Here is a 57,671-nt window from a genome sequence, read left to right on the forward strand (position 1 = left end):
CGAGGCCGTGCTCTCGGCCGCCCGCGGTGAGTCGGTGCTCCAGCCCTCGGTCGCGGCCAAGGTCGTGGCCCGCTTCGCCCAGCTCGACCGCGCCGGACACGACCGCGCCCCGCGCGAGCGCCCCCAGCCGCTGGTCGTGCCGCTGTCCGACCGCGAGCTCGACGTCCTCCGGCTGCTCGCCGACGGGCGCAGCAACCGCGAGATCGCGACGGCGCTGTTCCTCGCCGAGGGCACGGTGAAGAACCACGTGACCAACGTGCTGGGGAAACTCGGCGCCCGGGACCGCACGCAGGCGGCGCTGCGCGCCCGCGCGCTCGACCTGGTCTGACCGGGGGTCACGCCCGGTCGTGACCGGGGAGCATGACCTCCGGCACCTGGCAGCGACGCCGCGGGGCCCGACGCTCCCCGGCATGACGACGCAGACCCCCGCCCCGCAGACCGACAGCCGCGGCCGGCGCACCCGGCACCTGGTCCGCCACTACCTCGAGATGGTGGTCGCGATGCTCGCCGGGATGATGCTGCTGGGCCCGGTGCACGAGTACCTCTGGCCCGGGCTCGACGACCGGGCCGACGTCGCCGCGCTGGTCATGGCGACCGACATGGCGATCGGGATGGCTGCCTGGATGCGGTTCCGCGGCCACTCGTGGCCGGCGATCACGCAGATGTCGGCGGCGATGTACGTGCCGTTCGCCGTCCTGCTGGTGCCGTTCTGGCTGGGCGCGGTGTCCGGCGGCCTGCTCATGACCGCCGGCCACGTGCTGATGCTCCCGGCCATGGCGCTGGCCGTGTGGTGGCGCCTCGACGAGTACTCCCACCACTGACACCGTCGGCCTCCCGGCCGACACCGCAGCCAGGAGCCGTCCCCGACCTGCGCCGAGCCGCTGCCCGTGTCCCGGCCGGGACCCTCCGGGCCCCGCGACCGGTCCACCCGTCGGCGGAGCCGACGGTGTCATCTCACCGGTGGCGGACGGCGTAGGTCAGGGCGTCGACCAGCGCGTGCCAGGAGGCCTCGACGATGTTGTCGTGGACGCCGACGGTGGTCCACTCCCCCACGCCGTCGGTGGTGTCGATGAGCACCCGCGTCGTGGCGCTGGTGCCGCCCTTCCAGCCGAGGATGCGGACCTTGTAGTCGGCCAGCGAGACGTCGGCGAGCTCCGGGTGGCGGCTGACCAGCGCCTGGCGCAGCGCGTTGTCCAGGGCGTTGACCGGGCCGTTGCCCTCGCCGGTGCTGATGACCCGCTCGACCGTCCCGTCGTCGTCGTGCAGGTGGATCTTCACGGTCGCCTCGCTGACGACGACGCCGTTGCCCCAGTGCTCCACCGTCGTCCGGTAGCTCTCCAGCTCGAACAGCGGGGCGGGCGCACCGGGCAGCTGGGAGCGCAGCAGCAGCTCGAAGGAGGCGTCGGCGGCCTCGAAGGACCAGCCGTCGGCCTCGAGCACCTTGACCCGGTCGACGACCGTGCCGACGACGTCGGCGTGCCCGTCGAGGTCGACGCCGAGCTCGCGGCCCTTGAGCTCGACGGAGGCGCGGCCGGCCATCTCGGTGACCAGGATGCGCATGTCGTTGCCGACGACGGCCGGGTCGAGGTGGTTGTAGAGCTCCGGGCTGACCTTGATCGCGCTGGCGTGCAGGCCGGCCTTGTGGGCGAACGCCGACGTCCCGACGTAGGGCTGGTGGTCGTCGGGGGCGATGTTGGCCAGCTCGGCGATCGCGTGGCTGACCCGCTGCAGCTCGGCCAGGCACCCGGCGGGCACGACCGGCAGGCCCATCTTGGTGACCAGGTTGGCCACCAGCGCGAAGGTGTCGGCGTTGCCGGCCCGCTCGCCGTAGCCGTTGGCGGTGCCCTGCACGTGGGTGACGCCCGCCTCGACGGCGGCCAGCGAGTTGGCGACGGCGCACCCGGTGTCGTCCTGGCAGTGGATGCCCAGCCGGCCCTCCACCCGCGAGCGGACGTCGGCCACCACGCGGGCCACGCCCATCGGCAGCATGCCGCCGTTGGTGTCGCACAGGACGCCGACCTCGGCGCCGGCCCCGAACGCCGCGCGCAGCACCTGCACGCCGTAGTCGGGGTCGGCGGCGTACCCGTCGAAGAAGTGCTCGCAGTCGACGAACACCCGACGGCCGTGGGCCACGAGGAAGGCGACGGTGTCGGCGACCATCGCGAGGTTCTCCTCGAGCGTGGTGCGCAGCGCGTCCCGCACGTGGCGGACGTCGGACTTCGCGACCAGGCAGACCACCGGCGTCTCGGCGTCGAGCAGCGCGCGCACCTGCGGGTCGTCCTCGACGCGGACGCCGGCCTTGCGGGTGGCGCCGAAGGCGACGAGCACCGCGTGCCGCAGCTTGAGCTCGGTGCGCGCGCGGGCGAAGAACTCGGTGTCCTTGGGCAGCGCCCCGGGCCAGCCGCCCTCGATGTAGCCGACGCCGATCTCGTCGAGGAGCCTCGCCGTGGCCAGCTTGTCGGCGACGGAGAAGCTGATCCCCTCGCGCTGGGCGCCGTCGCGCAGCGTGGTGTCGAAGACGTGGAAGTCGGCGCTGACGGACGGCGTCGGGCTGTCGGTGGCCACGGGTGCTCCCGGGTGTTCGACGGCGATCAGGCCCCTGACACGAAGAAGACCCCCCGGGAACGGGAGGTCTGCGCGCGGTCGGGGGTGCTGACCGCGCGCTAGGCGATGATGAGGGTGGTGCCGAACAGGTGCATCACGGGCGAGTGTAGCGCCGGGCCCGCGCCGCTCCGACCTCGCGCCGCGGTGCCCGGCCTCACCGCGCAGCGCGAGGCCGGGCACCGCGCGGTGAGGCCGGTGGGTGCGGCCGGCCGCCGCCGCGGAGGGTGGTCGGCCGGTTCAGCCGCCGGCGAGGGCGGCCAGGCGGTCGCCGACCTCGGCGGTGCGGACCTGCGCCTGCGGGTCGCGGGTCGACAGGTCGAAGGCGACGGCGGCGTTGACCTTGCGCGCGAGGTCGGCGGAGCCCAGGTGCTCGAGCAGCAGGCCCACCGAGAGCACCGTCGCCGTCGGGTCGGCGATGCCCTTGCCGGCGATGTCGGGCGCCGAGCCGTGCACGGGCTCGAACATGCTCGGGTTGGTGCCCGAGACGTCGAGGTTGCCGCTGGCGGCCAGGCCGATGCCGCCGGTCACCGCGGCGGCGACGTCGGTGACGATGTCGCCGAAGAGGTTGTCGGTGACGATGACGTCGTAGCGGCCCGGGTCGGTGATGAAGAACATCGAGGCCGCGTCCACGTGCTGGTAGGCCACGGTGACCTCGGGGAACTCCGCGGCCACCTCCTCGACCGTCCGCGACCACAGCGACCCGGCGTGGGTGAGCACGTTGGTCTTGTGGATCAGCGTCAGGTGCCGGCGCGGCCGCGCCTGCGCCCGCTCGAGGGCGTACCGGACGACCCGCTCCACGCCGAAGGCGGTGTTGAGGCTGACCTCGGTGGCGATCTCGTGCGGGGTGTCGCGGCGCAGCACGCCGCCGTTGCCCACGTAGGGCCCCTCGGTGCCCTCGCGGACGCACAGCATGTCGATGCCGCCCGGGTCGGCCAGCGGGCTGCGGACACCGTCGTAGAGCTTGGCCGGGCGCAGGTTCACGTGGTGGTCGAGCTCGAAGCGCAGCCGGAGAAGCAGCCCGCGCTCGAGGATCCCCGGCGGCACGCCCGGGTCGCCGATCGCGCCGAGCAGGATCGCGTCGTGCCCGCGCAGCTCGTCGAGCACGGAGTCGGGCAGCAGCTCACCGGTCCGCTGCCACCGGGTGGCGCCCAGGTCGTAGTCCGTCGTCTCCAGGTCGGGGGCGACGGACCGGAGGACCTTGAGGCCCTCGGCGACCACCTCGGGGCCGATGCCGTCTCCCGCGATCACAGCCAGGCGCATGGCGAGGACCCTAGGTCAGCGCGGGTCGAGGTCGGCCGAGCGGGCCTCGCGCGCGCCGATCCGGCCGGCGATGTCGGCGAGCAGGTCGGTACCGACCGGGCTGTCGACGGTCACCGCCATGAGCGCCTCGCCGCCGCGGGTGGTGCGGCTGACCTGCGCCCCGGCGATGTTCACGCCAGCCTCCCCCAGCCTCGCGCCGACCGTGCCGACGACGCCGGGGCGATCGGTGTAGACGAAGAACAGCAGGTGGCCCGACAGGTCGAGGTCCATGTCGAAGCCGTCGACCTCGACGAGCTTGGGCACCTGGTTCTTCCCGAAGAGCGTCCCGGAGACGGCGACCTCGCGGCCGTCGGCCATGACGCCGTGCACCCGGACCAGGTTGCGGTAGTCGGGGCTCTCGACGTCGCTGGTGAGCGTCACCTCGAGCCCGCGCTGCTGGGCCAGCAGCGGCGCGTTGACGTAGGTGACCTGCTCTTCGACGACGTCGGAGAAGACGCCCTTGAGCACCGCCAGCTGCAGGACCGACACGTCGAACTCGGCGAGCTTGCCGCGGACGTCGACGGTGACCGACTGGGCCAGGCCCCCGGCGACGGCGGTGAACACCGTGCCCAGCTTCTCGGCCAGCGGCAGCCCGGGCCGCACGTCCTCGGCGACGATGCCGGCGGCCTGGACGTTGACCGCGTCGGGCACGAACTCGCCCTGCAGCGCGAGGCGGACCGAGTGGGCGACGGCGGTGCCGGCCTTGTCCTGCGCCTCCGTCGTCGAGGCGCCCAGGTGCGGGGTGACGACGGTGTTGGGCAGCCCGAACAGCGGGCTGTCTGTGGTCGGCTCCGTGGCGAACACGTCGATCCCGGCGGCGCCGACCTGCCCCGACCGCAGTGCGTCGGCCAGCGCGGCCTCGTCGACCAGCCCGCCACGGGCGGCGTTGACGATGATCACGCCGCGCTTGGTGGTGGCCAGCTCGCCGGCGCCGATCAGCCCGAGCGTCTCCGGCGTCCTGGGCAGGTGGATCGTGATGAAGTCCGCCTCCCGCAGCAGCTCCTCCAGCGACACCATCCGCACCCCGAGCTGCGCGGCCCGGCCGGGCTGGATGTAGGGGTCGTAGGCGATCAGCGTGGTGCCGAAGGCGGCCAGGCGCTGGGCGACCAGCTGGCCGATGCGGCCGAGGCCGACGACGCCGACCACCTTGTCGGTGACCTCGACACCCATGAACTGCGACCGCTTCCAGGAGCCCTCGCGCAGCGACGCGTCGGCGGCGGGGATCTGGCGGGCGGCGGCCAGGAGCAGGGCGACGGCGTGCTCGGCGGCGCTGACGATGTTCGACGTCGGGGCGTTGACCACCATGACGCCGCGCTCGGTGGCGGCGGCGACGTCGACGTTGTCCAGGCCGATGCCGGCGCGGGCGACCACCTTGAGGTTGGGCGCCGCGGCGAGGGCCTCGGCGTCGATCCGGGTGGCGCTGCGGATCATGACCGCGGCGGCGTCGGCCAGGGCGGGCAGCAGCGCGGACCGGTCGGCGCCGTCGACGGAGCGGATCTCGACGTCGGTGCCCAGGACCTCCAGGACGCTCGGGGCGAGTTCCTCGGCGATCAGGACGACGGGCGCGGTCTCGGTCACGGGGTCCACAGCGTAGGGACGTGGCGGGCTGTTCCCGCTCCCGCCCTGCTCGGGGCCCGGTCACGGCGTGGGAACGGCACGCCTCAGAGGTCACAGTCCCGCCCCGGTGGGGGTGGGCTGCTTGCCCGTGCCGGACCGCGCCCGCATCCTGGCGCGCGACGCGCCGCACCAGGGGGCGCCCGCGGGAGGGAACCATGACGGACTTCGGCAAGGACCAGGGCGGGGCCTCGGCCTCCGGCCAGGGTCAGCCCTCGGACCAGCAGTACGGCCAGCAGGGCCACGAGCAGCAGGGCCACGAGCAGGAGGGGTACGGGCAGCCGGGCCAGAGCCAGCCGGGAGGCCAGCCGTACGGCCAGGCCCAGCCCTACGGCCAGCAGGGCTACGAGCAGCAGGGCTACGGGCAGCAGGGCTACGGCCAGACGCAGCCCTACGGTCAGCAGCCGTACGGCCAGCAGGGTTACGGGCAGCAGGGCTACGAGCAGCAGGGCTACGGCCAGCAGGGCTACGGCCAGGCCCAGCAGTACGGGCAGCAGTACGGCCAGTACGGACAGGGCGGTGTCCCGGCCAAGCCCGGCGGCGTCGTGACGGCCGCGGTGCTGGGTTTCGTCTTCGGCGCGCTCGGGGTGCTGGTCAGCCTGCTGGCGATCTTCGCCGGCGCGGTGGCCAGCGGTGCCGGCGACGAACTGGACCAGGAGATCCCCGGCCTGGGGGTCGCTGCCGGTGCCGTCGGCGGCCTGATCCTGGTGTTCGGCCTGCTCGCGCTGGCCTGGACCGTCGTCATGATCTGGGGCTCGGTGTGGGCACTGACCGGGCGCAGCCGGGTGATGCTGCTGGTCGGCGGCTCCATCGCCCTGGCCTTCCTGCTGTTCGGCCTGATCGGCAACATCGCCGACGCCGGCAACGTCGGGGCGGGCAACATCATCACCAGCCTGCTGTTCTTCCTGGCCGCGCTGGCGATCGTCGTCCTGCTGTCGCTGAAGCCGGCCGCCGCGTTCTTCGCGGCGCACCGCGCCCGCCGCGGCCGCTGATCGCGTTCACCCGTGGGGGTCCGCCGACGACGGCGGGCCCCCACGGTCGTCCCCGTGCCGCTATGGTCCGCCGCCGGTCGCCGACCGGGCGCCCGCCACTCCAGGAGGAAAGCAGAGCATGACCAGCCCCAGCTTCGACAAGAACACCCCGCAGGGCGGTCAGCCCTACGGCGCGCCCGGCCAGCAGCCCTACGGCCAGCAGCCCTACGGCCAGCAGGGCTACGGCCCGGCGCCGTACGGCGGCGGCTTCGGCGGCCCGTCGCCGTTCGGCGGCGCCCCGGGCGGCCAGCGGCCCACCCCGGTGACCGTCGCGGCGATCCTCGGCATCGTCATCGGTGGCCTCGGCACCCTCGGCGGCCTGATCTCGCTCACCGGTCTGGGTCTGGTCTTCGCGTTCGACGCGATCCTCGGGCTGCTCCTCCTGCTGTCCGTGGCCACCGCGATCGTGGTGCTCGTCGGCGGCATCCAGACGCTCATGGGGAAGTCGCCCAAGCTGCTGGTCTACGGCAGCTACGCCTCCATCGGCGTGCAGCTGCTCTACCTGCTCTGGTCGGCGATCAGTGGCTGGGGCTTCGCCTTCACCGGCCTGCTCGGGTTCATCATCCCGATCGCGATCGTCGTGCTCCTGCGGCAGCCGCCGGCCAGGCAGTACTACGCCTCGCGCGGCATGGCCTACTGACCTCCTGCACGGACGAGAACGGCCCCCGCTGCCTGCTGGCAGCGGGGGCCGTCTCCGTGTGCACGGCCCCCTCGCAGGGGCCCGCCGCGAGCGTGCGAGCGGTGGGGGCGAGGGGGTCCTCGTTCAGTTGCGGGCGGCGGTGCCGGTGTAGTCGTCGGAGGCCGACACCCAGCTCATCAGGCCGCGCAGCCGGCGGCCGGTCTCCTCGATCGGGTGCGCCTCGGCCTCGGCGCGGCGGCGCTTGAAGTCGGGGGCGCCGGCGTCCTGGTCGGCGATGAAGGCCGCGGCCCACGAGCCGTCCTTGATCGCGGCGAGGACCTCCTGCATCGACTGCTTCACGCGGGCGTCGATGACCTTCGGACCGGAGGTGTAGTCGCCGTACTCGGCGGTGTCGGACACCGACCAGCGCTGCTTGGCGATGCCGCCCTCGTACATCAGGTCGACGATCAGCTTGAGCTCGTGCAGGCACTCGAAGTAGGCGACCTCGGGCTGGTAGCCGGCCTCGGTCAGCGTCTCGAACCCGGCGGTGATCAGCGCGCTGGCGCCACCGCAGAGGACGGCCTGCTCGCCGAACAGGTCGGTCTCGGTCTCCTCGGCGAACGTCGTCTTGATGACGCCGGCGCGCGAGCCGCCGATGGCCTTGGCGTAGGACAGCGCCAGCTGGAGCGCGGACCCGCTGGCGTCCTGCTCGACGGCGACCAGGCAGGGCACGCCCTTGCCGTTCTCGAACTCGCGGCGCACGAGGTGGCCGGGGCCCTTCGGGGCGACCATCGCGACGTCGACGCCGGCCGGGGGCTTGATGTAGCCGAACCGGATGTTGAAGCCGTGACCGAAGAACAGCGCGTCGCCGTCCTGCAGGTTCGGCTCGATCGACTCGGTGTAGAGCGTCCGCTGCACGTGGTCGGGCGCCAGGACCATGATCAGGTCGGCCTCGGCGGCGGCCTCGGACGGCGTGACCACCCGCAGGCCCTCGGCCTCGGCCTTCGCCCGGCTCTTGCTGCCCTCGGGCAGGCCGACGCGGACGTCGACCCCCGAGTCGCGCAGCGACAGGGCGTGCGCGTGCCCCTGGCTGCCGTAGCCGATGACGGCGACGGTGCGCCCCTGGATGATCGACAGGTCGGCGTCGTCGTCGTAGAAGATCTCGGCGGCCATGCGGTGGTGCTCCTTCGGTGGGTTCTCGTAGGGGTGGGGTGGTCAGGCGCTGCGGTCGACCGGGCGCAAGGTACCGGCGCCGCTCATCGATCGCGGCCCCCGGCCGAGGGCGACGGTGCCCGACTGCGCCATCTCCTTGATCCCCAGCGGGGCGAGGACGGCGAGGAGGGCCTGGAGCTTGTCCGGGGTGCCGGTGGCCTCGAGGGTCACGGTGTCGGTGTTGACGTCGACGACGCGGGCGCGGAACAGCTCGGCGGTCTGCAGCACGGTGGTGCGCTCGGCCATCGCCGCGCGCACCTTGACCAGCAGCAGCTCGCGCTGGACCGCGGCGCCGCCGTCCAGTTCGACGATCTTGATGACCTCGACCAGCTTGTTCAGCTGCTTGGTCACCTGCTCCAGCGGTGCGGACTCCGCGTCGACGACGATCGTCATGCGCGAGAGGTCGGGGTTCTCGGTCGGCCCGACGGCCAGCGACTCGATGTTGAACGCGCGCCGGCTGAACAGCGCCGAGACGCGGGCCAGGACACCCGACTTGTTCTCGACCAGGACGGACAGGGTGTGGCGGGTCATGTCGTCCCCTCAGACCTGGTTGTCGCCGAAGACCGGGCGCAGGTCGCGCGCGGCCAGGATGTCGTCGTTGCTCGAGCCCGCGGCGACCATGGGCCACACCTGGGCGTCGGCGCCGACGACGAAGTCGATGACCACCGGGGCGTCGGTGATCGCCATGGCCTTCTCGATGACGGCGTCGACGTCGTCCTTGGCCTCGCAGCGCAGGCCGACGCAGCCGAGGGCCTCGGCCAGGGCGACGAAGTCGGGGATGCGCACCGGCTTCGGCGTCCCGTCGGGTTGCTGAGCGTGCAGGCGGGTGTTGGAGTACCGGCCCTCGTAGAAGAGGGTCTGCCACTGCCGGACCATGCCGAGGTTGCCGTTGTTGATGACGGCGACCTTGATCGGGATGCCCTCGATGGCGCAGGTGGCCAGCTCCTGGTTGGTCATCTGGAAGCAGCCGTCGCCGTCGATGGCCCACACCGTGGTGTCCGGGCAGCCGTACTTGGCCCCCATGGCCGCGGGGACGGCGTAGCCCATCGTCCCGGCGCCGCCGCTGTTGAGCCAGGTGCCCGGCTTCTCGTACCGGATGAACTGCGCGGCCCACATCTGGTGCTGGCCGACGCCGGAGGTGTAGATCGCGTCCGGGCCGGCGATCGTGCCGATCCGCTCGATGACGTACTGCGGCGACAGCGCGCCGTCCTCCGGCTCGTCGTAGCCCAGCGGGTAGCGCGTGCGCCAGTCGTCGAGCTGCTCCCACCAGGCGGCGAGGTCCGGCGTGCGGCCGGCGGCGTGCTCGGCCCGCAGCGCGGTCACCAGCTCGGCGATCGTCTCCTTGGCGTCACCGACGATCGGCACGTCGGCCTTGCGGTTCTTGCCGATCTCGGCGGGGTCGATGTCGGCGTGCACCACCTGCGCGCCGGGCGCGAAGGTCGACAGCTCGCCGGTGACCCGGTCGTCGAAGCGGGCGCCGAGCGCGACGAGGACGTCGGACTTCTGCAGCGCGGTGACCGCGGCGACGGTGCCGTGCATGCCGGGCATCCCCAGGTGCTGCGGCGAGCTGTCGGGGAACGCGCCGCGGGCCATGAGGGTGGTGACGACGGGCGCGCCGGTGAGCGCGGCCAGCTCGGCGAGCTCCTCGGTGGCGCCGGCCTTGAGCACGCCGCCGCCCACGTAGAGGACCGGGCGGCGCGCGCCGGCGATCATCGCCGCGGCCTCGCGCACCTGCTTGCCGTGCGGGCGGGTGGTCGGCTTGTAGCCGGGCAGGTCCATCCGCGGCGGCCAGGAGAAGTCGGTGGTGGCCTGCAGGACGTCCTTGGGGATGTCGACCAGGACCGGGCCGGGACGGCCGGTGGCGGCCAGGTGGAAGGCCTCGGCGATCCGCTGCGGGATCTCCGCGGCGTCGGTGACCAGGAAGTTGTGCTTGGTGATCGGCATCGTGATGCCGCGGATGTCGGCCTCCTGGAAGGCGTCGGTGCCGATCGCCGCGCTGGGGACCTGGCCGGTGATGGCCACGATCGGGACCGAGTCCATGTAGGCGTCGGCCAGCGGGGTCACCAGGTTGGTCGCGCCCGGGCCGGAGGTGGCCATGCAGACGCCGACCCGGCCGGTGGCCTGGGCGTACCCGGTGGCCGCGTGCCCCGCGCCCTGCTCGTGCCGGACGAGGACGTGCCGCACGCGTGAGTCGAACAGCGGGTCGTAGGCCGGGAGGATCGCCCCGCCCGGGATGCCGAAGACCACCTCGACGCCCACTGCCTCGAGCGAGCGGACCAGGCTCTGCGCGCCGGTGATCCCGGTCGCGGGCTCGGCGGCGGACTCGGCGATGGAGCGGGCCGTCGTCTCGACGCCGGTGAGGGCGGCTGCGGCCTCTCGGGTGGCGGACTCGCTCGGGGTGGTGGTCATGCTGGGCGTCTCCTGGGCCGGACGAGCGGGCGGACGTGCGGTTCGGGTGTCTGCTCGGGGCGCGGGGGTGTCCCGGCGGTCCGCCGGGCCGGCCCCGCCCCGGGCCTCGTGCCAACAAAAAACCCCTCGTGCCGAGGGCACAGAGGGGCGTAGCGCGTCGGTCGGGCGACCGGCGCGCTAGGGGACTACGAGGAGCAGGCAGGCGGAGGGCACGGGCACACTGTGCGCCTCACCCGACCGGACGTCAACCACGGCGTCCCATCTTGTGGGACCGTGTCGACCGGTTCATGGGACGGCGACCGGCACCGGCCCCTCGAGCGACGCGGGGTCGAAGCCGTCGACGACCGCGGCGAGCCCGTCGGCGGGCACCGGGCGGCCGATGAGCCAGCCCTGGAGGAACGAACAGCCCAGCGCAGTGAGGACGGCCATCTGCTCCGGCGTCTCCACGCCCTCGGCGACGACGTCCATGCCGAGCGTGCGGCCCAGGTCGATGACGCTGCCGACCAGCGCCGCATCCCTGGCGTCGGTGTCGATGCCGGAGACGAAGCCGCGGTCCAGCTTCAGCACCTGCACGGGCAGCCGGGCGAGGTAGGCCAGCGACGAGTAGCCCTTGCCGAAGTCGTCGAGGGAGACGATGCAGCCCAGGGCGGAGAGCTCGGCCAGCTCGGCCAGCAGCCGCTCGTCGTCGTCCATGAGGACGCTCTCGGTCACCTCGATCATGAGCAGCCGGGGCGGCAGGCCGGAGCGCTCGAGCGCGCGGGTGACGTCCTCGACCAGGCAGCGGGCCTGCAGGTGGCGCACCGAGATGTTGACGCCGAGCTTGAGGTCCCGGCCGCCGGCCACGAGCCGGGCGTGCTCGGCGGTCGCCGTCTCGAGCACCCACCGCTGCAGCGGCACGATCAGCCCGTCGTCCTCGGCGAGACCGATGAACTCCTCCGGCGACACCGGCCCGTGGACCGGGTGGTCCCAGCGCACGAGGGCCTCGACGCCGAGGATGCGGCGCTCGGCCGTGCCGGCCACCGGCTGGTGCACCAGCCGCAGCTGGCCGCGGGCGATGGCACCGGGCAGGTCGCGGGCCAGCCGGCTGCGCCGGGCGGACTCCTCGACGAGGGCCTCCCCCGACGCCCGCACGCCGTTCTTGCCCTGGGCCTTGACCGTGCGCAGCGCCAGGTCGGCCTCGCGGACGGTGGCCGACGCGTCGGCCCCGGCCACCACCTCGGCGACGCCGACGCTGGCCGACGTGCGCAGGACGGGACCGGCGCCCTCGGGGTCGCCGGGGGCGGCGTACCGGTGCGTGCGGTCCAGCCGCGCGACCAGCCGCTCGGCCAGCGCCAGCGCCTCGTCGGGCCCGGCGTCCACGACGAGGGCGAACTCGTCCCCGCCGAGGCGGGCGACCAGGTCGCCGGAGCGGGCCTTGGCGCGCAGCGAGTCGGCCACCTCGCACAGCAGCCGGTCCCCCGCGTCGTGGCCGGCGACGTCGTTGACCGCCTTGAAGCCGTCGAGGTCGACGAGCAGCACGCAGGATCGGCGGCCCCGGGCGGCCCCGGCCAGGGCGTCGTCGAGCGCGGTCATGAAGCGCGCGCGGTTGGGCAGGCCGGTGAGCGAGTCGGTGTAGGCCAGCCGCTCGAGCTCGCGGTGGCCGGCCCGGCGCTCGGTGACGTCGCGCAGGTGCAGCACCAGCCCGTCACCCGCGCGGCGGCCGGCGGCCGGAGCGGCACCGGAGACCTCGACGTCGCGCCACGTGCCGTCGGTGGTGCCCAGCCGGCCGGTGGCGGGCAGGCCGTCGGGCGTGCCGTCCCGGAGGGCGGCGGAGACGCGGTCGAGCAGATCGCGGTCCTCGGGGTGCAGCAGGTCGACCAGGACGCAGCCGAGCAGCTCCTCCTGCGCGCGGCCCAGCCGGTCGGCCACGGGACCGGACGCGGAGGTGACCCGGCCGGCGGCGTCAAGGACCAGCGTGACCGCGTCCCCGCTGTGCACCAGCGCCCGGAACCAGCCCTCGGTCCGCTCCAGGCGGCGGGTGAGCGCGGCCGCGTCCACGGCCCAGTACAACGTCCGCGCCGAGGTGAGCACGACCAGGACGGCGGCCGCGACGGCCTCGCCCGCGGACAGCGGCCGGCCTGTGACCGCCCCGCCGGTGACCGCCAGCAGGGCCACGGTGGCCGCGCCGTGGGCGAGGACGCCGCCGCGCAGGGGCAGGGCGCGGCGGTCCGGCTCCTCGTGGGCGCCGACGTCGGCCAGGGCGCCGCGCAGGCCGGCGCCGAGCATGGCCAGCCACGCGAGCACGGTGACCACGCCCCAGACCGGGGACGCCGCACCGGAGGGCGCGGTGCCGGAGGACGCACGACCGAGCGCACCGGCGAGGGCGACGAGCGCCATCGCGACGAAGCACGCGAGCACCCAGCCCGCGGCGCGGCGCCGGCCCTCGGGGACGGCGGTCAGGGTGACCAGGCCGATGCCGCAGAGCACCGCGCCGACCAGCGGGTAGCCGGCCGAGATGAGGCCCTGCTGCGGGCCGGGCGTCCGGGCGACGAGGTCGCCGATCGAGACGCAGAGGAACAGGGTGACGGCGACGGTGACCACCACGCCGTCGAGCAGCACCCGGGTGCCGACCCGCCGGGAGGTCCGCGGCGGGAGGAGCAGCACCGCCGCGGAGACGGCCACGGGGACCGCGAGCAGCACGGGGAGGTCCTCGACGCCCCCGGAGGACAGGTCGCGGCCGGGCCGGGTGAGGGCCAGTGCCTGGCCGAGGGCCAGCAGCGCGCCGGCGCCGGCCAGCGCCCGCCACGGGCGGCCGGCGCGCGCGGGCAGCCGGGCGGCGCAGCGGGCGAGCGCCGCGGCGGCGGCCGCGGAGCCGAGGCCGAGGGCGGCGGGCACGAGCCAGGCCGACGCCGGCGCCGCGGTCAGCTGCACGACGGTGGTGAGGACGGCGAGGACGGCGAGCAGCACCTGCGCTCCCGGAGCGCGCAGCGTGCGGCGCTCAGCCACGGCGGCCGGCCCGGACGGCGGGGAGGTCGGCAGCAGCGGGCACGGGGTCGGCCGAGGAGCCGACCAGGCCGGGCCACAACTGCCCGGCGCCGTCGTGCAGCAGGCGCACGAGGTCGGCCAGCGGCAGGGGGCGGGAGAGCAGGAAGCCCTGCGCGTGGTCGAGGCCCAGGCCGCGCAGCACCCCGAGCTGGGCCGGCGTCTCGACGCCCTCGGCGACGACCTGCAGCCCCAGCGAGCGCCCGACGGTGAGGACCGCCTCGCACAGCGCGCGGCTCTGCCGGTCGCGGTCGACGCGGGAGACGAAGGACCGGTCGAGCTTGAGCACGTCGACCGGCAGCCGGGTGAGGTGGGTCAGCGAGGAGGAGCCGGTGCCGAAGTCGTCGAGGGCGACGTGCACGCCCATGAGCCGCAGCGCCTCGATGTCGACGGCGACGGAGTCGCCCTCGGCCAGCACCGTCGCCTCGGTGATCTCCAGGACCAGCCGCTCCGGGGCCAGGCCCGAGGTGCGCAGCGCGGTGGCGACGTCCTCGACGAGGGTCCGGTCGGCCACGTGCGCGGCCGAGACGTTCATGCCCAGGCGCACCGGCGCGTCGCCGGTCTCGGGCAGGGCGAGGACGGCCGCGGTGGCCTCGCGCAGGGCCCAGCGCTGCAGCGCGCCGATGACCCCGGCGCGCTCGGCGATCGGGACGAACTCGCGCGGCGGGACCTCCCCGAGCTCCGGGTGGCGCCAGCGCAGCAGCGCCTCCACACCGGCGACCCGCTTGTCGGTCATCCGCACGATCGGCTGGAAGGCCAGCCACAGCTCACCGCGCCCGGCCGCGCCGGGCAGGTCGTCGCGCAGCCGGGCCCGGCGGGCCGCGGCGGCGCCGAGCGCCGGCGTCCAGCAGGTGGCCCGGGCCGAACCGGACCTGCGGGCGGCCGCGACCGCCAGCTCGGCGCGGGCGCCGACCTCGGCGACGTCGGTCCCCGGCTCCACGACGACGACGCCGATGGCCGCGCTGAGGTCGAACACGCCGGCGGCCGTGGTCACCGGCTGCTCGAGCACCGCCAGACAGCGGTCCCCGAGCAGGGCGGCGGTGTCGGCGTCACCCTCGGCGAGGACGGCGAACGTGCCGCCGACCAGCCGGGCGACCACCTCGTCGGCGCGCACGGCGGAGCGCAGCCGCCGGCCCAGCTCGACCAGGACGGTGGCGACGACGTCGCGGCCGGCGTGCTCGCGGACCTCGTCGAGCCCGGAGACCTCGACCAGGAGGACGGAGGACCCGGCCCGGCCGGTCGCCGGCGCCAGGGCGGCGTCCCAGCCGGCTCGGTTGGGCAGGCCGGTGAGCGCGTCGGTGAACGCGACCTCCTCGAGGGCCCGCTCGCGGGCCACGCGCTCGGTCACGTCGCGGCAGTGCAGCACCACCGAGCCGACGGCGGGGTCGGAGCGCAGGTCGGAGACGCTGACCTCGAGGCAGCGGCGGCTGCCGCCGGCGTCGCGGGCGTGCAGGGTCACGAGGCCGCCGGTGCCGGAGTCGAGGACGCGGCGCAGCTCGGCGGCGTCCCCGGGGTCGAGGGTTCCCGGGCGGCCGGCGGCGCCGGACAGGACGTCCCGGCCGGTCAGCTCGGCCGGGGTCGTGCCCAGCAGCGCGGCCATCGCGGGCGAGGCGAAGCCCACCCGCAGGCGCGCGTCCAGGACGAGGACGGCGTCGCGGCCGGCGTGCAGCAGGTTGCGGAAGTACGCCTCGTCGCGGCGCAGCCGGGCCCCGCGCAGGTGCTCCTCGCGGGTGGTGACCCAGCGGTGCGCCGCGGACAGCGCCACGCAGCCGAGGGCACCGGCGAGGGTCACCCGGGTCGGCGTGGTGCCCAGGACCAGCGGCACGACCACCAGCGCGACGACGACCACGAGCGCCAGGTGGGGCAGCACCGAGCGCAGCTGGTCCGCGCGGCCGCCGTTGGCGCAGCGGCGGACGTCGGGGGCGGTGCCCGGGTCGAGAAGGCGCGCCAGCAGCAGCAGCGCGAGACCGAGGACGACCGCCACCCGGGTGAGGGGGACGGCGTCGGCGGCGCCGAGCAGTGCGGCGGAGGTGCCGGTCCCGCGGGCGACGCAGAGCACGACGAGCGCGCCGAGCAGGACCGTGGCCATGCGCTGGCGGTGCGCCTCGACCGACCCGAGGACGGTCAGGCCGGCGGCCATGGTGGCGGAGGTGGCCACCACCGCGGCGCCGAGCACGAGCTGCGCGCCCAGGGACAGCGCAGTCCAGCTGTTGCCCGGGCCGACCAGCAGCAACTGCATGACGACCAGGGCGGCGGCGCCGAAGAGGGCGAGCTCGAGCAGCGTCCGCCGGCAGGTGCGCCGCAGGGTGGAGCGCTCGACCATCCCCAGGAGGGCCACCACCACGAGGACGTAGCCGGGCACGGTGGGCAGCCAGCGCAGCACCACGGCGGACAGGACCGAGTCCGGCCGGGCCGCGGAGCTGAGCAGCAGGCCGAGGACGGGGAACAGCGCAGCGGCGGCCATCAGCCGCCAGGGCGGGGCGGAGGGGTCGCCGGGACGGCTCAGCGCGAGCAGCGCGAGGGAGGTGAGCAGCGCGGCCAGGCCCGTGACCGCGTCGCCCAGGGGGTCCAGCGTCGGCTCGAGCGCCGCCACGGCGCACGCCGCCGCGGCCGGCACGGCGCACGCCAGCAGCCACCCGATCCGCCTGTCCACACCCGTGGTGTCGGCAGCGGCGCTCCCCGGGGACAGTCCCCGGGGAGCGCGTTCACCCCTTGGGGGTGGGCCGGGTCAGCCGCAGATCGCGCCCCGGGCCGCGGAGCCGACCAGCTTCGCGTACTTGCCCAGGACGCCGGTGGTGTAGCGCGGGGGCAGCGGCGCCCAGTCCTGGCGGCGCCGGGCGAGCTCGTCGTCGTCGACCAGGAGGTCCAGCGTGCGGGCGGCGAGGTCGAGCCGGATGCGGTCGCCGTCCTGCACCAGCGCGATCGGGCCGCCGTCGGTGGCCTCGGGCGCGACGTGGCCGACGCACAGCCCCGTCGTCCCGCCGGAGAACCGGCCGTCGGTGAGCAGCAGGACGTCCTTGCCCAGGCCCGCGCCCTTGATCGCGCCGGTGACGGCGAGCATCTCTCGCATGCCCGGGCCGCCCCGCGGGCCCTCGTAGCGGATGACGACGACGTCACCGGCCTGCAGGGTGCCCTCGGTGACGGCGTCCATGGCGCCCTGCTCGCCGTCGAAGACGCGCGCGGTGCCCTCGAAGACGTCGGCGTCGAAACCGGCCGACTTCACGACCGCCCCCTCCGGGGACAGCGAGCCGCGCAGGATCGTCAGGCCGCCGGTCCGGTGGATCGGGTCGTTCATCGCGTGCACGATCGTGCCGTCGAGGTCCGGCGGGGCGATCTCGGCCAGGTTCTCGGCCATCGTCCTGCCGGTCACGGTGAGCGTGTCGCCGTGCAGCAGGCCGGCGTCCAGCAGCGCCCGCAGCACGACCGGGACGCCGCCGACGCGGTCGATGTCGGTCATCACGAACCGGCCGAAGGGCTTGACGTCGGCCAGGTGCGGCGTGCGGTCGCCGATGCGGTTGAAGTCGTCGAGCGTGAGGTCGACCTGCGCCTCGTGCGCGATCGCCAGCAGGTGCAGGACGGCGTTGGTCGAGCCGCCGAGCGCCATGACCACGGTGATGGCGTTCTCGAACGCCTGCTTGGTCATGATCTGGCGGGCGGTGATGCCCTGGCGCAGCAGGTTGACCACGGCCTCGCCCGAGGCGACGGCGAACGCGTCGCGGCGGCTGTCGGGGGCCGGCGGGGCGGCGCTGCCGGGCAGGGCCATGCCGAGCGCCTCGGCGACGCTGGCCATGGTGTTGGCGGTGTACATGCCGCCGCAGGAGCCCATGCCCGGGCAGGCGGCCCGCTCGACGGCGGACAGCTCGTCCTCGGTGATCAGCCCGCGGGCGCAGGCGCCGACGGCCTCGAAGACGTCGATGATCGTGAGGTCGTCGCGGTCGCCGAGCTTCCCCGGCAGCGTGGAGCCGGAGTAGAGGAAGACGCTGGCGAGGTCGAGCCGCGCGGCGGCCATGAGCATGCCGGGCAGCGACTTGTCGCAGCCGGCCAGCAGGACCGAGCCGTCGAGCCGCTCGGCGAACATGACCGTCTCCACCGAGTCGGCGATGACCTCGCGGCTGACCAGCGAGGCGCGCATGCCCTCGTGGCCCATGGAGATGCCGTCGGAGACGGAGATGGTGCCGAACTCCAGCGGGAAGCCGCCGGCGGCGTGCACGCCCTCCTTGGCCCGCTTGGCCAGCCGGTCCAGGGAGAGGTTGCAGGGGGTGATCTCGTTCCAGGACGAGGCCACGCCGATCTGCGGCTTGTCCCAGTCGTCGTCGCCCATGCCGACGGCGCGCAGCATCGCCCGGGCCGGGGCCTTGGTGATGCCGTCGGTCACCTCACGGCTGCGGGGCTTGACGTCGGCGGTGGTGCGGGGGTCGTCCACGGTCGTCACGAGCGCCGAGGGTAGGCGCGGTCCGGGCGCCGCCCCAGGGGCGGTTCATACTGGTACCGACACCACCACCCGGGAGCCGCCGTGTCCGCCACCGCCCGGCGCGAGCTCGCCGAGTTCCTGCGCTCCCGCCGCGACCAGGTCGACCCGCGCGACTCCGGCCTCCCGCCGGGCGGACCGCGGCGGACGCCGGGGTTGCGCCGCGAGGAGGTCGCGCTGCTCTCCGGGGTGAGCTCGACCTGGTACACGTGGCTGGAGCAGGGCCGCGACATCCACCCCTCGCGCCAGGTGGTCGACGCGCTGGCCCGCACGCTGCGGATGTCGCCCGCCGAGCACGGCTACGTGCTGCGCCTGACGGGGCACGGCGGCCCCGCCCCGGCCGACCCGGGCCAGGAGGTGCCGGGGCACGTGCAGCGCCTGCTGGACGCGCTGGGCCCCTCCCCCGCCTACGCCATCACCGCGGACTGGTCGATCGCCGGCTGGAACCGCGCCTACGAGCTCTTCTACCCCGGCGTGGCCGCCGTCCCCGCGGCGGAGCGCAACCTGCTCTGGCTGGTGTTCACCGACCCCGCCGTCCGGGCGCTGCTCGCCGACTGGCCCGGGGACAGCCGGCGCTTCCTCACCCAGTTCCGCGCCGAGGTCGGCCCGCGGCTGGCCGACCCGGTCGTCGTCGACCTGGTCGCCCGGCTGGAGGCGGCCAGCCCGCACTTCCGCGCCGGCTGGGCCAGCCACGACGTCGACCGGTTCAGCTCCGCCGAGCGCCGCTTCGAGCACCCCGAGGTGGGCAGCCTGCTGCTCGAGCACCACCAGCTCACGCCCGCCGACGCCCCCGGGCTGCAGCTCGTCGTCTACACGGCGGCCGCCGGCAGCGAGAGCGCGGAGCGGCTGCTCGGGCTGGCCGGCCCCGCCGTCTGAGGTCAGTGCCCGGGCGGCGCCGGGACGTCGATCCGGCCGCCGGACCACCCGGCCAGCCGCGGCAGGTCGCGGGCGCGCAGCACCGGCAGGGGCACCTCCCGCCCGCCGGAGGTGACCAGGCGCAGCCGGGCGTTGCGGACGACCCGGATGCCGGCCAGGTCGTCCCAGGCCACCCGGCGCTGCCCGACCAGCCCGCGGGAGGTGATGGCGTCGTCGTCGACGTCCACCCCCACGCGGAGCACCCAGACCGCCGCCAGCACCGGGAGCAGCAGGACCGGGGCAGCCCACGGGGAGGCCGCGGCGAACGGCAGGACGCAGACGGCGAGGAAGACGACGGGGACCAGCGTGACCCGGCTCAGGCGCAGGCGGGCGAGGGATGCCACGTCCCCATGATCCCCGCTCAGTAGTCGCCGACGACGTCGGCCAGCGGCTCGCCCGCCAGCACCCGCCGCAGCTGGGCGAGGACGGTGGCCTGCGCGCGGGCGCCGGTCTCGGGCACCGTGCCGGCGACGTGCGGGGTGAGCAGCAGCCCGGGCGCCGACCACAGCGGGTGCCCCTCCGGCAGGGGCTCGGGGTCGGTCACGTCGAGCGCGGCGCGCAGCCGGCCGGCGGTGAGCTCGGCGAGCAGCGCGCCGGTGTCGACGACGACCCCGCGGGCGGCGTTCACGAGCAGCGCGCCGTCGGGCATCGCGGCGAGGAAGGCGGTGTCGACCAGGCCGGTGGTCTCGTCGGTGACCGGCACGATCAGGACCACGACGTCGGCGTGCGGCAGCAGTGCCGGCAGCTCGTCGGTGCCGTGCACGCCGTCGCGGGCGGTCCGCCCCACGAAGGTGAGCTCGACGTCGAAGCCCGAGAGCATCGCGCCGATCCGGCGGCCGATGTCGCCGGCGCCGACCACCAGCACCCGCGCCCCGATCAGCGAGCGGTGGGTGCGCGTCGTCCAGCGGCCGGCGTCCTGCTCGCGCACGAAGTCCGGCAGCCCGCGCTGCGCGGCGAGGGTCGCGGCGACCACCCACTCCGCCGTCGAGGGGGTGTGCGCGCCGCGGGCGTTGCAGAGCACGACGCCGTCGGGCAGCCGGCCGGAGAACCGCTCGGCGCCGGCGCTGAGCAGCTGCACCAGGCGCAGCCGCGGCAGCGTGGCGAGGAAGTCCGGCGGCGGGCTCCCCGCGCCGAAGCGGGGCACCCACACCTGCGCCCGGGCGGCCTCGCCCGACGGCGGCCCGTCGTCGGGGTCAGCGCGGAACGCGCGCACCCGCGGGTCGAGCGCCTCCGCCGCCTCGGCCATCTCCGGGGAGGGCACGAGGGCGATCAGCGTCTCGTCGGGGCCGGCGATGTCGGTGCCACGGATCTCGGGAGCCACGGCACCCGAGACTAGGAGGCCCCCCGGAGGGCTCCCGGGGCGATGCCCTGGGCGGTGGCGCACGGACAGGTGTGCCGGGTCCGCCCGTACTGTGGATCGGGTGAGGCGGCAGCGGGGACGGCGGGGTGCCGCCGCGGGGTGCGTGGCGGCCCTGGCGCTGCTGCTGGCCGCCTGCGGCGAGGACGGCTACGAACCGGCGGGGCCGTTCCGGCCGCTCCCCGAGGGCCCGCCGCCCCAGGTCGGCCCGCCCACCGAGTCCACGCCCGCGCCGTCGCCGGGCGACCCCGCCGACCCCGGTTCCGGCACGGCCGGCGGGGACCCCAACGTCGTCGCCACCGGCCTGACGGTGCCCACCGGCCTGGTCGTGCTCCCCGACGGCAGCGCGGTCGTGGGCGAGCGCGAGACCGGCCGGCTGCTGCAGGTCTTCCCCGACCGCTCGCCGGCGCAGGAGCTCATGGTCGTCCCGGGCATCGACACCGCCGGCGACGGCGGCCTGCTGGGCCTCGCGCTGTCGCCGACGTTCGACGAGGACGGCCTGTTCTACGCCTACGTCTCCACGGCCACCGACAACCGCGTCGTCCGCTTCCCGCTCGCCGGCACGCCCAACCCGGTGATCACCGGCATCCCCCGCGGCGAGGTGCACAACGGCGGCGGGCTCCAGTTCGCCCCCGACGGCACCCTGTACGTCGGCACCGGCGACACCGGCAACCCGGCGCTGGCGCAGGACCCGGCCTCGCTCGGCGGCAAGGTGCTGCACGTCGACGTCTTCGGCCAGCCCGTCAGCGGTGCCGGCCCGGTGTACAGCAGCGGCTTCTCCGACGTCACCGCCATCTGCCCGTCCGGCGACGAGGCAGGCACCCTCTACGCCGTCGACGAGTCCAGCGCCGGGCCCGACGAGCTCGACGAACTGGTCCAGGGCAGTGACCACGGCTGGCCCGCCGCGGGCGCCGGGACGATCGCTCCGGTGCTGGAGATCGACAACGCCCAGGGCGGGCTGGGCGGCTGTGCCGCAGCCGGCACCACGGTGTTCCTCGGCGCGCTGGACGGTCAGCGGGTGGCCGTCGTCCAGGTCGACGGCAACGGGGGGGTGACCGAGGACCCGGCCGAGCTGCTCGCCGGGCGCTACGGCCGGCTGCGCACGGTGGTCCTCGACAGCGAGGGCGGGCTGTGGGTCACCACGTCGAACAGGGACGGCATCGGCACGCCCGCCGAGGACGACGACAAGGTGCTGCGGATCCTGCCGCCGTCGTCGACCGGCTCCTCCCCGCTCTGACGCGCACGGGGCGGGCACCCCGGCCGGGGTGCCCGCCCGGTGCTCAGCTGCTGAGGACGCGCTCCTCGAGCATCCGGCGGACGGTCGCCGCGTCGGCCTTGCCGCGGGTGGTCTTCATGACCGCCCCGACGAGTGCGCCGAGCGCCTGCACCTTGCCGCCGCGCACCTTCTCGACGACGTCGGGCGCGCCGGCGATCGCGGCGTCGACGGCGGCGACGAGCTCGTCGGACTCCCCCATCACCGCCAGCCCGCGGGCCGCGACGACGGCGCGCGGGTCACCCTCGCCGGCCAGCACGCCGTCGAGCGCCTGCCGGGCCAGCTTGTCGTTGATGGTGCCCTCCCCGACCAGCGCGGCCAGCTCGGCCACCTGGGCCGGGGTGACCGCGAGCTCGGGCAGGTCGACACCGGCGTCGTTGGCGCGACGGGCCAGCTCGCCGAGCCACCACTTGCGGGCCTCGGCCGGCGAGGCACCGGCGGCCACGGTCTGCTCGACCAGCCCGAGCGCGCCGGCGTTGACCAGCCAGGTCATCTCGGTGCCCGACAGGCCCCACTCCTCCTGCAGGCGGGCGCGCCGGGCGGCGGGCAGCTCGGGCAGCCCGGCGGCGAGCTTCTCCACCCACTCCGCGTCCGGGGCGAGCGGCACGAGGTCGGGCTCGGGGAAGTACCGGTAGTCGGTCGCCTCCTCCTTGCTGCGGCCCGGCGACGTGCTGCCGGTGTCCTCGTGGAAGTGCCGCGTCTCCTGCACGACCCGGCCGCCGGCGTCGAGGACGGCGGCCTGCCGGCGCATCTCGTAGCGCACCGCGCGCTCGACCGACCGCAGCGAGTTGACGTTCTTGGTCTCGGTGCGGGTGCCCCACTCGAGGCTGCCGACCGGCGCGAGCGAGGTGTTGACGTCACAGCGGAGACTGCCCTGCTCCATCCGCACGTCGGAGGCGCCGAGCGTCTGGATGATCTCGCGCAGCTCGGTGACGTAGGCACGGGCGACCTCGGGGGCCTTCGCGCCGGTGCCGGGCACCGGGCGGGTGACGATCTCGACCAGCGGGATGCCGGCGCGGTTGAAGTCGACCAGCGAGTGGTCGGCGCCGTGGATGCGGCCGGTGGCCCCGCCCACGTGCAGGTTCTTGCCGGTGTCCTCCTCGAGGTGCACCCGCTCGATCTCCACGCGGTGGGTCCGGCCGTCGACCTCGACGTCGAGGTGCCCGTCGACGCACAGCGGCTCGTCGTACTGGCTGGTCTGGAAGCCCTTCGGGATGTCCGGGTAGAAGTAGTTCTTCCGGGCGAAGCGCGACCAGCTCGCGATCCGGCAGCCCAGGGCCAGGCCGATCCGGATGGTCGACTCGATGGCCGCGGCGTTGGCCACCGGCAGCGATCCGGGCAGGCCCAGGCAGACCGGGCAGGTCTGGGTGTTGGGCTCGGCGCCGAACGTCGTCGAGCAGCCGCAGAACATCTTCGACTCGGTGCCCAGCTCGACGTGGGTCTCCAGGCCGATGAGCGGCTCGTAGCGGGTGAGGACGTCGTCGAACTCGACGAGGGTCTCGCTCACGGGGTGGGCCCTCTCTTGGGGGTGGTGCTGCGGCCGGTCAACCAGGCGCCGAGGCCGGTCAACACGCCCAGGACGATGAAGACGGCGAAGACCACCTCGCCGGTGACCAGCCAGAGCACCAGGCCGGCCGCGACGACGAAGGCGACCAGGCCCCAGGCGGCCTTGAGCGCGCCGTTCACGCGGCACGCTCCAGCAGCCGGTCGGTCAGCGGGGCACCGAGGGCGGCCTCGACCGCGGCGGCGACCCGGTAGCAGCGGTCGTCGGCCAGCGCCGGGGCCATCACCTGCAGGCCGACCGGCAGCCCCTCGGACAGCCCGCACGGCACCGAGATCGCCGGCACACCGGCGAGGCTGGCCGGCAGCGTGCACAGGTCAGCGGCGTACATGGCCAGCGGGTCGTCGACGCGGGCGCCGATCGGCCAGGCCACCGTGGGACTGGTCGGGCTGACCAGCACGTCGACGCCGTCGAAGGCGGCGGAGAAGTCACGAGAGATGAGCGTGCGGACCTTCTGCGCCTGGCCGTAGTAGGCGTCGTAGTACCCCGCCGACAGCGCGTACGTGCCGAGGATGATCCGCCGCTTCACCTCGGGGCCGAAGCCCTGCTCGCGGGTGAGCGCCATGACCTCGTCGATGTCACGGCTGCCGTCGTCGCCGACCCGGATGCCGAACCGCATGCCCTCGAAGCGGGCCAGGTTGGACGACGCCTCGCTGGGGGCGATCAGGTAGTACGCCGGCAGGGCCAGGTCGAACGCCGGGCAGGAGACCTCGCGGACGTCGGCGCCGGCCGCCTCGAGCAGCGCCACCGCCTCGGCGAACCGCTCGAGCACGCCGGTGTCGTAGCCCTCGCCGGCTCCCTCGCCGCCGAGCTCCCGGACGACGCCGACCCGCAGGCCGGACAGGTCGCCGCCGGCACCGCGTCGGGCGGCCTCGACGACGGCGAGCACCCGGGTGTCGATGGAGGTCGAGTCGCGCGGGTCGTGGCCGCCGATCGCCTCGTGCAGCAGGGCGGCGTCCATGACCGTGCGGGCCATCGGGCCGGCCTGGTCCAGGCTCGAGGAGAAGGCGATCAGGCCGTAGCGCGACACCGAGCCGTACGTGGGCTTGTGCCCGACCAGGCCGGTGACGGCGGCGGGCTGGCGGATCGACCCGCCGGTGTCGGTGCCCAGCGCGAAGGGCGCGAGCCGGCCGGCGACAGCGGCGCTCGAGCCGCCCGAGGACCCGCCGGGGATGCGGTCGCGGTCCCAGGGGTTGCGGGTGACCCGGTAGGCGGAGTTCTCGGTGGACGAGCCCATCGCGAACTCGTCCATGTTGGTCTTGCCGAGCAGCACGGTGCCGGCGTCGTGCAGCCGGCTCGCGACGGTGGCCGAGTACGGCGGGCGCCAGCCCTCGAGGATCCGCGAGCCGCTGGTGGTGGGCACGCCCTCGGTGACGAAGACGTCCTTGAGCGCCACCGGGATGCCCGCGAGGCCGGTGCCCGCGGTGCCCGCGGCGTCGATCTCGCCGGCCCGCTGCAGCGCGGCGTCGGCGGTGACGTGGAGGTAGGCGCCGAGGTCGCCGTCCTCGGTGGCGATCCGGTCGAGGTGGGCGCGGGTGACCTCGACGGCGGAGGTCTCGCCGGAGGCCAGCGCGGCCTGCAGCTCGGTGACCGGGAGGGCGGTGAGGTCGCTCACTCCTCCTCCCCCAGGATGCGCGGGACGCGGAAGCGGTCCTCGTCGGCGGCGGGGGCACCGGCCAGGACGACGTCGCGGGGCAGGCTCGGGGTGACGACGTCGGTGCGCAGCACGTTGGTCAGCGGGACGGCGTGCGTCGTCGGGACGACGTCGCCGGCGTCGGCGCGCTGCACCTGGGCCACCGCGTCGAGCACCGCGCCCAGCTGGCCTGCGAAGCGGTCGAGCTCCTCGTCGGTGACGGCCAGCCGGGCCAGTCGCGCGAGGTGCGCGATGTCCTGGCGGCCGAGGGCGGGTGCCCCCCGGTCGGGGGTCGGCTCGGTGCTCATGCGGGGAGGTTCATGCTGGGGCGGGACTCCTGTCGTCGGCGCCGGCCGGCGCCAGGGACGCAACCCGGCCACTGTACGTGGGCCGGGTGCGGCGCCGTCCGGCCCGGCGGCCGGTGCTCGACCCCGGGCCGCCCGTGCGGGAAGCTGCTCGGGACCACGATCGACGGAGATCGGCTCGCACCTCGTCGCCCTGCGGAGGCAACCGTGTCCTATCTCCTGCGGCTGGTCGTACCCGACCGCCCCGGTCAGCTCGGCGCGGTGGCCACCGCGCTGGGCACCGTGGGCGTCGACATCGTCTCGGTCGACGTGCTCGAGCGCGGCGGCGGCGTCGCCGTCGACGACATCGTGGTGGACCTGCCGCCCGACCGGCTGCCCGACAGCCTGATCACCGCCGCGCAGGCGGTGCCGGGCGTGCAGGTGGAGACGCTGCGGCCCTTCGCCGGCCCGCTGGACACCCACCGCGAGCTCGACCTGCTCGAGGAGCTGGCCCGCGCCGCCGAGGGCACCGCGGTCAAGCTGCTGGCCGTCGAACTGCCGCGCGTCTTCCACAGCGGCTGGGCCGCGGTGCTGCAGGACTCCGACGCCGGGTGCCAGGCCCTGGCCGCGTCCGACGCCGCCCCCGCCTTCGACGGCATGGCGCTGCCGTGGCTGCCGCTGTCCTCCCCGCTGCTGCTGCCGAGCGAGGACGACTGGCTGCCCGAGCGCTGGCGGGAGATGGCCGTGGAGATGATGGCGGCGCCCTTCGGTGACCCGCGGACCGCCGTCGTCATGGGCCGCTCGGGCGGGCCGGTCTACCGCCGCTCGGAGCTGCTGCGACTGACCCACCTCACCGGCATCGCCGCCAGCGTCGCCCACCTGCCACCCGCCTGAGCTGCAGGTTCTCCGTCCACAGGTCTGCCGCCGACTGCCGTCGAACATATGATCGAACCCGTGACGGGATCCTCGACCGCGGTGCTCGACGCACCGGCCACCACGCCTCCAGGTGTCGGCTGGGCGTCGGGTCCACTCGGCGAGGTGCAGGCCGCCGACCGCGAGCTCGCCCGGCAGACCGCGCGGCGGTACCGGGCGATCGCCGTCTTCGCCGCGACCCGGCCGGCGTCGGCGGATCGGGCGCAGGGTGAGCACGGGGCGATGGCGGCCGAGCGGTGGGCCGCCCGCCCGGAGGTGCTGCGACCGGTCAGCGAGTGGACCACACAGGAGCTGTCGATCGCGCTGAACGTGTCTGCTCAGCGCGCCGAGGACGAGCTCGAGCGCTCGCTCACGCTGACCCGGCGGCTGCCGCTGGCGCTCGACGCGCTGGAGACCGGGGTGATCCACCCCGGTCACCTGTGGTGCCTGCTCGAGCACGTCGCCCCCATCGCCGACGACGCCGTGCGCACCCGCGTGCAGCGCGAACTGCTGGACTGGCTGGCCGTGCGGCACCGGGTGACCACCCCGGCGCAGCTGGGCGACCGGGTGCGCCGGGTGGTCGCCCGGCACGACGCCCGTGATGCGGCACGGGACCTGGCCCGGGCACTCCGGCAGCGTGGGGTGTCGGTGCGCCCCGAGCGGACCGCAGGGATGTCGGCGGTCACCGTCATCTGCAGCACCCCGGAGGCGCAGGCGTTCGTGCGCGCGCTGTCGGCCTACGTCGACGCGCTGGAAACCGATCCGGCCGATCCCCGCAGCCGCGGGCAGCAGACGGTCGACGCCCTGCTGGACCTGGTGCTGCGGCCCGGCGAGGCCGACCTGCCGCCGGTGCAGGCGCTGCTGACCCTCGTCGCCTCGGTACCCACGATGCTCGGCGGCGATGGACCCGGGGAGGTCGACGGGCAGGTCGTGCCCGCCGAGATGGCCCGCCAGCTCGCCCGCGCCTTCACCGGCCTGCCACCGACCGACCCCGACCCGAGTACTGAGCCCGACATCCAGAAGGGCTCCGGCGGTCTCCCGCCCCAATGGTCCGCGGGCGGTGAGCCCGTCGACACCGAAGGTGGACCGGTCGACCGGGCCGCAGCGGAGCTGAGCGCCGAGGACTTCGACCGCTGGCTCGACGACCTCGTCCGCCAGGCCTTCGGCGAGGACCCCGTCATGCCGCCGGACCCGGACGACCATCCCGGCGCCATGGTCGAAGGCTCGGGTACTGCACCTCCACCTCTTACGGGAGGCAGCGCCCCTCAGCCCGACGACGTCGCCTCGCGCCCGGGCGGTGAGTGGTGGGCAGCGGCCGACCGGGCGGTCGAGGACGCGAGCGAGGCCCTGCTGGTCCTCGACCGCGCCCTGAGCTCCGCCCGCCGGATGGTCGGCACCGCCGAGCGCGCGGATGCCGCGGACGAGGCCGTGTGGGCCACCAGCCCCGCGGGCCGGGTGTCGGCGGCCGGTGACGCACTCACCGCCCTGACCGTCGCCGCCGACCGCGACCGCGCCTCGCTGGCCGATCTGCTCGGTCGCACCGCCGGCGGCGGGCTCGCCGACCGGCCGCGCATCGCCCTCACCGACGCCGTCACCGGCGCTCTGATCGCCCTCACCGACCTGCCTGCACTCCGCCGCACCGGCACCTGCGGCCGACCTGCCTGCCGCCGCCGACCCGAGCACTGCGACCACGACCTCACCGGCCGCCCCGGACTCGGCCCACCCGCCGACAGCCCCGGCTACCGCCCTGAGGCCGCCCTCGACCGCTTCACCCGCGCCCGCGACCGCCGCTGCCGCTTCCCCGGCTGCCGCCGGCGCGTACCGGCACACGGCGACCTCGACCACGTCCACCGCTGGCCCGACGGCCCCACCTCCGCAGCCAACCTCGCCGGCCTGTGCACCACCGACCACCGCGGCAAGCACCAGGCCCCCGGCTGGACCCACCGGCTCGGACCCGACGCGACCCTCACCGTCACCACCCCGTCCGGTCTCACCGCCGTCACCGAGCCGCCGCCCTACTGACGCCCGGGCCGGCCATGCACGTTCTCCGGCGCACGCAGCCCCGGGACGTCCGGACTCAGCCTCCGGACGGCTGCGCCTCCACCGGCTCGGACTCCACCGGCTCGGACTCCACCGGCTCGGACTCCGCGTCGGCTGCCTTCGCCCGTCTGCTCCTCGTCCTCGCCTTCGGCGTGGCCGGTCCTGCACCTGCCGTCTCGGACGGCACGGCCTCCGCCTCGTCGAGCTCGCTCCCGTCCCCGATCGTCGCGACGGCGCGGGCGGCGTCGGGACCCTCCTCGAGCAGCACGCGCAGGCCGTCGTCGTCGAGGATCGGCGCCTTCACCTGCACGGCCTTGTCGTACTTGCTGCCGGGATCGGCGCCGACCACCACGAAGCCGGTCTTCTTCGACACCGAGCCGGTCACCTTGCCGCCGCGCTCCTGGATCGCGGCGATCGCCTGGTCGCGGCTGTGGTCGCGCAGCGACCCGGTGACGACGACGGTGACGCCGGTGAGCAGCCCGGGCGGGGCGTCCTCGCCGGCGTCGGCCAGCGAGACGCCGGCCCGCCGCCACTTCTCCACGACCTCGCGGTGCCAGTCGACGGCGAACCAGTCGCGCACCGAGCGGGCGATGGTCGGGCCCACACCGTCGGCGGCGGCGAGCTCTTCCTCCGATGCCGCGGCGATCCGGTCCAGCGAGCGGAAGTCGCGGGCCAGTGCCTGCGCGGCGGTCGGGCCGACGTGCCGGATCGACAGCGCCACCAGGACGCGCCACAGCGGCACGTCCTTGCGCGCCTGGAGGTTGGCCAGCAGCCGCTGCCCGTTGGCCGAGAGGGTGCCGTCCTTCTTGGTGAAGAAGCTCGTGCGGCACAGCGCGTCCTCGGTGAGGTCGAAGACGTCGCCCTCGTCCTCGAGCAGGTGTTCGGCGAGCAGCGCGACCGCCGCCTCATAGCCGAGCACCTCGATGTCGAAGGCGCCGCGGCCGGCGACGTGGAAGACGCGCTCCCGCAGCTGCGCGGGACACGACCGCGCGTTGGGGCAGCGGATGTCGGCGTCGCCCTCCTTCTCGTGCCGCAGCTCGGTGCCGCACTCCGGGCAGTGCGTCGGCATCAGGAACTCGTGCTCGTCGCCGGTCCGCGCGGCCACCACCGGCCCGAGGATCTCGGGGATGACGTCGCCCGCTTTGCGGATGACGACCGTGTCGCCGATGAGCACCCCCTTGCGCCTGACCTCGCTGGCGTTGTGCAGGGTGGCCAGCTGCACGGTGGAGCCCGCGACCTTGACCGGCTCCATGTAGCCGAACGGCGTCACCCGGCCGGTGCGCCCGACGTTGACCCGGATGTCGAGGAGCTTGGTCGTGGCCTCCTCCGGCGGGTACTTGAACGCGATCGCCCAGCGCGGCGCCCGCGAGGTCGAACCCAGCCGCCGCTGCAGCGCCACCTGGTCGACCTTCACGACGACGCCGTCGATCTCGTGCTCCACCGAGTGCCGCTGCTCGCGGTACCGCTCGATGAAGGCCCACACCGCCTCGAGGTCGTCGACCACCTCGTACCGGCTGCTCACCGGCAGCCCCAGGGCGCGCAGCCGCTCGTAGGACCCCGACTGCCGCTCGGTGTCGAAGCCACGGCGGGCCCCGAGGCCGTGGACGACCAGCCGCAGCGGCCGCGAGGCGGTGATCCGCGGGTCCTTCTGTCGCAGCGACCCGGCCGCGGCGTTGCGCGGGTTGGCGAACGGCGCCTTGCCCTGCTCCACCATCCCGGCGTTGACGTCGGCGAAGCCGGAGATCGGGAAGTAGATCTCGCCGCGGACCTCGAGCAGCTCGGGCACGTCATCGCCGGTGAGCTGCTGCGGGACGTCGTCCATGGTGCGGACGTTGGCGGTGACGTCCTCCCCCGTCGTGCCGTCGCCCCGGGTGGCCGCGCGCACCAGCCGGCCGTGCTCGTAGACCAGCGCCACCGCCACGCCGTCGACCTTCAGCTCGCACAGCCAGGCGCCGACCGCGCCGGCGTCGCGGGTGACCCGCCCGGCCCACGCCGACAGCTCGTCGCCGTCGAAGACGTTGTCCAGGCTCTGCATGCGCTCGAGGTGCCGCACGGGCGCGAACGTGGCGGTGAAGCCGCCGTTGACCTTCTGGCTCGGCGAGTCCGGGGTCAGCAGCGCCGGGTGCTGCGCCTCGAGGACCTTGAGCTCGGCCATGAGCGCGTCGTACTGCCCGTCGCTGACCAGCGGCTCGTCGCGCACGTAGTACGCGAAGGCGTAGCGGTCCAGCTCCTCGGACAGGTCGCGGTGACGGGTGCGCGCCTCGTCGGGGACCTCGGTGAGGTCCTGCCGGTCGACGACCGCGGCGACCTGCGGGGCATCGACTTCCGCGTCCGTGCTCACGGCGACGACGGTATCCGGCGCGTACGACGCCGAACCCGGCGTTCCCCGATGGGGTGTCACTCCGGCAGGAGGTACCTCGCAGCCTCGCTGACGTGGGTCATGGCGGCCCGCGCGTAGACCGGGCTCGCGCCGGCCAGCCCGCAGGCCGGGGTGAGCGTCACGGCCTCGTGCAGTTCGTCGGCGGCGAACCCGAGCTCGCGCCACCACGCCTGCAGTCGCGAGGCGGTGGCCTTCGGCGCCGGCAGCACCGTGCCGGTGCCGGGGACGACGCCGGGGAGCAGGTGGACGCCGGCGTCGACCGCCGTCCCGAGGGCGTCGAGGTCCTGGACCAGTCCCAGGTCGAACGACAGCCCGTCGGCGCCGGCGGCGCGCAGCAGGTCCAGCGGTGCCCGGTGGGCGCAGCAGTGCACGACCACGGGCGCCGGCACGGCGGCGATGACCGCGCTCAGCTCCGCCTCGACGTCGGGGGCGGCGACGGCGGGCAGCCGGCCGAACCCGCTCGCCGTCGGCAGGCCACCCTGCAGGACCGCGGGCAGGGACGGCTCGTCGAGCTGGACGACGACCTGTGCCCCGGGCACGCGGGCCGCGACGGCGGCGACGTGCTCGGCGATGCCCTCGGCCAGCGACTGCCCGAGGTCGCGGCGGGCGCCGGGGTCGACGACGGCCCGCTCCCCCCGCTCCCGCTCCAGGCCGGCCGCCAGCGTCCACGGCCCGGTGGCCTGGACCTTGAACGGGCCGGAGTGGCGCTCGGCGACGTCGTGCAGGGCGTCGAGGTCCCGGGCGAGGAACTCCTGTGCGCGGCGCAGGTCGTGGCCGGCACGCGGCACGAGGCGCCAGCCGGCCGGGGTGAGGTCGACGGCGAGGTCGACGAGGAGTGCGGCGCTGCGCCCGATCAGGTCGGCGCCGGCCCCGCGGGCGGGCAGCTCGGGCAGGTGCGGGAGGCCGGGCAGCTCGCCCAGCACGACGCGCAGCGCCTCGGCCGGGTCGGTGCCGGGCACCGACCCGACGCCCGAGGCCGGCCCCCACGCTGCGGGAGCCGGCCTCGGGTCGGTACTGGGCTGGTCGATCGGAGAGGCCACGGCGGCGACGGTAGTACCGCCGCCGCCGTGGCTCCCCTGCCGGTCAGGCGATCAGCAGGCGGTCCGACCGGACAGGTCGTCGTCGAACTGGGCAGCCGGGTCGAGCGACACGGCGCGGTCCAGCGCCGGCGGGGCGACCGGCCCGGTCTGCGTGGCCAGGTAGGCGTTGAACGCGTCGACGTCGTTCGGTCCGATCGCCACCGTGGCCCCGACCGGGCGGCCGCCGACGAACGCCGTGAAGGAGTCACCGCCGGCGATCAGGAAGGAGTTCGCCACGACCGTGTAGGTCGCGGCGAGGTCCAGGGGCCGACCACCGATGCTGATGGACGCCGGGTCGATCCGGCTGCCGGCCGGCAGGCGCGGGTCGAACGAGTAGGTCAGTCCGGCCACCGACAGCTGCAGGAAGCTCGCGGCACCGCCGCGGGTCGCCCACTGCTGCTCGAGCACCTGCTCGATCCCGGCGCCGGTCAGCTGCACGGTGTTGACCGTGTTGCTGAAGGGCTGGACCGCGAACGTCTCGGCGTAGGTGATCGTCCCGCTCGGGTCCTCGGGGCTGGAGGACGCGCAGTTGATGTCCGCACGCAATCCGCCCGGGTTCATGAACGCCACGTCGGCGCCCGGGAAGGCCGCCAGCTGGGCATCGGCGACCAGGTTGCCCAGCGAGGACTCCGAGTCGCGGACGGGGGCCCCGGCACGGTAGGCGCGGTCGAGGTCGGCCGTCTGGGTGCCGACCGGGATGTTGCCGGCCTCGGCCGCACGGGCCTCCCAGTAGCCGACGATGGACTGGATCGCCGGGTCCGGCGACGTCTGCCGGACGGGGACGTTGGTGGCGGTCGCGGTGGACCGGATCACGTCGCCGTCGCTGCCGATGCGGAACTGGATGTCGGTCAGCGCCTTGCCGTAGAAGCCGGCCTGGGTGACCAGGCGGGGGTTGCCGGCCGGGTCGGGTAGCACGCAGTCGTAGGGGACGTGGGTGTGCGCGCTGATGATGACGTCGACCGACGGCGCGACCGCGGAGTTGATGGCGCCGATCGGAGTGCCGGCCATGGCGCCGACGCAGCGGTCGTAACCGCCGCCCGGACCCTGCGTGCCGCCCTCGTGGACCATGACGACGATCGCCTGGACGCCCTGGGCCTGCAGTTCGCCCGCGTAGCGGTTGATCGCGGTGGCCTCGTCGCCGAAGGTCAGGCCCTCGATGCCCGAAGCGGCGACGATGTTCGGGGTGTCGTCGGTGACGACGCCGATCAGGCCGACCTTCCGGTTGCCGGTGGTCTGCACGACCTCGTAGGGCGGGAGGATCGGCCGGCCGGTGGCCGTGTCGGTCACGTTGGCCGCGAGGTACGGGAACTGGGCGCCCTCGAAGGAGTGCTCGCCCTCGCCGAAGCAGCCGTCCACCCCGACCACGATGCCCTCGCAGGCGGTGACGTCGTCGGAGAACTGGTCGTCGGTGGCGCCGGAGATCCGGTAGAGCTCCTCCTGGCCGCGGTCCAACTCGTGGTTGCCGACGGAGGAGAAGTCGAGGCCGAGCGCGTTGAGCACCTCGATGGTCGGCTCGTCCTTGAAGACGCTCGAGTTGAACGGCGAGGCGCTGACGAGGTCACCGGCGCCGACGAAGAAGGTGTTCTTCCCCGGGCCGCCCCACGCCTCGCGGATGTCGCCGAGGGTGGTGGCGATGTTGGCGGCGCCACCGACCTTCTCGGTGACGTTGTCCGCCGTCGTGGCGTAGTTCCCGTCCGGGCCGGGCGAGGTGACCAGTTCGCCGTCGCCACCGGTCTGGGGGCTGATCCGGCCGTGGAAGTCGTTCATGGCGACGAGCTGGACGAGGAGCCCGCCGGCACCGTTGCCCGGTGCGGCAGCGGCCACGGTGGGCGCGGCGAGCAGGCCGGCCATGGTGGCGGTCGCGAGGGCGGCCGCCAGGGTGAAGCGCGTTCGGCGCAAGGAGTCCTCCGGAGGACATGCGGAGCAGGCCGCCGGACGACGGCGGCCCGGAGCGGGCATCGTGAGCCGAGCTCCTCAGAGATGCTCAGAGAGTGGCTCGAGGGACACGTTAGGTGACGGACCGGTCCGGCACCAGGTACGGCGGATGACGTTCTGGGAACACGCCGCTAGCCGGCGACGGTCCCCTGTCCGAGCACCAGGTCGCCGCGGACCGGGTCGGGTGCGTAGAGGACGGCCGACTGCCCGGGGGCGACGCCGCGCTGCGCCTCGTCGAGGTCGATGACCAGTCCGCCGTCCGGTCCGGCGGCCACCCTGCACGGGACGGCGGCCGAGTGCGCCCGCAGCTGCACCTCGGCACGCAGCGGGAGCTGCGGCGCCGGCCCGGTCCAGGTGGGCGGCGCGGTACGGACCCCGGCGACCCCGGCCAGGTCGGCGGTCCCCACGGTCACGGTGCGGGTCACCGGCTCGATCGACAGGACGTAGCGCGGCCGCTGGTCGCCCACCGCGATGCCCAGCCCGCGCCGCTGGCCGACCGTGAAGCCGTGCGTGCCCTCGTGGGTGCCGACCGTGGTCCCGGTGGCGGCGTCGACGACCGGCCCCGGGTGCACGCCGAGGCGGCGGGTCAGGAACCCGCGGGTGTCACCGTCGGGGATGAAGCAGATGTCGTGCGAGTCGGGCTTGGTGGCGACGGCGAAGCCGCGCTCGGCGGCGATCGCGCGCACCCGCTCCTTGGTCATCGAGCCGAGCGGGAACCGCGCGCCGGCCAGCTGGTCGGCGGTGAGCACGCCGAGGACGTAGGACTGGTCCTTGGCCGCGTCCACCGACCGGCGCAGCTGCCCGTCGACCAGCCGTGCGTGGTGGCCGGTGACGACGGCGTCGAAGCCGAGCGCGAGCGCCCGGTCGAGCACCGCGGTGAACTTGATCCTCTCGTTGCACCGCAGGCAGGGGTTGGGGGTGCGGCCGGCCGCGTACTCGGCCACGAAGTCGTCGACGACGTCCTCGGTGAACCGCTCGGCGAGGTCCCAGACGTAGAACGGGATGCCCAGCTCGTCGGCGACCCGGCGCGCGTCGTGGGCGTCCTCGACGCTGCAGCAGCCGCGGGCGCCGCTGCGCAGGGTCTGCCGCTCGGGCGAGAGCGCGAGGTGCACACCGGTGACGTCGTGCCCGGCGTCGACGGCGAGGGCGGCGGCGACCGCCGAGTCCACTCCCCCGCTCATGGCGGCGAGGACGCGCACCGGCGCTACCTCCCCGCCCGGCGGGCGCGCTCGACCACGGGGGCGATGACGGCCAGCAGGGCGTCGACGTCGTCGTCGGTGCTCGTCGACCCCAGGCTGAACCGCAGCGAGCTGCGCGCCCGGTCGGCCTCGGCGCCGACCGCGGTGAGCACGTGGCTGGGCCGCGCGACGCCGGCGCTGCAGGCCGAGCCCGTGGAGCACTCGATGCCGCGGGCGTCGAGCAGCATGAGCAGCGCGTCGCCCTCGGCGCCCGGGAAGGACAGGTGCGCGTTGCCCGGCAGCCGTCCCGGGCCGCCGGCGACCGTCCCGTCGAGCAGGTCGTCGAGCGGTGCGCCGTTGAGCTGCGCGTCGGGCACCTGCTCGAGCACCCCGGCCACCAGCCGGTCGCGCAGCGCCGCCAGCCGGGCGGCCCGGTCGACGCGGGAGGTGACGGCGGTGGTCGCCGCGACGGCGAGGCCGGCGATGGCCGGCACGTCGAGGGTGCCGGAGCGGACGTCGCGCTCCTGACCGCCGCCGTGCAGCAGCGGCGTGCACTCGACGTCGCGGCGCAGCAGCAGCGCCCCGGCGCCCATCGGCCCGCCGAGCTTGTGCCCGGTCATGGTCAGCGCGTCGACGCCGCTGGCGGTGAAGTCGACCGGCACCTGGCCGACGGCCTGCACGGCGTCGGTGTGCAGCGGCACCCCGACCGCGTGCGCGGTGGCGGCCAGCGCGGCGACGTCGCTCACCGTGCCGATCTCGTTGTTGGCCCACATCACGCTGGCCATCGCGACGTCGGACCCGTTCCCGAGCGCGTCGGCGAGGGCCTCGGGCGTCACGCGGCCGGTGGGCGTCAGGCTCAGCCAGGTGACCTCGGCGCCGTCGTGCTTGGCCAGCCACTCGGCGCTGTCGAGGACGGCGTGGTGCTCCGCCGGGCTCACCACCAGACGCCGGCGGCGCGAGTCGGCCTCCCGCCGCGCCCAGAACAGGCCCTTGACCGCGAGGTTGTCGCTCTCGGTGCCGCCGCCGGTGAACAGCACCTCCGACGGGCGGGCACCCAGCGCCTCGGCCAGCCGCTCGCGGGACTGCTCGGCGGCCCGGCGCGCGGCGCGGCCGCCGGCGTGCAGCGACGAGGCGTTGCCCACCCGGCCCCACTGCTCGGTCATGGCGGCCAGGACCTCGGGGAGCACCGGCGTGGTGGCCGCGTGGTCGAGGTAGGTCACCGGCCCAGGTTAGTCGCGCACGACGGACCCGACCGGGGGACGCCGGGGACCCCCCTCACACGCCGACGGGCGCCGACCCCGGGAGGGATCGGCGCCCGTGGCGACGTGCTGGAGCGAGGTCCGTTACTTACGGGCCGCGATCTGCTCGGTGGCGGCGGGGACGACCTGGAACAGGTCGCCGACGACGCCGAAGTCGGCCAGCTCGAAGATCGGGGCCTCGGGGTCCTTGTTGACGGCCACGATGGTCTTCGAGGTCTGCATGCCGGCGCGGTGCTGGATGGCGCCGGAGATGCCGACGGCGATGTAGAGCTGCGGCGAGACGGTCTTGCCGGTCTGCCCGACCTGGAAGCTGTGCGGGTAGAAACCGGAGTCGACCGCGGCACGCGAGGCACCCACGGCGGCGCCGAGGGAGTCGGCCAGGCCCTCGATGATCGAGAAGTTCTCGGCGCTGGCCACACCGCGGCCGCCAGAGACGACGATCGAGGCCTCGGTCAGCTCCGGGCGGTTGCTCTTCATCTCGACGACCTTGTCCACGACGCGGGTCTGCTTCGCCTGGTCGGAGAGGCTGACCTGCACCGGGACCTCCTCGCCGGCGGCAGGGGCCGGCTCGGGGGTCACGGAGTTGCCGCGCAGCGTGTAGATCGGCGTGCCGACCGTGACCTTGGAGTGCACGATCTGCGCGCCGGCGAAGACCACCTGGGTGGCGGTGCCGTCGGCGGCGATCTCGGTGACGTCGGTGAGGAAGCCACTGCCGGTCTTCAGCGCCAGCCGGCCGGCGACCTCGCGGCCCTCCGGGGAGGACGGGATGACGACGGCGGCCGGGGACGCCTGCTGCACGAGCTGGGCGAGCACCTCGGCCTTCGGGGCGACGAGGTACTCGTCGATCTCCGGGGACTCGGCGACGTAGACCTTCGCCGCGCCGTACTCGGCCAGCTGCTCGCGGGCGCCGGCGGCGACGCCGGGGCCGCCGGCGACGACCGCCGAGACCTCACCGAGCGCACGGGCGGCGGTGAGCGCCTCGAGGGTGCCCTTGCGGACGGTGCCGTCGGCCGGGTTCAGCTCGACGAGGACCAGGACCTCTGCCATGACTGTTCAGTCTCCTCTTCGCTTCGATCGCGGCCGGGTCAGACGAGCTTCTGGCTGGCGAGGTAGCCCACGAGCTCCTGCGCGCCGTTGCCCTCGTCGGTGACCTTGACGCCCTCGCCCTTCGGCGGGCGGCCGGTGAAGTCCACGACCGCGCTGGTGGCGGTGGCCAGGCCCACGGTGGAGGGGTCGATCCCGAGGTCGGCCAGCGACTTGGTCTCCACGGGCTTCTTCTTGGCGGCCATGATCCCCTTGAAGGAGGGGTAGCGCGGCTCGTTGATGGTGTCCCAGGTGGACACGATCGCCGGCAGCGGGGCCTCCAGGGCCCAGAAGCCGCCGTCGGTCTGCCGCTCGACCTTCACCGTCGAGCCCTCCACGGTCAGCTTCTGCGCCCCCGACAGCTGCGGGATGCCCAGCCGCTCGGAGAGCAGCGCCGGCATGACCGCGACCTGGCCGTCGGTCGACGTGGCGCCGGTGAGCACCAGGTCGTACTCCATCTGCTGCAGCGCCGCGGCGAGGACCGCCGAGGTCTGGATCGCGCAGGAGCCGTGGATGGCGTCGTCCTGCACGTGCACCGCCTTGTCCGCGCCCATGGAGAGGGCCTTGCGGATGGCGTCGGTGGCGCTGCCCGGGCCGACGGTGAGGATGGTGACCTCGCCGCCCTCGCGGTCGCGGACCTGCAGCGCCTCCTCGATCGCGTACTCGTCGATCTCGTTGATGACGTTGTCCGCGGTGGCGCGGGCGACGGTGTTGTCCGACGGGTCCAGCGAACGCTGGGTGCCGGAGTCGGGGACCTGCTTGACCAGAACGACGATGTTCATCGCCAGACCTACCTCCGCGATCGGTCATGGGGGACGCGGGCCGCGGCCCGCCTGGCTCCGATAGTGGAGGTTACTGCGGGGTAACGGCGCACCGAGCCGGGGTGCCGGTGAACCCCGTCACGCCGTCCATCGTCCGGTGGCGGCGAACTCGTCCAGGACGGCCGTGGAGGGCGCCAGGTCCAGGCCGCACCCGGCCACCCACTCGTCGGAGTGGTACGTGTGCGCGTACCGCTCGCCGCCGTCGCAGAGCAGGGTGACGACGCTGCCGCTGCGCCCGGCCGCGACCATCTCGGCGACCAGCCGGAACGCGCCCCAGAGGTTGGTGCCGGTCGAGCCGCCGGCCCGCCGCCCGGTGGCCCGCTGCAGGTGCCGCACCGCCGCGAGCGAGGCGGCGTCGGGGACGCGGATCATCCGGTCCACCACCGACGGCAGGAACGACGGCTCCACCCGCGGCCGTCCGATCCCCTCGATCCGGCTGGGCATCCCGGTGGTCCAGGCCGGCTCGTCCTCCACCCAGCCCGGGAAGAAGGCCGAGTTCTCCGGGTCGACGACGGCCAGCCGGGTCGGGTGCCGCCGGAAGCGCAGGTAGCGGCCGAAGGTCGCGCTCGTGCCGCCGGTCCCGGCGCCGACGACGACCCACTCGGGCACCGGGTGGCGCTCGAGGGCCATCTGCTCGAACACCGACTCGGCGATGGTGTTGTTGCCGCGCCAGTCGGTGGCCCGCTCGGCGTGGGTGAACTGGTCCAGGTAGTGACCGCCGGTCTCGGCGGCCAGCCGGCGGGCCTCGTCGTACATCTCCGGCGCCTTCTCCACGAAGGTGCACCGCCCGCCGTGGGACTCGATGAGCGCGACCTTCTCCGGGCTGGTCGAGGCGGGCATCACCGCCACGAAGGGCAGGCCCAGCATCCGGGCGAAGTAGGCCTCGCTGACCGCCGTCGACCCGCTGGAGGCCTCGACGACGGTGCTGCCCTCGGTGATCCAGCCCGAGCACAGCGCGTGCAGGAACAGCGAGCGGGCCAGCCGGTGCTTGAGGCTGCCGGTCGGGTGCGTCGACTCGTCCTTGAGGTAGAGGTCGACGCCCCACTCCGGCGGCAGCGGGTACACGAGCAGGTGGGTGTCGGCGCTGCGCACGCCGTCGGCCTCCACGGCGGCGATCGCCCGCTCCAGCCACGCCCGCCCGGCGCGATCGGACCGGTCGACGTCGGTGACCTCGTCAGGGGTCTGGGACTCGCTCACCGGGCCATCCTCGTGCACCGTCCGGACCGGCTGCGCACGCTGCGTCGCCGCGGGACTGCACCGTGGTGGGACGCGGCGCAGAGGGAGGCGGTCGGGCGCGCGTGCGGCCGACGGCCGGGCCCGGGCGGGACCGTGGTGCCTACCCTCCCCCGGCGCCGGAGTTGCCTGTCCGGCCGGTCAGGCGAGGAGCCTCCATGTCCCGAGAGTTCGGCCCGTACCTCCTCGAGGAGGTGCTGGGCGTCGGCGGGATGGGTGAGGTCTGGCGCGCGCGGGACACCCGCCGCGAGCGCCTGGTCGCCCTCAAGCTCCTGCCGGAGAACCTCAACGGGGACCCGGAGTTCGCCAGCCGCTTCCGGCGCGAGTCGCACGTCGCCGCGCGGCTGCGCGAGCCCCACGTCATCCCGATCCACGACTACGGCGAGATCGACGGCCGCCTGTTCATCGACATGCGCCTGGTCGACGGCCGCGACCTCGGCGCCCTGCTCACGGAGGGACCGCTGCCGCCGGCACGGACGGTGGCGCTGCTGTCGCAGGTCGCCGACGCCCTGGAGGCCGCGCACGCCGACCACCTGGTGCACCGGGACGTCAAGCCGAGCAACGTCCTGGTGACGGCCACCGACTTCGTGTACGTCGTCGACTTCGGCATCGCCCGGTCCATCGGCAGCACCCGGACGTCGCTGACGATCACCGGCGCGACGGTCGGCACCCTCGACTACATGGCGCCCGAGCGCTTCACCGACCAGCCGATCGACGGGCGGGTGGACGTCTACTCCCTGGCCTGCGTCCTGGCCCAGTGCCTCACCGGGCGCCGTCCCTTCCGCGGCGAGGACCTCCCGGCGCTGCTCTACGCCCACCTCTACGTCGACCCGCCCCGGCCCAGCGAGCTGGTCGCGGGGGTGCCCCCGGCGTTGGACGCGGTGATCGCCCGGGGCATGGCCAAGCGTCCCGAGGACCGCTACCCGACACCGCGCGCACTGGTCGACGCCGCTCGCCTGGCGCTGGAGCCGGCCGGCGCACCGGGTGGGCCACCCGGGCCCGGGACGACCCCACCGGAGCGGACCACCGAGCCGGCGAGGACCGCCGCGGCCCCGCCGACCGTGCTGGGCGTGCGCTCCGGCGACGGCGCGCACAGCTCCGTGCAGCAGTTGCCCGCCGCCCCGGCCCCGCCCGGCGGCCCCGGCCGGGCCCCGCGTCCACGTCGCCGGCGGATCGCGCTGGTCAGCGCGCTGGTCCTCGTCCTGGTCGCCGCGGGGCTCGCGGTCTTCCTGTGGCCCCTCGACCGGGGAGGAGCCGACGCCGCCGGCACGCCCACCGGCACGCCGGGCAGCACCCTCGCCCCCGAGGCGACCACGGCACCGCCCTCGTCGAGCGCACCCCCACCGGTCAGCCTCGCGGTGCCGACGCAACTCGGCGACCCCATCTCCGTGCCGCCCACGCCGGGCTTCATCGCCATCGCGCCCGACGGCCGCTACGCCTACATCGCCCACCGGACGCAGGGGTTCGTCAGCGTCCTCGACCTGACCTCGCAGGTCGACTCGTCGCGGATCCCGATCCCGGCCGGTCCTCCGCAGTTCATCACCTTCTCGCCGGACGGCAGCCGGGCCTACGTCACGGTGTACGACGACCCGAACAGCGTGCACGCCGTCGTCGTCGTCGACACGACGACCAACGCGGTGCTGCAGACCATCGAGGTGGGGCTGCGCCCGTACGCGCCGGCGACCTCCCCGGACGGCCGGTGGCTCTACGTCCCCCTGCACAACGAGGGCCGCGTCCAGGTGGTGGACACCACCACCGGCGAGACGGTGGACTCCTACGCCGTGCCGGAGAACCCGCACTGGATCGCCGTGTCCGCCGACGGCCGGCGCGCCTACACCGCCAACCACGAGTCCGGCGTGCTCTCGGTGCTGGACCTGGCCGACGGCGGCCGGGTCGTGCAGGAGATCCCCGCCGGGGTCTCGCCCCACAGCGTCGCGATCTCACCCGACGGCAGCCGGGTCGCCGTGGTGGCCTTCGACAGCAGCGAGGCGTTCCTCGTCGACACCGCGACCGACACGCCGCTGGGCAGCCGGGCCGTCGGCACGCGCCCCCAGGACGTCTCGTGGGCGGCGGACGGGGCGCGGTTCTACACCGCCGACGTGGAGTCCGACACCATGTCGGTGGTCGACGCCCGGACGCTCGAGGTGACCGCGAGCCCCCCGACCGGCGACGGCCCCACCAGCGTGGCGGTGTCGCCGGACGGGCGGCGGGCCTACGTGACGAACCTCAACGACGCCACCGTGGTCGTCTTCCAGCTCACGGCGTGAGGTCGGCCGGCTCGACGAGGGCGGGGCGCTCGGCGGGGGTGACGGTGACCGGCGTCCCGGGCGTGAGGCCCTGGCTGCCGGCGCTGGGGACGTCGGCCTGCACCTCGACGCCGTCGGGCAGCGCGACGGTCAGCCGCGTGACGGCGCCGGAGAACGTGCGCGTCACCACCCGGCCGGGACCGCGCGGGTCGCCCTCGACCTCCAGCGCCTCCGGCCGCACCAGCGCGAACGCCGGCCCGGCCGCGGGCGCGGCACCGAGCACCTCGCGGCGGACGCCGAGGAACTCCACGTCGCCGTCGCCGAGCACGGCGGGGATGCGGTTCATCGTGCCGACGAAGCCGGCCACGAACGCCGTCGCCGGGCGCTCGTAGAGGTCGTCGGGCGAGGCCACCTGCTCCAGCCGGCCGGCCCGCATGACGCCGACCCGGTCGGCCACCGACAGCGCCTCGGCCTGGTCGTGGGTGACGAACACCGTGGTGATGCCGAGCTCGAGCTGGATGCGGCGGATCTCGTCGCGCAGCTGCACCCGCACCTGCGCGTCCAGCGCCGACAGCGGCTCGTCGAGCAGCAGCACCTGCGGCGCCACGGCCAGGGCGCGGGCCAGCGCGACCCGCTGCTGCTGGCCGCCGGAGAGCTGGTGCGGGTAGCGCTGCGCGCGGTCGGCGAGCCCCACCAGCTCGAGCAGCTCCGCGGCCCGCCCGGCGCGCTCGGCCTTGTCCCGGCGGCGCACCCGCAGCCCGAAGGCGACGTTCTCGGCGACGGTCATGTTCGGGAAGAGGCTGTAGGCCTGGAACACCATGCCGACGTCGCGCCTGCTCGGCGGGATCGCCGTGACGTCGCGGCGGTCGAACCACACCCGGCCGGCGTCGGGGACCTCGAAGCCGGCGATGGCACGCAGCGCCGTCGTCTTGCCGCAACCGGAGGGACCGAGCAGCGCGAGGAACTCCCCGCCGGCGACGTCGAGGTCGAGCCCGTCGAGCGCGAGCACCCCGCCGTAGCGGCGGGTCAGCCCCTCGAGGCGGACGCCGACCGGTGGCTGCTCGCGCAGGTCGGCGGGCGCGGCGGCGCGGGCCGGCGCCCGGCCGGGCATCTCGGCGGCCACGGTCCCGGGCTCGGGAGCGGCGGTCATGCGGGGTCCTCCTCGCGGCGCCGGCGGTCCAGCGCGGAGATCAGCAACAGCAGCGCCCAGGTCAGGAGCAGCGAGAGCACCGAGACGGCGACCGACAGCCGTGGCTGCGAGCCGGCGATGCGCACGATCCAGGTCGGGAAGGTCTCGAAGCCGAGGATGTTCGCCACGGTGAACTCCCCCAGCACGAGAGCGAGGGTGAGGAAGGCGGCGTTGAGCACCGAGGTCCGCAGCACCGGCAGCACCACCGAGAGCATCACCCGCGGCCAGGAGGCGCCGAGCACCCGCGCGGCCTCCGTCAGCGTGCGCAGCTGCGCACCGCGGACCCCAGCGTCCAGCGCGCGGTAGACGAAGGGCAGCGCCAGGACGACGTAGACGAGCACCAGGATCCACGGCAGTGCCGGCTCCTGGAGGGCGAAGAACGCCTCGGCCAGCGGGGTCCCGAGGAAGTACTCGGGCGCCCAGGCCAGCACGCTGCGCACGCCCACGACCAGCGCGATCGGCGGCAGCAGCAGCGGGACCAGCGTGAGCAGCTCCACCAGCGGGCGCAGCCGCGGCAGCCGCAGCTCCACGAGCACCACGGTGGGCACCATGAGCAGCAGCGCGATGAGCACGGTGAGCGCACCGAGGGCCAGCGACCGGCCGAAGTTCTCGGTGAACCCCTCGGCGGTCGGGATGCTCGTGTAGACGTCGGCGGTGACGCCGTCGCGGCTGCGGACGGTGAACCACACCGAGGCCGCCAGCGGCACCAGGAAGTACAGGCCGAGGACGGCGAACACCACCCACCGCCATGCCCCCCGCCCGCGGCGGGCGGCCCGCACCGGCGTCTCCGGCGCGACGCCGCCGGCCCCGGCGACGCCGGCGGTGGAGGTGCCGGCCGTCGTCGCGCTCACGTCAGCCACCGGGACGTGCGCCGCTGGACCCAGGTGTAGAACGCCATGACCAGCCCCACCAGGACGACCATCCCGAGCGCGAGCGCCTTGCCCAGGTTCTCCGCCCCGACGACGACGTTGCTCGACAGCGCGTCGGCGATCTGCAGCGTCACCAGCGGGACGCTGCTGCCCACCAGTGCCCGGGCCGTGGCGTAGGCGGCGAACGCGGAGGCGAACAGCAGCATGGTCGCGCCCAGCACCGGCGGGGCGAGCACCGGCCCGCCGACGTACCGCCAGTACTGCCAGCCGCTGGCGCCGAGGACGTCGGAGGCCTCCCGCCACTGCGGCCGCAGCGCCTCGACCGCCGGGACGATGGTCAGCACCATGAGCGGGATCAGGAAGTACAGGTAGACCAGCGCCAGGCCGGTCAGGGAGGCCAGCCGGAAGCCGTCGAGGCCGAGCGGGCCGGTGAGCACCGCGGTGACCACCCCGGCGTTGCCGATGGTAGCGAGGAAGGCGAAGGCCAGCGGGACACCGCCGAAGTTGGCGAGCACGCCCGAGGCGGTGAGCACCAGGCGGCGCAGCAGCCGGCCGCGCCGGGTGGTCACGACGGCGAAGGCGAGTGCCAGGCCGAGGACAGCGCCCAGGACGGCGGTGATCGCCGACAGCTCGAGGCTGCCGACGTAGGACCGCGCGTAGGCGCCGCCGGTGACGGTCCCGATGTTCGCCGTCGACCAGCTCTCCTCGAAGGTGACCGGGTCGACGGCGCGGAACGCCTCCACGGCCAGCACGCCGACCGGCAGGAGCAGGAAGACGGCGACGTAGAGCAGGAAGGGCAGGATGCCCAGGACCGGGCCCAGCGCGGGCAGCAGACCGCCGCGCCGGCGCCCCCTGCGGGACGCCGGCGCGGCGCTCGTGGTTGCGGTGCTCAGCCGGAGATCTCCTGGTTCCACCGGGTGGCGACCACCTGCTGGGCGGCGCTCTCCTGCTCCTGGGTCGGGAACTCCGCGGTGCCCTCGACCTCCGGCAGGGCGGCGAGCGCCTCGGCGTCGGCCGTGCCGGCCTCCTCCATCGCGGGCAGCCGGACCGGGCGGGCGCCGCCGGCCAGGTAGAGGTTCTGGCCGCGGTCGCTGTAGAGGAACTCCTGCCACAGCCGCGCGGCGGCCGGGTGCGGGGCGTAGGCGCTGATCGCCTGGCTGTAGTAGCCGCCGAACAGCCCGTCGGAGGGGACGGCGACCTGCCAGTCGACGCCCTGCTCGGCGAGCTCGTCGGTCAGGCCGGCGTTGAGGTAGTCCCAGTCGATGGCCAGCGGGGTCTCGCCGCTCTGGATGGTCGCCGGGGTGATCTCGACCGGGTTGAAGTTCCCGACCTCCTTGACCTGGGCGAAGAAGTCGATGCCCGGGCCGATGTCGTCGAGACTGCCGCCGTTGGCCAGCGAGGCGGCCCAGACGCCGGAGAAGGCGGCCGCGGCCTGCGTCGGGTTGCCGTTGAGCGCGACCTGGCCGGCGTACTGCGGGTCGAGCAGGTCGGCCATCGACGTCGGGCACGCGGCGATCACCGTGGCGTTGCAGCCGATGGAGATGTAGCCGCCGTAGTCGTTGTACCAGTGGCCGTCGGGGTCCTTCTGGCCCTCGGGGATCTCGTCCCAGGTCTCCACCTTGTAGGGCGCCAGGAAGTCCTGGGCCTGGGCCTGGCGGGCGAAGGCGGTGCCCAGGTCGAGGACGTCGGGGGCGCGGTCCTGCCCGCGCTGGCTCTCGACGGCGTTGAGCTCGTCCTGGCTGGAGCCGTCGGGCGAGGCGCTGTTGACGGTGATCCCGTACTCCTCCTCGAAGGCGGAGATGATCTCGCCGTAGTTCGCCCAGTCCGGCGGCAGCGCGATGACGTTGAGCTCCCCCTCGGCCTTCGCCGCCTCGACGAGGGCGTCCATGCCGCCGAGGTCCTCGGCCGAGCGGGCGCTCGCCGCGTCGGAGCCGCCGCCTCCCCCCGAGCCGCTGTCGTCGCTGTCGCCGCCGCACGCGGTCAGCACGAGGGTCGCGGCCGCCAGCACGGTCGCGGTCCTCAGGGTGGGGGTGGATCGCACGGGTCCTCCAGGGGAGCGGGTCGGTTCGGCCGACGGGCCCTGCGGATGGTGACAGACCGGGACCGTCCCGGGGGCCGGACGCGGTGACGGTCGCGGGAACAGTGGGCGACGCGGGTGGGTCAGCGCCCGGTGAAGGTCGCCTTGCCGGGACCGCTCTCGAGGAACGAGCGCATGCCGGTGGCCTGGTCCTCGGTGTCGAACAGCCCGGCGAACAGCCGGCTCTCCAGCGCGAGGCCCTGCTCCATGGACCCGTCGAGGCCCTCGTCGATCGCCTGCTTGGCCGCGGCGAGCGCGAGCGGCGGGCCGGCGGCGAACTTCCGGGCCATCGCGACCGCCGTCCCGTACACCTCGGCGTCGGGGACGACGGCGTCGGCCAGGCCCATCTCGAGGGCCTCCTCGGCGCCGACGTGCCGGCCGGTGAAGACGAGGTCCTTGGCCTTGGCCGGGCCGACCAGCCGGGCCAGCCGCTGCGTTCCGCCGGCTCCGGGGATGACGCCGAGCAGGATCTCGGGCTGGCCGACCTTCGCCCCGGCGCCCATGATCCGGAAGTCGGCGCACAGCGCGAGCTCGTAGCCGCCGCCGAGGGCGTAGCCGGTGATGGCGGCGATGACCGGCCTGGGGATGCGCGCCACCGTGGTGAAGCTGTCCGTCAGCTCCCGGCCCCACGCCACCATCGAGCTGCCGGTCAGCTGGGACATCGCCTTGATGTCGGCGCCGGCGGCGAACACCCGCTCCCCGCCGTAGAGCACGACGGCGCGCACGTCCTCGCGCCGGGTGGCCTCGAGCGCCGCGGCGCGGACCTCGGTGTGCAGCTGCTCGTCGATGGCGTTCATCTTGGGGCGGTCGAGGCGGATCGTGCCCACCCCGTCCTCCACCGACAGGGTCACGAACTCCGGCTCTGCTGCCATGGGGGGCACCCTAGCTAGCCGGGAGCGCTCAGCCCTGGCGGCGGGCTGTGTAGCGGCCGTCGGAGCGCTCGAGGGCCAGCGGCAGGCCGAAGGTCTCCGACAGCGCCTCGGCGGTGACCACCTGGGACAGCGGGCCGGAGGCCACCACCGCGCCCTCGCGCAGCAGCAGCGCGTGGGTGTAGCCGGGCGGGATCTCCTCGACGTGGTGGGTCACCAGCACCTGCGCCGGGGCGTAGAGGTAGGTGGCGAGGTCGGACAGCCGGCTGACCAGGTCCTCCCGGCCGCCGAGGTCGAGCCCGGCGCCGGGCTCGTCGAGCAGCAGCAGCTCGGGGTCGGGCATGAGCGCGCGGGCGATCTGCACCCGCTTGCGCTCGCCCTCGCTGAGGGTGCCGAAGGGCCGGTGCGCGATCGCCTGCACGCCCCACTGCTGCAGGAGCACGGCCGCGCGGGAGAGGTCGTGGATGTCGTAGCGCTCCCGCCCCCGGCCGACGATCGCGTACCCGGCGGACAGGACGACGTCGCCGGTGCGCTCCCCCGGCTCGATCCGCTGCGCCAGCGCCGCGCTGGTCAGGCCGATCCGCGGGCGCAGCTCGAAGACGTCGACCGCACCCATCGTCTCGCCGAGCAGCTGCACCTCCCCGCGGGTCGGGTGCAGGAGCGCCCCGGCCAGCTGCAGCAGCGTCGTCTTCCCCGCCCCGTTGGGCCCCAGCACCACCCAGCGCTGCTCGGGGGTGATGGTCCAGTCCACCCCCCGGAGCAGGTGCGACTGCCCGCGGACGACGTCCACGCCGCTCATCCGGACGACGGGCTCTGCTCCGCTGACGGCGGGACTGCTCGACACGACCCCATCCAACCAACCCACCCGCCTGTCGGCCGACAGGAGGATCTGTTGACAGGATCGCCGCGTGAGGACCAGCAGCGAGGACGTCGAGGTCTGGCCGGGCTCCCCCGCTCCCCTGGGGGCGCACTGGGATGGCACCGGCACCAACTTCGCGCTCTGGTCGGCCGGCGCCACCGCCGTCGACCTGTGCCTGTTCGACCCCGACGGGACCGAGCACCGGCACCGGCTGCAGGAGACCACCCACCAGGTCTGGCACGGCCGGCTGCCCGGCGTCGGGCCCGGCCAGCGCTACGGCTACCGCGTGCACGGCCCCTGGGACCCCGGCGCGGGCCACCGGTGGAACCCGGCGAAGCTGCTGCTGGACCCCTACACCCGCGCCGTCGACGGCGACCTCACGCTGGACCCGGCACTGTTCGGGTACCGCGCCGACGGCCCCGACACCGGCCCGGCCGACCCGCGCGACTCCGCGCCGTTCGTGCCGCGCGGCGTCGTCGTCCACGACTCCTTCCCCTGGGACGGCGACCGGCGGCCGGGCACCTCGTGGTCGGACACCGTCGTCTACGAGGTGCACGTCAAGGGCGCGACCATGCGGCACCCCGGCGTCCCGCCGGCGCTGCGCGGCACCTACGCGGGGCTGGCCCACCCGGCGTTCGTCGAGCACCTGGTGTCCCTCGGCGTCACCGCCGTCGAACTGCTCCCGGTGCACCACTTCGTCAGCGAGCCGCACCTGCTGCGCCGCGGGCTGACCAACTACTGGGGCTACAACACCCTCGGCTACTTCGCCCCGCACGCCGCCTACAGCTCGGCCGGTTCCGGCGGTGCGCAGGTGACCGAGTTCAAGGCGATGGTCAAGGCGATGCACGCCGCGGGCATCGAGGTGGTCCTCGACGTCGTCTACAACCACACCGCCGAGGGCGACCACACCGGGCCGTCGCTGTCGCTCAAGGGCATCGACAACCCCGGCTACTACCGGCTGCACGGGGAGAACCGGGCCCGCTACACCGACTACACCGGCTGCGGCAACACCCTCGACGTCCGGCGCCCGCAGGTGCTGGCGATGCTCATGGACTCGCTGCGCTACTGGGTCACCGAGATGCACGTCGACGGCTTCCGGTTCGACCTCGCCGCTGCGCTGGCCCGCTCCTTCCACGACGTCGACCGGCTCTCGGCGTTCTTCGACGTCGTCCACCAGGACCCGGTGGTCAGCCGGGTGAAGCTGATCGCCGAGCCGTGGGACATCGGCGAGGGCGGCTACCAGGTGGGCAACTTCCCCCCGCTGTGGACCGAGTGGAACGGCCGCTACCGCGACACCGTGCGCGACGTGTGGTCCGGCGCGCGCGTCGGCGTGCGCGACCTGGCCTACCGGCTCACCGGCTCCTCCGACCTCTACCGCTCCGACGGCCGGCGCCCCTTCGCCAGCGTCAACTTCGTCACCGCCCACGACGGCTTCACCCTGGCCGACCTGGTCACCTACGAGCGCAAGCGCAACGAGGCCAACGGCGAGGACAACCGCGACGGCGAGAGCCACAACCGCAACTGGAACTGCGGCGTCGAGGGCCCGACCGACGACCCGGGGGTCCGGGCCGTGCGCGCCCGCCAGCAGCGCAACCTGCTGTCCACGCTGCTGCTGTCCACCGGCGTGCCGATGCTCACCGCGGGCGACGAGCTGGGCCGCACCCAGGGCGGCAACAACAACGCCTACTGCCAGGACGACGAGGTGTCCTGGATCGACTGGGACGGCGCCGACGGCGACCTGCTGGCCTTCGTCCGCCGCCTGCTGCGGCTGCGCCGCGACGCGCCGGTGCTGCGCCAGGAGGCGTTCTTCGAGGGCCACGAGCTCCCGCACACCGGCGGCACCCGCGACGTCGCCTGGTTCGCCCCCGGCGGCGGGCAGCTGACCACCGCGGAGTGGTTCGACAACGGCCTGCAGACGGTCGGCATGTACCTCGACGGCCGCGCGATCCGGCACCGCGACGAGCGCGGCCGCCCGGTGGTCGACGACTCCTACCTCGTGCAGCTGCACGCCGGGGCCGAGCCGGTCGACGTCGTGCTGCCCGGGCCGCCGTGGGCCGACGGCTACGAGTTCGTGCTCAGCACCGAGTACCCGAGCGGGGCGCCGCCGCGGCCGGCCGTCGTCGCGCCCGGACCGGTGGAGGTCCCCCCGCGCACCGTCTGGCTGCTGCGGGTCATCCGCCGTCCCTGATCAGGGCCTGGGGACGGCACGGGCTCGGCCCCCCGAGGGGACCGGGCCCGTGGGCACTGCCGTCAGATCACTCCGGCTGCTCGTAGGTGATGACCGTCCAACCGAGCAGGAGGCGGTCGCCATCGGAGAGCGGGTGGGCGACGCCGGGCTCGAGCTGGGTCCACTCGGTGGCCTCGGGCCCGGCGACGTGCGTGCCGTTGAGCGAGCCGAGGTCGGTCAGCGTGACCTCGCGGCCCTGGCGCTGGATGGCCGCGTGCGCCGAGGAGAGCACGTTCTGCGTGTCGGCGATCGGCACCGGGCGGGCGTTGCCGGCGGTCACCAGCTCGTGGCTGTCGGGACGGCGGCCGAGCACCAGGTCCTCGTCGACGGTCACGACCAGCCCGTCGTCGAAGCGCAGCACCGGCGCGGAGGCGGCGGCGTCGGGCTTCCAGAACGCCGTCTCCTCGCCACCGTCGTCGGTGCGGGCGGCCTGGCCGGACGCCGAGGAGCCGCCCGGTGCGCTGTAGGACGGCGCCGCGGCGAAGCCGGCGTCCGAGCCCGCGCTGAACGACGACGGCGGCGTGTGGGTGGCCGGCGGGACGGCGGCCGGGGCGGAGGCGACGGCGGCCAGCTGCAGCAGCGCGCCGGAGCCGGGGACCGCGCCCTCGACGAGGTCGTAGGCGACGCCCGGCGGCATCTGCGGCGTGGCCTGGCCGGGGCCGACGTAGAGGGTGGACCCGAGGGTGAACCCGGCGGCCAGGCTGCACCCGTCGACCGGCTGGCCGGAGACCGGGACGCCGTCGACGGCGGGCTGGCCCTTGCCGCACCACAGCGCGACGCCGGTGCCGGACCCGGCGCTGGTGTCGGTGAGGACGAGGGCGAAGGAGGCCGAACCACCACCGAGCGCGGCGGCCTGCGCGGCGACGGCCCCCAGGACGCGGTCGGCGCCGGGGCCGGACACACCCAGGCAGGCGTGGAGGGCGGCGACCAGAGCCGGCGAGCCGGGAGCGTCGACCCACAGCAGTCCCCCGCCGCGACGGGCCACGAGGGCGTCTCCGGGCAGGACTTCACAGCGGTCGGGCATGCGCGCCAGCCTAGTGACAGCCGAGCGTGGTGTGCGGTCCGACCGCACCGCCACGCCGTTCCCCGCGCCCCCTGGGGACGCTGCGACCGGCGTGACGGGTGGGGTCCCCGCGTCCCTGCCGTCCGCTCAGGCGCTCGTGACGAGCCCCAGCTCGGCGGGGTCGGCCAGGTGCGCGGAGTGCGGCAGCACGCGGACGGTGTAGCCGAACGCGCCGGTGCGCTCGAGCGGCAGCGTCGCGGTGAACCAGTGCCGCGAGCCCTCGGTGTGCTCGTGCCGCATCGGCACCGTGGTCACCTCGTGCAGGCCGTCGGCGTCGTCGACCCGCCCGTAGGCCGCCTGCACCTCGACGTCGGCCGGGGTGAGGTGCGGCAGCTCCACCTCCGCGCGCAGCGCCAGGGTGGAACCGATCTCCGGGGTGTCGCCGGCGCCGGTGGCCTCCACGTGCGCGACCCGCACGCTCGACCAGTTCTCCAGCAGGCGCGCCCGCCAGAGGGCCTGGTCGCGCGCCGGCGCGTACCCGCCGTCGGCCATCGACCGCGCCGAGCCCACCGCCGGCACGTACAGGTGCTCGACGTAGTCGCGCACCATCCGGGTGGCCAGCACCTTCGGGCCGGTCTCGCGCAGCGTGTGCCGCACCATCTCGACCCAGCGGGTGGGGATGCCGTCGCGGTCGGTCTCGTAGAACCGCGGCAGCACCTGGGTGGAGAGCAGGTCGTAGATCGCCCGCGCCTCGACGTCGTCGCGGCGGTCGGGGTCGGTGACGCCGTCGGCGGTCGGGATCGCCCAGCCGTTCTGGCCGTCGAACCACTCGTCCCACCAGCCGTCGCGGATGGAGAGGTTGAGCCCGCCGTTGAGCGCCGCCTTCATGCCCGAGGTGCCGCAGGCCTCCAGCGGCCGCAGCGGGTTGTTCAGCCAGACGTCGCAGCCCCAGTAGAGGTAGCGCGCCATCCCGATGTCGTAGCCGGGGAGGAACGCGATCCGGTGCCGGATCGCCGGGTCGTCGGCGAACTTCACCATCTGCTGGATCAGCTGCTTGCCGCCGTCGTCGGCCGGGTGGCTCTTGCCGGCGATGACCAGCTGGACCGGGCGGTCGGGGTCGAGCAGCAGCGCCCGCAGCCGCTCGGGGTCGCGCAGCATGAGGGTCAGCCGCTTGTAGGACGGCACGCGACGGGCGAAGCCGATGGTGAGGACGTCGGGGTCGAAGGCGGTGTCGGTCCAGCCGGCCTCGGCCTCGGCCGCGCCGCGCGACAGCGCCGTCTCGCGCAGCCGGCGGCGCACCTCCTCGACCAGGCGGCCGCGCAGCATCCGGCGGGTGTTCCACAGCTCCAGCGCCGGGATGCGGTCGACGCCGTCGAAGGACGCCGGGCCGGTGCCCTCGAACGGGTCGCCGTCACTGGAGGTCTGGGTGCCCAGCTCCACGAGCTCGCGGGCGGTCCAGGTGGGCGCGTGCACGCCGTTGGTGATCGAGCTGATCGGGACGTCGCCCTGGTCGAAGCCGGGCCACAGGTCGCTGAACATCGACCGGCTGACGTGCCCGTGCAGCCGGCTCACCCCGTTGGCGCGCTGACCCAGCCGCAGGCCCATGTGCGCCATGTTGAACTTCGTCGGGTCGTCCTCGCCGCCCAGCGGGATGAGGTGCTCGAGCGGGACGCCGAAGCCGGCGAAGTAGCGCTCGATGAGCGCCCGCGGGAAGCGGTCGATCCCGGCGGGGACCGGCGTGTGCGTGGTGAACACCGTGCCGGCGCGGACCGCCTGCAGCGCCTCGGCGAACGTCAGCCCGTGCGACTCGGTGAGCTCGCGGATCCGCTCGACGCCCTGGAAGCCGGCGTGCCCCTCGTTGGCGTGGAACACCTCCGGCTGCGGGGTGCCGGTGAGCTGGCAGTAGGCGCGCAGCGCCCGGACGCCGCCGATGCCGAGCAGCATCTCCTGGCGCAGCCGGTGGTCCTCGTCGCCGCCGTAGAGCCGGTCGGTGACCCCGCGCTCGGCGGGGGCGTTCTCCTCGATGTCGCTGTCGAGCAGCAGCAGCGAGACCCGGCCCACCTGTGCCCGCCACACGTGCGCGTGCAGGGTGCGGCCCTCGGGCAGCGGCACGCTGATGACGACGGCCGACCCGTCGGCCTGGCGCAGCAGCTTGACCGGCAGCCCGTGCGGGTCCAGCGCCGGGTAGTGCTCGAGCTGCCAGCCGTCCCCCGACAGCCCCTGCTCGAAGTAGCCGGCCCGGTAGAGCAGCCCGACGCCGATCAGCGGGACGCCCAGGTCGGAGGCGGCCTTGAGGTGGTCACCGGCCAGGATGCCCAGTCCGCCGGAGTACTGCGGCAGCACCTCGGTGATGCCGAACTCCGCGGAGAAGTAGGCGATGCTGCGCGGCGCGTCGGGACCCAGCGACTGGTACCAGTGCGGGGAGGACAGGTAGTCCTCGAGGTCGTCGACGACGTCCTGCAGCCGGCGCAGGAACCGGCGGTCGTTCGACAGCGTGGCCAGCCGCTCAGCCGACACCTCGCCGAGGACCTTCACCGGGTCGTTGCCGCAGGTGCGCCACAGCTCCGGGTCCAGCGTCTCGAACAGGTCGCGGGTCTCGGCATGCCACGACCATCGGAGGTTCATCACCAGCTGGGACAGCGGTGTGAGGGCCTCGGGAAGGGCCGCCCGGACGGTGAACCGACGCAGTGCTCGCACGCGAAGAGCCTATAAGGACCTCGGTGCCCCCCACCCCTCGCCGGCTCGGGGCGGGACCCTGCACCGTGGCCGGCGGAGGCCGCCCCGGAGCCGAGGTGTGACCGGTCCCGGACCTGGATAGCGTTGCCGGGATGACTCGCCGCGCTGACCTCCGCCTCGGCATCACCGATGTCGCCCCCGTCGTGTCCTGCGGGTCGTTCTCGGCCCGCGCCGTGGTCGGCGAGCACCTGCCGGTCACCGCCACCGTGTTCCGCGAGGGCCACGACGCCGTCGCGGCCGACGTCGTCTGGACCGCTCCTGACGGCACCCGCGGGCCGCTCAACCGGATGCGCCGCTACGGCGAGGAGCCCGACCGCTGGCTCAGCACCGTCGTGCCCGACCGCGAGGGGCGCTGGACCTTCCGCGTCGAGGCGTGGAGCGACCCGCTGGCCACCTGGCACCACGCCGTCGAGGTGAAGATCGAGGCCGGACAGGGTCCCGGGGAGCTGGCCAACGACCTCGAGGAGGGCGCCCAGCTGCTCGAGCGGGTGGCCGCCGACGCCGACGCCGAGTGGCGCGGCCGGCTCACCGAGGCCGCGGAGGCACTGCGCGACGGCTCCCGCACGCTGCACGACCGGGTGGCGCCCGCCCTGTCCACCGCCCTGCAGCGCTACCTCGACGAGCACCCGGTGCGCGAGCTGGTCACCCCGACGCCCGAGTACGAGGTGTGGGTCGACCGCCCCCGCGCGCTGTACGGCTCCTGGTACGAGTTCTTCCCCCGCTCCGAGGGCCCGGTCGTGGGCGGCGTCCCGGTGCACGGGACGTTCCGGACCGCGTCCGACCGGCTGCCGGCGGTGGCCGAGATGGGCTTCGACGTCGTCTACCTGCCGCCGGTGCACCCGATCGGCACGGTCAACCGCAAGGGCCCGAACACCGCGCAGTTCCCCGGCGGCAACCCCCACGAGATCGGTCCCGACGACGTCGGCTCGCCGTGGGCCATCGGCAGCGCCGAGGGCGGCCACGACGCCGTCCACCCGCAGCTGGGCACGATGGAGGACTTCCGCGCGTTCGTGGCGCGCACCCGGGGCCTGGGCATGGAGGTGGCGCTCGACCTCGCGCTGCAGGCCGCGCCGGACCACCCGTGGGTGAAGGAGCACCCGGAGTGGTTCACGACCAAGCCCGACGGGACGATCGCCTACGCGGAGAACCCGCCGAAGAAGTACCAGGACATCTACCCGGTCAACTTCGACAACGACCCCGAGGGCCTCTACGCCGAGGTGCTGCGGGTGGTGCGCGTCTGGATGGACGCCGGGGTGCGGATCTTCCGCGTCGACAACCCGCACACCAAGCCGCTGGACTTCTGGCACTGGCTGATCTGGAAGGTCAAGGAGACCGACCCCGACGTGCTGTTCCTCGCCGAGGCCTTCACCCGGCCGGCGATGATGCACCAGCTCGCGCGGATCGGGTTCACGCAGTCCTACACGTACTTCACCTGGCGGACCGCGCGCGAGGAGATCGAGGAGTACGGCCGCGAGCTGGCCACCAACGCGCACTACATGCGGCCGAACTTCTTCGTGAACACCCCGGACATCCTGCACGCGAGCCTGCAGTACGGCGGGCCGCCGATGTTCAAGATCCGCGCGGTGCTCGCCGCGATGATGAGCCCCACCTGGGGCGTCTACTCCGGGTACGAGCTCTACGAGCACGTGGCGGTGAAGCCGGGCAGCGAGGAGTACCTCGACAGCGAGAAGTACCAGCTGCGCCCCCGCGACTGGGCCGGTGCGGAGGCGGCCGGCCGGAGCCTCGCGCCCTACCTGCGCCGGCTCAACGAGATCCGCCGGCAGCACCCGGCGCTGCAGCAGCTGCGGACGCTGCGCTTCCACCGGGTCGACAACCCGAACCTGATCTGCTTCTCCAAGACCGACCCCGGCTCGCAGGACGCCGTCCTCGTCGTCTGCGCGCTGGACGGCCAGAACCGGCAGATCGGGACGACCGGGCTGGACATGCCCACCCTCGGGCTGGACTGGCACGAGCGGTTCGCCGTCACCGACGAGGTCACCGGCGCCCGCTACGACTGGGGCCAGTTCAACTACGTCGAGCTCGACCCCTACTGGGAGCCGGCGCACGTGTTCTCGGTCCACCTGCCCCGGCCGGTGACCTGGCCGCCGCCGGTCCGCTGATGAAGGACCCCCTGCCCCCCACCACTCGCAAGCTCGCGGCGGGCCCCTGCAGGGGGCCGCGAACTGCCATCCACGTCCCGACGACTCGCGAGGGCTCCCCGCACCGATGACGCTCCCCGTGCCCGACTCCCCCGACAGGGGCACCTCCTCGCTGTCACCGCGAGGCACCGACCCCCTGTGGTTCAAGCGGGCCGTCTTCTACGAGGTCCTGGTCCGCGGCTTCGCCGACAGCAACGCCGACGGCGTCGGCGACCTGCGCGGCATGCTGGACAAGCTGGACTACCTGCAGTGGCTCGGTGTCGACTGCCTCTGGCTGCCCCCCTTCTTCGCCTCGCCGCTGCGCGACGGCGGCTACGACGTCAGCGACTACACCGCCGTCCTGCCGGAGTTCGGTGACATCCAGGACTTCAAGGAGTTCCTGGCCGCCGCCCACGACCGCGGCATCCGCGTGATCATCGACTTCGTCATGAACCACACCTCGGACCAGCACCCCTGGTTCCAGGCCAGCCGCAGCGACCCCGAGGGGCCCTACGGCGACTTCTACGTGTGGGCCGACGACGACACCGGCTACGCCGACGCGCGGATCATCTTCGTCGACACCGAGAGCTCGAACTGGACGTTCGACCCGGTGCGCAAGCAGTACTTCTGGCACCGGTTCTTCTCGCACCAGCCCGACCTCAACTTCGAGAACCCGCGGGTGCAGGAGGCGGTGATCGACGCCCTGCGCTACTGGCTGGACCTGGGCGTCGACGGCTTCCGTCTCGACGCGGTCCCCTACCTGTTCGAGGAGGAGGGGACCAACGGCGAGAACCTGCCCAGGACCCACGAGTTCCTCAAGCACGTGCGCAAGGTGGTCGACGCCGACTACCCCGACCGCGTGCTGCTGTGCGAGGCCAACCAGTGGCCGGCCGACGTCGTCGAGTACTTCGGCGAGGACGGCGACGAGTGCCAGATGGCCTTCCACTTCCCGGTAATGCCGCGCCTGTTCATGGCCGTCCGCCGGGAGCAGCGGTTCCCGATCTCGGAGATCATGGCGCAGACGCCGGCGATCCCGGACAACTGCCAGTGGGGCATCTTCCTGCGCAACCACGACGAGCTGACCCTGGAGATGGTCACCGACGAGGAGCGCGACTACATGTGGGCGGAGTACGCCAAGGACCCCCGCATGAAGGCCAACATCGGCATCCGCCGCCGGCTGGCGCCGCTGCTGGACAACGACCTCAACACCCTCGAGCTGTTCAACGCGCTGCTGCTGAGCCTGCCCGGGTCGCCGGTCCTCTACTACGGCGACGAGATCGGCATGGGCGACAACATCTGGCTCGGGGACCGCGACGGCGTCCGCACCCCGATGCAGTGGACGCCCGACCGCAACGGCGGCTTCTCCACCGCCGACCCGCAGCGGATGTACCTGCCGCTCAACCAGGATCCGGTCTACGGCTACCAGACCACCAACGTCGAGGCGCAGCTGCGCAACACCAACTCGATGCTGCAGTGGATCCGCCGGATGATCGCCGTCCGCAAGGAGCACCCGACCTTCGGCCTGGGCACCTACGAGGAGATCGGCTCGCGCAACCCCACGGTGCTGTCGTTCGTCCGCGAGTTCGGCGACGACATCGTGCTGTGCGTCAACAACCTCTCCCGGTTCCCGCAGCCGGTGGAGCTGGACCTGCGCCGCTTCGAGGGCTACACGCCCATCGAGCTGACCGGCCGGGTCGAGTTCCCGCAGATCGGCGTGCTGCCCTACATGCTCACCCTCGCCGGACACGGCTTCTACTGGTTCGAGCTGTCCCGGCCGGTCGAGCCGGTCGAGGAGCCGGCCGGGCCGGAGATCGCCGCCACCAGCCCGGTCGCCGACTCGCTGCTGGCCTCCGGCCTGGTCAGCGAGGCCGAGGAGATCCCCGGGGACAGCGACACCAGGACGGGCGACGACGTCCCGCCGAGCACCGGAGGACCCGCATGAGCAAGGCCCTGAGCGACGTCCTGCGCGAGTGGATGCCCCACCAACGCTGGTTCGGGGGCAAGGGCCGCGAGTGGGCCGACGTCACCGAGGACGGGTTCTTCCTCTCGAGGTCCGAGCCGGTCCTGTCGGTGCACAGGGTCCGGGTGACCTACGCCGACGGCGGCGGCGAGACCTACCTCGTGCCGCTGTCGTGGCGGGCGCACCCCGACGAGGAGCTCTCCTCGGCGTTCGTGGGCGCCGTCCCGGCCAAGGGCGCCGACGGCGAGGACCGGGAGAACTACTGCTACGACGCGATG

Annotated in this window: 44 protein-coding genes (2 of these 44 cut by a window edge); 13 read left to right on the top strand and 31 right to left on the bottom strand. The window is 74.4% G+C overall.

Going from position 1 to position 57,671, the window contains the following annotated elements:
• Both BM414_RS13970 and BM414_RS13975 read left to right on the top strand, forming a co-directional pair.
• Nucleotides 1–328 carry the 3' end of a response regulator gene (locus BM414_RS13970; protein ID WP_093580037.1) on the top strand. The gene continues 341 nt to the left of window position 1, outside the view, so only the last 328 of its 669 coding nucleotides appear in the window; the start codon falls outside the window, past its left edge; it ends in the stop codon at nt 326–328.
• A gap of 82 nt (nt 329–410) precedes the next feature.
• On the top strand, nt 411–821 hold the full coding sequence (locus tag BM414_RS13975; protein ID WP_175551590.1) for a hypothetical protein: 411 nt from the start codon (nt 411–413) through the stop codon (nt 819–821).
• A 133-nt stretch (nt 822–954) separates the two neighbouring features.
• Here BM414_RS13975 and cimA read toward each other — a convergent pair whose 3' ends face one another.
• From cimA to serA, 3 genes are all read right to left on the bottom strand, one after another.
• Nucleotides 955–2,565 (bottom strand): citramalate synthase, encoded by a 1,611-nt coding sequence (cimA, locus tag BM414_RS13980; RefSeq protein WP_093580038.1) that lies wholly within the window; start codon nt 2,563–2,565, stop codon nt 955–957.
• 276 nt (nt 2,566–2,841) lie between these two features.
• A complete protein-coding gene (locus BM414_RS13985; protein WP_093580039.1) occupies nt 2,842–3,864 on the bottom strand; it encodes a 3-isopropylmalate dehydrogenase in 1,023 nt (340 codons plus the stop codon).
• 15 nt (nt 3,865–3,879) lie between these two features.
• Nucleotides 3,880–5,481 carry a phosphoglycerate dehydrogenase gene (serA, locus tag BM414_RS13990; RefSeq protein WP_093580146.1) on the bottom strand — a complete coding sequence of 534 codons (1,602 nt, stop codon included), beginning with the start codon at nt 5,479–5,481 and terminating at the stop codon, nt 3,880–3,882.
• 194 nt (nt 5,482–5,675) lie between these two features.
• Here serA and BM414_RS30245 point away from each other — a divergent pair, with 194 nt between their 5' ends.
• Both BM414_RS30245 and BM414_RS14000 read left to right on the top strand, forming a co-directional pair.
• Entirely contained in the window at nt 5,676–6,509 is an 834-nt protein-coding gene (locus tag BM414_RS30245) for a hypothetical protein (protein WP_217644720.1), read from the top strand.
• A 118-nt stretch (nt 6,510–6,627) separates the two neighbouring features.
• Nucleotides 6,628–7,188 (top strand): hypothetical protein, encoded by a 561-nt coding sequence (locus BM414_RS14000; RefSeq protein ID WP_093580040.1) that lies wholly within the window; start codon nt 6,628–6,630, stop codon nt 7,186–7,188.
• 123 nt (nt 7,189–7,311) lie between these two features.
• Here the strand turns inward: BM414_RS14000 and ilvC are convergent, their stop codons facing one another.
• The 6 genes from ilvC to ilvD form a co-directional block, all read right to left on the bottom strand.
• Nucleotides 7,312–8,340 (bottom strand): ketol-acid reductoisomerase, encoded by a 1,029-nt coding sequence (ilvC, locus tag BM414_RS14005; protein WP_093580041.1) that lies wholly within the window; start codon nt 8,338–8,340, stop codon nt 7,312–7,314.
• 42 nt (nt 8,341–8,382) lie between these two features.
• Nucleotides 8,383–8,910, bottom strand: coding sequence for an acetolactate synthase small subunit (gene ilvN / locus BM414_RS14010; protein WP_093580042.1), 528 nt, complete (start codon nt 8,908–8,910; stop codon nt 8,383–8,385).
• Nucleotides 8,911–8,919: 9 nt separating this feature from the next.
• Nucleotides 8,920–10,788, bottom strand: a complete 1,869-nt coding sequence (locus tag BM414_RS14015) for an acetolactate synthase large subunit (protein ID WP_093580043.1) — start codon at nt 10,786–10,788, stop codon at nt 8,920–8,922.
• 285 nt (nt 10,789–11,073) lie between these two features.
• Nucleotides 11,074–13,773 carry a putative bifunctional diguanylate cyclase/phosphodiesterase gene (locus BM414_RS14020; RefSeq protein ID WP_139245846.1) on the bottom strand — a complete coding sequence of 900 codons (2,700 nt, stop codon included), beginning with the start codon at nt 13,771–13,773 and terminating at the stop codon, nt 11,074–11,076.
• Entirely contained in the window at nt 13,766–16,462 is a 2,697-nt protein-coding gene (locus tag BM414_RS14025; RefSeq protein WP_093580045.1) for a putative bifunctional diguanylate cyclase/phosphodiesterase, read from the bottom strand. Before BM414_RS14025 ends, BM414_RS14020 begins: the two co-directional genes overlap by 8 nt.
• 75 nt (nt 16,463–16,537) lie before the next feature.
• Nucleotides 16,538–18,241, bottom strand: a complete 1,704-nt coding sequence (gene ilvD, locus BM414_RS14030) for a dihydroxy-acid dehydratase (RefSeq protein ID WP_093580046.1) — start codon at nt 18,239–18,241, stop codon at nt 16,538–16,540.
• A gap of 81 nt (nt 18,242–18,322) precedes the next feature.
• Here ilvD and BM414_RS14035 point away from each other — a divergent pair, with 81 nt between their 5' ends.
• A complete protein-coding gene (locus BM414_RS14035) occupies nt 18,323–19,153 on the top strand; it encodes a helix-turn-helix transcriptional regulator (protein ID WP_093580047.1) in 831 nt (276 codons plus the stop codon).
• Nucleotides 19,154–19,155: 2 nt separating this feature from the next.
• Here BM414_RS14035 and BM414_RS14040 read toward each other — a convergent pair whose 3' ends face one another.
• Together BM414_RS14040 and BM414_RS14045 are read right to left on the bottom strand one after the other, a co-directional pair.
• Nucleotides 19,156–19,536 carry a PH domain-containing protein gene (locus tag BM414_RS14040; RefSeq protein WP_093580048.1) on the bottom strand — a complete coding sequence of 127 codons (381 nt, stop codon included), beginning with the start codon at nt 19,534–19,536 and terminating at the stop codon, nt 19,156–19,158.
• A 17-nt stretch (nt 19,537–19,553) separates the two neighbouring features.
• Nucleotides 19,554–20,513: a 2-hydroxyacid dehydrogenase gene (locus tag BM414_RS14045; protein ID WP_245784717.1), complete on the bottom strand. Its 960-nt coding sequence runs from the start codon at nt 20,511–20,513 to the stop codon at nt 19,554–19,556.
• Between the two features lie 100 nt (nt 20,514–20,613).
• Between BM414_RS14045 and BM414_RS14050 the strand changes: the two genes are divergently transcribed.
• Nucleotides 20,614–21,786: a PQQ-dependent sugar dehydrogenase gene (locus BM414_RS14050; protein ID WP_245784718.1), complete on the top strand. Its 1,173-nt coding sequence runs from the start codon at nt 20,614–20,616 to the stop codon at nt 21,784–21,786.
• A gap of 43 nt (nt 21,787–21,829) precedes the next feature.
• Here the strand turns inward: BM414_RS14050 and gatB are convergent, their stop codons facing one another.
• Genes gatB through gatC form a run of 4 tightly spaced genes read right to left on the bottom strand, consistent with a single transcriptional unit; the run spans nt 21,830 to nt 25,324 of the window.
• Entirely contained in the window at nt 21,830–23,329 is a 1,500-nt protein-coding gene (gene gatB / locus BM414_RS14055; protein WP_093580053.1) for an Asp-tRNA(Asn)/Glu-tRNA(Gln) amidotransferase subunit GatB, read from the bottom strand.
• Nucleotides 23,326–23,508: a hypothetical protein gene (locus BM414_RS14060; protein ID WP_093580055.1), complete on the bottom strand. Its 183-nt coding sequence runs from the start codon at nt 23,506–23,508 to the stop codon at nt 23,326–23,328. Before BM414_RS14060 ends, gatB begins: the two co-directional genes overlap by 4 nt.
• Nucleotides 23,505–24,998: an Asp-tRNA(Asn)/Glu-tRNA(Gln) amidotransferase subunit GatA gene (gene gatA / locus BM414_RS14065; protein WP_093580057.1), complete on the bottom strand. Its 1,494-nt coding sequence runs from the start codon at nt 24,996–24,998 to the stop codon at nt 23,505–23,507. Before gatA ends, BM414_RS14060 begins: the two co-directional genes overlap by 4 nt.
• The gene (gene gatC, locus BM414_RS14070; protein WP_093580059.1) at nt 24,995–25,324 is read right to left on the bottom strand and encodes an Asp-tRNA(Asn)/Glu-tRNA(Gln) amidotransferase subunit GatC; all 330 of its coding nucleotides are present in this window, start codon (nt 25,322–25,324) and stop codon (nt 24,995–24,997) included. The genes gatA and gatC overlap by 4 nt, the downstream gene beginning before the upstream one ends.
• Before the next feature lie 204 nt (nt 25,325–25,528).
• Here gatC and BM414_RS14075 point away from each other — a divergent pair, with 204 nt between their 5' ends.
• Together BM414_RS14075 and BM414_RS14080 are read left to right on the top strand one after the other, a co-directional pair.
• Nucleotides 25,529–26,194: an ACT domain-containing protein gene (locus BM414_RS14075; protein ID WP_093580061.1), complete on the top strand. Its 666-nt coding sequence runs from the start codon at nt 25,529–25,531 to the stop codon at nt 26,192–26,194.
• A gap of 60 nt (nt 26,195–26,254) precedes the next feature.
• Entirely contained in the window at nt 26,255–28,234 is a 1,980-nt protein-coding gene (locus BM414_RS14080) for an HNH endonuclease signature motif containing protein (protein ID WP_245784719.1), read from the top strand.
• A gap of 55 nt (nt 28,235–28,289) precedes the next feature.
• Here BM414_RS14080 and ligA read toward each other — a convergent pair whose 3' ends face one another.
• The 8 genes from ligA to cds1 form a co-directional block, all read right to left on the bottom strand.
• The gene (gene ligA, locus BM414_RS14085) at nt 28,290–30,593 is read right to left on the bottom strand and encodes an NAD-dependent DNA ligase LigA (RefSeq protein ID WP_093580063.1); all 2,304 of its coding nucleotides are present in this window, start codon (nt 30,591–30,593) and stop codon (nt 28,290–28,292) included.
• A 56-nt stretch (nt 30,594–30,649) separates the two neighbouring features.
• Nucleotides 30,650–31,672 (bottom strand): methionine synthase, encoded by a 1,023-nt coding sequence (locus tag BM414_RS14090; protein ID WP_093580065.1) that lies wholly within the window; start codon nt 31,670–31,672, stop codon nt 30,650–30,652.
• A gap of 51 nt (nt 31,673–31,723) precedes the next feature.
• Complete coding sequence (locus tag BM414_RS14095; RefSeq protein ID WP_175551591.1) at nt 31,724–33,610, bottom strand: bifunctional metallophosphatase/5'-nucleotidase; 1,887 nt, start codon at nt 33,608–33,610, stop codon at nt 31,724–31,726.
• Between the two features lie 167 nt (nt 33,611–33,777).
• A complete protein-coding gene (mnmA, locus tag BM414_RS14100) occupies nt 33,778–34,845 on the bottom strand; it encodes a tRNA 2-thiouridine(34) synthase MnmA (RefSeq protein WP_217644721.1) in 1,068 nt (355 codons plus the stop codon).
• 5 nt (nt 34,846–34,850) lie between these two features.
• Nucleotides 34,851–36,044: a cysteine desulfurase family protein gene (locus BM414_RS14105; RefSeq protein ID WP_093580069.1), complete on the bottom strand. Its 1,194-nt coding sequence runs from the start codon at nt 36,042–36,044 to the stop codon at nt 34,851–34,853.
• A 123-nt stretch (nt 36,045–36,167) separates the two neighbouring features.
• Nucleotides 36,168–37,130, bottom strand: coding sequence for an electron transfer flavoprotein subunit alpha/FixB family protein (locus BM414_RS14110; RefSeq protein WP_093580071.1), 963 nt, complete (start codon nt 37,128–37,130; stop codon nt 36,168–36,170).
• Nucleotides 37,131–37,168: 38 nt separating this feature from the next.
• A complete protein-coding gene (locus BM414_RS14115; RefSeq protein ID WP_093580073.1) occupies nt 37,169–37,948 on the bottom strand; it encodes an electron transfer flavoprotein subunit beta/FixA family protein in 780 nt (259 codons plus the stop codon).
• A 117-nt stretch (nt 37,949–38,065) separates the two neighbouring features.
• Entirely contained in the window at nt 38,066–39,184 is a 1,119-nt protein-coding gene (cds1, locus tag BM414_RS14120; protein ID WP_093580075.1) for an L-cysteine desulfhydrase Cds1, read from the bottom strand.
• 194 nt (nt 39,185–39,378) lie between these two features.
• Here cds1 and BM414_RS14125 point away from each other — a divergent pair, with 194 nt between their 5' ends.
• Entirely contained in the window at nt 39,379–41,487 is a 2,109-nt protein-coding gene (locus BM414_RS14125) for a serine/threonine-protein kinase (RefSeq protein WP_093580076.1), read from the top strand.
• Here the strand turns inward: BM414_RS14125 and BM414_RS14130 are convergent.
• From BM414_RS14130 to BM414_RS14155, 6 genes are all read right to left on the bottom strand, one after another.
• A complete protein-coding gene (locus BM414_RS14130; RefSeq protein ID WP_093580078.1) occupies nt 41,477–42,616 on the bottom strand; it encodes an ABC transporter ATP-binding protein in 1,140 nt (379 codons plus the stop codon). The genes BM414_RS14125 and BM414_RS14130 overlap by 11 nt on opposite strands.
• Complete coding sequence (locus tag BM414_RS14135; protein ID WP_245784720.1) at nt 42,613–43,506, bottom strand: ABC transporter permease; 894 nt, start codon at nt 43,504–43,506, stop codon at nt 42,613–42,615. The genes BM414_RS14130 and BM414_RS14135 overlap by 4 nt, the downstream gene beginning before the upstream one ends.
• Nucleotides 43,503–44,438 (bottom strand): ABC transporter permease, encoded by a 936-nt coding sequence (locus BM414_RS14140; protein ID WP_245784721.1) that lies wholly within the window; start codon nt 44,436–44,438, stop codon nt 43,503–43,505. The genes BM414_RS14135 and BM414_RS14140 overlap by 4 nt, the downstream gene beginning before the upstream one ends.
• Nucleotides 44,414–45,565 (bottom strand): ABC transporter substrate-binding protein, encoded by a 1,152-nt coding sequence (locus BM414_RS14145; protein ID WP_093580080.1) that lies wholly within the window; start codon nt 45,563–45,565, stop codon nt 44,414–44,416. The genes BM414_RS14140 and BM414_RS14145 overlap by 25 nt, the downstream gene beginning before the upstream one ends.
• Before the next feature lie 119 nt (nt 45,566–45,684).
• Entirely contained in the window at nt 45,685–46,473 is a 789-nt protein-coding gene (locus BM414_RS14150) for an enoyl-CoA hydratase/isomerase family protein (RefSeq protein WP_093580082.1), read from the bottom strand.
• A gap of 28 nt (nt 46,474–46,501) precedes the next feature.
• A complete protein-coding gene (locus tag BM414_RS14155) occupies nt 46,502–47,314 on the bottom strand; it encodes an ABC transporter ATP-binding protein (protein WP_245784722.1) in 813 nt (270 codons plus the stop codon).
• A 64-nt stretch (nt 47,315–47,378) separates the two neighbouring features.
• Here BM414_RS14155 and glgX point away from each other — a divergent pair, with 64 nt between their 5' ends.
• A complete protein-coding gene (gene glgX, locus BM414_RS14160; protein WP_093580086.1) occupies nt 47,379–49,517 on the top strand; it encodes a glycogen debranching protein GlgX in 2,139 nt (712 codons plus the stop codon).
• Nucleotides 49,518–49,584: 67 nt separating this feature from the next.
• Here the strand turns inward: glgX and BM414_RS14165 are convergent, their stop codons facing one another.
• On the bottom strand, nt 49,585–50,580 hold the full coding sequence (locus tag BM414_RS14165) for an FHA domain-containing protein (protein ID WP_093580088.1): 996 nt from the start codon (nt 50,578–50,580) through the stop codon (nt 49,585–49,587).
• A 126-nt stretch (nt 50,581–50,706) separates the two neighbouring features.
• Nucleotides 50,707–53,256: an alpha-glucan family phosphorylase gene (gene glgP, locus BM414_RS14170; RefSeq protein WP_093580090.1), complete on the bottom strand. Its 2,550-nt coding sequence runs from the start codon at nt 53,254–53,256 to the stop codon at nt 50,707–50,709.
• A 131-nt stretch (nt 53,257–53,387) separates the two neighbouring features.
• On the opposite strand from glgP, the gene BM414_RS14175 reads away from it, so the two are divergent.
• The 3 genes from BM414_RS14175 to BM414_RS14185 all read left to right on the top strand — a co-directional run.
• Nucleotides 53,388–55,415, top strand: coding sequence for an alpha-1,4-glucan--maltose-1-phosphate maltosyltransferase (locus BM414_RS14175; RefSeq protein ID WP_093580092.1), 2,028 nt, complete (start codon nt 53,388–53,390; stop codon nt 55,413–55,415).
• A 118-nt stretch (nt 55,416–55,533) separates the two neighbouring features.
• Complete coding sequence (gene treS, locus BM414_RS14180) at nt 55,534–57,375, top strand: maltose alpha-D-glucosyltransferase (protein ID WP_245784723.1); 1,842 nt, start codon at nt 55,534–55,536, stop codon at nt 57,373–57,375.
• A protein-coding gene (locus BM414_RS14185; protein ID WP_093580096.1) for a maltokinase N-terminal cap-like domain-containing protein crosses the window boundary here: on the top strand, nt 57,372–57,671 show its 5' end (the start). Its footprint extends 1,086 nt past the window's final position; 300 of the gene's 1,386 nt are visible here — the first part of the coding sequence; the start codon lies at nt 57,372–57,374; the stop codon falls past the right edge of the window. The genes treS and BM414_RS14185 overlap by 4 nt, the downstream gene beginning before the upstream one ends.

This window comes from Geodermatophilus amargosae, assembly GCF_900116515.1.
Taxonomy (GTDB): domain Bacteria; phylum Actinomycetota; class Actinomycetes; order Mycobacteriales; family Geodermatophilaceae; genus Geodermatophilus; species Geodermatophilus amargosae.

Coding starts and splice junctions, on each gene's coding strand:
- BM414_RS14000 (WP_093580040.1), top strand. CDS start 6,628: ATGACCAGCCCCAGCTTCGACAAGAACACCCCGCAGGGCGGTCAGCCC.
- gatC (WP_093580059.1), bottom strand. CDS start 25,324: ATGAGCACCGAGCCGACCCCCGACCGGGGGGCACCCGCCCTCGGCCGC.
- BM414_RS13985 (WP_093580039.1), bottom strand. CDS start 3,864: ATGCGCCTGGCTGTGATCGCGGGAGACGGCATCGGCCCCGAGGTGGTC.
- BM414_RS14015 (WP_093580043.1), bottom strand. CDS start 10,788: ATGACCACCACCCCGAGCGAGTCCGCCACCCGAGAGGCCGCAGCCGCC.
- BM414_RS13975 (WP_175551590.1), top strand. CDS start 411: ATGACGACGCAGACCCCCGCCCCGCAGACCGACAGCCGCGGCCGGCGC.
- BM414_RS14115 (WP_093580073.1), bottom strand. CDS start 37,948: ATGAACATCGTCGTTCTGGTCAAGCAGGTCCCCGACTCCGGCACCCAG.
- ilvC (WP_093580041.1), bottom strand. CDS start 8,340: ATGGCCGCCGAGATCTTCTACGACGACGACGCCGACCTGTCGATCATC.
- BM414_RS14130 (WP_093580078.1), bottom strand. CDS start 42,616: ATGACCGCCGCTCCCGAGCCCGGGACCGTGGCCGCCGAGATGCCCGGC.
- BM414_RS14175 (WP_093580092.1), top strand. CDS start 53,388: ATGACTCGCCGCGCTGACCTCCGCCTCGGCATCACCGATGTCGCCCCC.
- BM414_RS14150 (WP_093580082.1), bottom strand. CDS start 46,473: ATGGCAGCAGAGCCGGAGTTCGTGACCCTGTCGGTGGAGGACGGGGTG.
- ilvN (WP_093580042.1), bottom strand. CDS start 8,910: ATGACCCGCCACACCCTGTCCGTCCTGGTCGAGAACAAGTCGGGTGTC.
- BM414_RS14110 (WP_093580071.1), bottom strand. CDS start 37,130: ATGGCAGAGGTCCTGGTCCTCGTCGAGCTGAACCCGGCCGACGGCACC.
- BM414_RS14165 (WP_093580088.1), bottom strand. CDS start 50,580: ATGCCCGACCGCTGTGAAGTCCTGCCCGGAGACGCCCTCGTGGCCCGT.
- BM414_RS30245 (WP_217644720.1), top strand. CDS start 5,676: ATGACGGACTTCGGCAAGGACCAGGGCGGGGCCTCGGCCTCCGGCCAG.
- BM414_RS14125 (WP_093580076.1), top strand. CDS start 39,379: ATGTCCCGAGAGTTCGGCCCGTACCTCCTCGAGGAGGTGCTGGGCGTC.